Source organism: Paraburkholderia sp. (assembly GCF_035948235.1).
Taxonomy (GTDB): Bacteria; Pseudomonadota; Gammaproteobacteria; order Burkholderiales; family Burkholderiaceae; genus Paraburkholderia.
In genome coordinates this window covers 1-44,684 of record NZ_DASZJJ010000223.1, presented here as the reverse complement: position 1 = coordinate 44,684, position 44,684 = coordinate 1, and the positions used below count along the sequence as shown (strand labels likewise).

Genomic DNA, 44,684 nt, shown 5'->3' with positions numbered 1-44,684 from the left:
AAGAAGGGCATGGCAACCGGCTTCCATGTCACGCATCCGCTGACGCACGAACAGGTCGAAGTATGGATCGGCAACTACGTGCTGATGAGCTACGGCGAAGGTGCGGTGATGGGCGTGCCGGCGCATGACGAGCGCGACTTCGCGTTCGTGAAGAAATATGGTCTGCCGATCAAGCAGGTGGTGGCGCTCCAAGGCAAGGAATTTTCGACCGAAGCCTGGCAGGAATGGTACGGCGACAAGGAAGGCGGCACGCTGGTCAACAGCGGCAAGTACGACGGGATGAAGTACGAACAGGCCGTCGATGCGATCGCCGCCGATCTGAACGCACTTGGCCTCGGCGACAAGCAGGTCACCTGGCGTCTGCGCGACTGGGGCATCTCGCGCCAGCGCTACTGGGGCACGCCGATCCCGATCATCCACTGCCCGAGCTGCGGCGACGTGCCGGTGCCGGAAAAGGATCTGCCGGTCGTGCTGCCGGAAGACCTCGTGCCGGACGGTACGGGCAACCCGCTCGCGAAGTCGGAAGCGTTCCTGAACTGCAAGTGCCCGACGTGCGGCGCCGATGCAAAGCGCGAAACCGACACGATGGACACCTTCGTCGACTCGTCGTGGTACTTCTACCGCTACGCGGCGCCGGACGCAGTCAACATGGTCGACGAGCGCACCGACTACTGGATGCCGATGGACCAGTACATCGGCGGCATCGAACACGCGATTCTTCACCTGCTGTACTCGCGTTTCTGGGCCAAGGTCTCGCGCGATCTGGGCCTTGTGAAGTTCGGCGAGCCGGCAAAGAACCTGCTCACGCAGGGCATGGTGCTCAACGAGACCTTCTACCGTGAAGACCCGTCGGGCAAGAAGACCTGGTACAACCCGGCCGACGTGACCGTTTCGCACGACGACAAGGGCCGCCCGGTCGGCGCCACGCTCAACAGCGATGGCCAGCCGGTGGTGCTCGGCGGCGTCGAGAAGATGTCGAAGTCGAAGAACAACGGTGTCGATCCGCAGGTGCTGATCGACCTGTACGGTGCGGACACCGCGCGTCTGTTCACGATGTTCGCCGCACCGCCCGAGCAGCAGCTCGAATGGTCGGGCGCGGGCGTGGAAGGCGCGAGCCGCTTCCTGCGCCGCGTCTGGTCGTTCGGCTACGCGAACGGCGAAGCGATCAAGTCGCGTGCCTCGTTCGACGCCGCCACGGTCACGGACGTCGAAAAGACGCTGCGCCGCGAAGTCTATGGCGTGCTCAAGCAGGCCGACTTCGACTATCAGCGTCTGCAGTACAACACGGTTGTGTCGGCGGCGATGAAGATGCTCAACGCGATCGACGGCGCGAAGGAAGCGGGCGCGGGCGTCAAGCGCGAAACCTTCGGCGTGCTGCTGCGCGTGCTGTATCCGGTCGTGCCGCACCTGACGTTCGAGCTGTGGAAGGAACTCGGTTACGCCGACGAATTCGGCACGCTGCTCGACGCGCCGTGGCCGAAGGTCGACGAAAAGGCGCTGGAACAGGCTGAAATCGAACTCGTGCTGCAGGTGAACGGCAAGGTGCGCGGCGCCGTGACGGTCGCCAAGGATGCACCGAAGGACGTGATCGAAGCGGCCGCACTGGCGCACGAGATGGTCGTCAAGTTCGCGGAAGGCCGCGAGCCGAAGAAGATCATCGTCGTGCCGGGCCGCCTCGTGAACGTGGTGGTTTGATCGCGTCGATCAATATCCGATGTGTTGTACGGGCGGCGCGGCGTGGAACTCCGGTTCTGCGCCGCGCCGCCGTTCCGAATCTGTCGCGAACCAGGGAGTCCATGTGATTCGCAGATCGTTTCTGTTACTGGCGGGCAGCGCGCTGATGCTTTCGGCGTGCGGCTTCCAGCTGCGCGGGGAGCAGAACTACGCGTTCAAGCGCCTCGCCATCGTTGGCGCACCGGCGCCCGTGGCCGCGCGCCTGACGCGCATGATCGAAGGCGGCAGCGATTCAGTGGTGGTGGAATCCACCTCGAACGCCGACGCCGTGCTGCACGTGTCCGAATCGCGCGGCTTCAGCACGCTCACGCTAAGCTCGCTGGGCGAGGTCGAGGAATACCAGGTCAACTATTCGCTGAACTACGCGCTGTCGGCGGCAGACGGTTCGCCGCTGATCCAGCCGAGCACGATCGGGCTCAATCGCGCGATGACGTATAGCGACCAGTACTCCACGGCGAAGGTGAACGAAGCCAACCTGTTGTTCGCCGACATGCAGAACGACGCGGTGGATCAGCTCACGCGCCGCCTCGGCATCCTGAAGACGCTGCATCCGAATCCGGATCAGGTGGTGCCAGGCGTCGCGCCGCGTGCGCCGCTGCCGCCGCCGCCGCTGTAATGCGCGGCGCGGTTTTCTTCTAAGTTTTCTCTAAAGCGCACGCCATGCAACTGCGACTGGACGCACTCGAGCCGCATCTCGCCCGCGGGATGGCCGGCCTGTACGTCGTCTACGGCGACGAGCATCTGCTCGCCCAGGAAGCGTGCGACCGCATTCGTGCGAGCGCGCGCGCCGCTGGTTTCACCGACCGCTCGGTCTTCACCGTCGAGCGCGGTTTCGACTGGAGCGCGCTGCTGGGCGCGAGCCAGTCGATGTCGCTGTTCGGCGACCGCCAACTGGTGGAATTGCGCATTCCGTCCGGCAAGCCCGGCAAGGAAGGCGCGGACGCGTTGAAGACGCTCGCGGCATCGGCCAAAGCCTCGGCGAATCCTGATGTGCTCACGCTCATCACGCTGCCGCGCCTGGACGCGGCCACGCAGAAGTCGGCGTGGTTCACGGCGCTCTCGGATAGCGGCGCGGCGATCAAGATCGATCCGGTCGAGCGCGCCGCGCTGCCGAACTGGATCGGTCAGCGCCTCGCGCAGCAGGGTCAGCGCGTCGCGCCGGGCGAGGATGGACGGCGCGCGCTGCAGTTCGTCGCGGAGCGCGTGGAGGGCAATCTGCTCGCCGCGCACCAGGAAATCCAGAAGCTCGGCCTGCTGTATCCGCAAGGCGTGCTGAGCTTCGAGCAGATTCACGACGCCGTGCTCAACGTGGCGCGTTACGACGTGTTCAAGCTCAACGAAGCCATGCTGACCGGCGATGTCGGGCGCCTCACGCGCATGCTCGACGGGCTGGAAGGCGAGGGCGAAGCCGCCGTGCTGGTGCTGTGGGCCGTCGTCGAAGAAGTCCGCACATTGCTGCGCATCAAGCGCGGCGTTGCGGCCGGCAAGCCGCTTGCCGTGTTGCTGCGTGAGAACCGCGTCTGGGGTCCGCGTGAGCGCCTGATTGGCCCGGCGCTTTCGCGTCTGAGCGAAGCGACGCTCGAGCGTGGACTCGCGCTGGCGGCGCGTCTTGATCGGCAGGTCAAGGGGTTGTCGGGGCAGGCGCGCGGCGACTGGCGCAATGCGTTGCCGCCCGACGCCTGGGACGGCCTGTTCGAACTCGCCATGACGGTGGCGGAGCCGCGCGATGCTGGCTCGGGTGCGGGCGTACGCGCTGGCGGCGCGCCGGGCCGTGCCCAGCCAGGCGCCCCAGTTGGCCCAGCGGCGGCTGCAGCCGCGGCGGCCGCAGCCCGACCGCGCACCGCAGGGCCGGGACGCAGGCCAGGCTAGCTTCACGCTCGCCGGGCTGAGATGCCGACTCCTGCTTCCGTTCAAGCGCGCACGCGCGAGGCCACGCCCAGCAAAGCCCGCGCGCCGGCCTTAAAATCGACCTAACCTGAACCGAACCGCCTCGCCGGGCTGACCAAGCCCTGAGCCGGGCACGCCGCATCACGACAGAGACCATGGATATCGAACAGTACATGACCGACCTCGGCCGCCGCGCCCGCAAGGCTTCGCGCGCGATGGCCCGGGCCACGACGGCTTCGAAGAACGCCGCGCTCGAAGCGGTTGCGCAGGCCATCGAACGCGAAACGCAGCAGCTGAAAGATGCCAACGCCCGCGATCTCGCGCGCGCGAAGGAAAAGGGCCACGACGCGGCGTTCATCGACCGCCTCACGCTCTCGGACAAGGCGCTCAAGACCATGGTGGAAGGGCTGCGCCAGGTCGCGGCACTGGCCGATCCGATCGGCGAGATCAGCAACCTCAAGTTCCGCCCGAGCGGCATCCAGGTGGGCCAGATGCGCGTGCCGCTCGGCGTGATCGGCATCATCTACGAGTCGCGCCCGAACGTGACCATCGACGCGGCAGCGCTGTGCCTGAAGTCGGGCAATGCGACGATCCTGCGCGGCGGCTCCGAAGCGCTCGAATGCAATACGGCGCTGGCCAAGCTGATTGGCGAAGGGCTGGCGGCGGCGGGTCTGCCGCAGGACGCCGTGCAGGTGGTCGAGACGGCCGATCGCGCGGCGGTGGGCAAGCTCATCACCATGACGGAGTTCGTCGATGTGATCGTGCCGCGCGGCGGCAAGAGCCTGATCGAGCGCCTGATCAACGAAGCGCGTGTACCGATGATCAAGCACCTGGACGGCATCTGTCACGTGTATGTGGACGATCGCGCGGATCTGGCCAAGGCGCTGACCGTTTGCGACAACGCCAAGACGCACCGCTACGGCACCTGCAACACGATGGAAACGCTGCTGGTCGCGCGCGGCATCGCGCATGACGTGCTGCCGCCGTTGGGCCGACTCTATCGCGACAAGGAAGTGGAACTGCGCGTGGACGCCGCGGCGCGCTCGATTCTCGCGGATGCGGGCGTCGGTCCGCTCGTCGATGCGACCGAAGAAGACTGGCGTACCGAATACCTCGCGCCCGTGCTGGCGATCAAGCTGGTGGACAACCTCGAACAGGCCGTCGAGCACATCAACCACTACGGCTCGCACCACACCGACGCCATCGTCACCGAAGACCACGACCGCGCGATGCGCTTCCTGCGCGAAGTGGATTCCGCGAGCGTGATGGTCAACGCCTCGACGCGCTTTGCGGACGGCTTCGAATTCGGCCTTGGCGCTGAAATCGGCATCTCGAACGACAAGCTGCACGCACGCGGCCCGGTCGGACTCGAAGGCCTGACCTCGCTCAAGTACGTGGTGCTCGGCCACGGTGAGGGCCGGGAGTAAGTCCTGCTGGCGGCGCGTTCTGCGCCGCCGCTTCGCTTAACAATCGAAGAAGAAAAATATGTCGATGCTCTGGGTCAAGACGTTTCACATCGTGCTGATCGCTTCGTGGTTCGCGGGTCTGTTCTATCTGCCGCGAATCTTCGTCAATCTCGCGATGGAAACCGAGCCCGCGGCAACGAAGCGTCTGCTCATCATGGCGCGCAAGCTTTATCGCTTCATGACGATGATCGCGGTGCCCGCGCTGTTATGCGGGCTGTGGCTGTGGCTCGTGGTGGGCATAGGGCGCGGCCAGGGATGGATTCATGCGAAGGTGGGCGTGGTCGTGCTGCTGATCGGCTACCACGCGTATTGCGGACGTCTTTTGAAGACCTTCGAACGCGGCGAAAATCGCCGCTCCGACAAGTGGTATCGCATGTTCAACGAGCTGCCCGTGCTGGGCATGCTGGCCGCCGTCGCGCTGGCCGTCATCAAGCCTTTCTGATCCCCGCCTGATTTTTCTTCGCGCCGGGCCGCTCAGGCCCGCACGCTGCCCGCTTCCTTGCGAAGCATACGGGCAGCGGCCACGCGCCATCCATCCTCACGTTTCACAAATACATCGGTGAAGCGGTAGTCGATCGCCTTGTAGCCCGTCGCGGGCGTATAGCGGTTGATGCCCGTGACCACGGCGACGTTGTCGAGGACCTGGACGTGCACGTCCTCCAGGACCTGCGAGCCGCCGGGCGGCAGCGCGGCGGCGGCCAGCAGATCGCGCTTGCTGCGTCGTACGTCGCCTGGAAATACTTCGAAGAACTTATCGTCCAGTAAATCGTTGAGCACCGGGCGGTCGCCGCTTGCGGCTGCCTGGGTCCACTGGTGTTCCAGCAGCTCGACTTGAAGGCTTTCGGAAATAACGCTGGTCGAGGCGGGCTTTGACGCAGCCAGAACGGAAGTCGCGAGCAGGCTGGCGACGGCGAGGATCAATAGACGGTTCATCAAGTTTCCTTGGTGTGACAGTGGAGGCAGAGCGCCTGGCGGCAAGGAAACGGATGGGGCGCGATGAGAGTGGCGCCAGCGCGAAGGACAGGTGCGCTGCGCGAGGATGTGCGTTACGGCCTTGGGGCGTGGAGAGTCAGCCCCTGTGTCAGCGTTTCCCGACAATGAAATTCTATTTGGCTGACTTCCCTGACGGTATAGGAAAAATCTCAAAACAGCGGGAGGGTTAGCGTTGCTTTAGAACAACACCGTCAGTCTGGATTTTCAATGAAATCGGAGGTGTGAAGGTCGAAAAATATGCGTGAATGGAGTTAAAGATATCCCTCATAAATTGGATGAAAAATATAAATTATCAGGCTAATTGTAGGGTTAATTGATTTTATTCGTAGGATTTTTCTTTTTGAAAGTAATTTTGTGGAATTTATTTTGTAATCTTATGACTGGCTGAATCGCTTGTTGGAGCTATTTATTTAATGTTCTCAATTGAATTTTTGTAAATTAAGAGGGTTGCCATGCGTCTGGCCTGATGGCCGCAATGTCTCGCCCGCGCTACCGCAAACAGTGCTCGTGAGTGCAGTTTTGTTTAAGAGTTCTCTTATGTTGCTTGCGGGGTCTGATTAATAGAGTACCGAGTGTCGTCGCATATTGGCCAATTTAATTCCGACAGATTTATCTCAAGATTGATTGGTTAATTCGATTGCGTTTGTTGACGCGGGCGGCCTAATGACGCCGCCTCGATAAGTGTTTCGTCACTCGTCTTTAATCAGGGCAAAGCTAAAGCATGAACAAGACATACAGATCAGTCTGGAACGAGTCCACGGGGACATGGGTAGCGGTGCAGGAAAATGCGACAGCATGCGGCAAGAAGAGTCGCAGCGCACGCCTGATAGTGGCCGACGCGTTTGGCGCCACGACGGCGGCCCATATGGGCGCTGAAACCGCCAAGGGCCTGTCGTGGGATTCGGGCAGGGCCGCAAAGTCGATTGCATTTGCTATCGCAGCACTCGGCGCAGCCGCGCAGGCCCACGCCTACCAGGCAGGCACGGGCGCCAGCGCAGTCGTCTCCAATCTGGACACCGCAGTGGGCGACGGCGCGTACGCGAGCCGCGGTGGCTCGAATTACTACTCATGGAACGACGGCGCGACGGCGTTAGGCAACGGTGCAACCGCCAACGGGCAGGGTACCGTTGCGATTGGCTTCCAGTCAAAAGCAAGTGACGGATATGGGGCTGCCGTCGGTTCGAGCGCTTTTGCATTCACGCAGGCAACTGCATTGGGCAGTAGTGCGACGGCGGGCGCTGTCTATTCGACGGCAACGGGCTTTCACGCCCTGGCGACCGGCGAGGATAGCGTGGCGAGCGGTGTCTATGCCTCGGCGACCGGCGCCGGTAGCTCGGCAATCGGCTACTCCAGTACGGCGATTGGCGACGATTCGATCGCTTTTGGGGGAAGCGCGGTCGCATCTGTTGCCAGTGCTGTGGCGATTGGCCTAAAGGCGAAGGCTACGACATCGAATTCGGTTGCTCTGGGCTCTGGATCCGTGGCGAACCTGGCGAATACGGTGTCGGTGGGTAGCGACGGTACCGCGGCTCAGGCCAATACGCGCCGCGTCGTGAACATGGCCGCAGGCCAAAACGACAATGACGCTGTGAACGTTTCGCAACTCAAGGGCGTGACGAAGGCGCTGGGTGCAGGCGCTACGGTGAGCACTAACGGCTCGATTGTAGCTCCGTCCTACGCGGTGGGCGGCGGCACGTACAGCGATGTCGGCTCAGCCCTTGCTGCGTTGAACAGCGCTACTGGTACGTCTTCAGGCAACGTAGTGAAGTATGACACCTCGTCGCTAAACAAGGTGACGCTGGGTGGCTCGGGCCATGCACCGGTCACGCTGACGAACGTGGCCAATGGTGGTCTGACGGCCGCGAGCGCTGACGCAGTGAACGGCTCGCAGCTGTACGCGTTGGGTGCGAACACGGATGCATCGGGCAACGTCACGAATGCGTTTGTGGCGTATGACGGCACGTCGAAGAATTCGGTCACGCTGGGCGGCGCTGGTGCTGGCCATGCTCCGGTTGTCCTGTCGAACATCGCCAATGGCGTGGCGCCCACCGACGCGGTCAACGTGTCGCAGATGCAGAATGCGGTGGCCGCGGGTAACCCGTATATTGGCGGTTACGGTTCGGGTGTCGCCGCAAAATCCACTTCCTTGGGTTCAGTTGCGATCGGTCTTGGTTCAGTTGCGAACACGCCTAACATCATCTCTGTTGGCGACTCGTCGCAAAATCTCACTCGTCGAATCACTAACGTAGCCACTGGCATCGATCCGAGCGACGCGGCGACTGTAGCCCAGTTGAGTCAAACGTCGACGAACATGCTGTCGGCAGTGAACAATCTGGAAACCAGCACACAGACGGCCCTCAAGGCCGTGAACAATCAACTGGTTGCCAGCAGCAAACCTGCACTATTGGGCGCGACGGGCGCCGTCGGTGATTCGAGTACGTCAAATCCCTGGATTCAGGTTGCCGGGCCGGCCGACGGCAGCGACGCTGCGTATGCCACGCCTCTTACCGGGAATGTGGCGATTGGGCAGGCGGCGACTTCGACAGTCGGCGCAGGCGTTGCTATTGGCGCACAGGCTCTCTCGATGGGTACGGGTGCTGTAGCGGTCGGTTCTGGCTCGTCGGCCTTCGGGAATGGGGCTTTCGCGTTGGGCACGTCCTCGACTGCGTCGGCCGTCCAGTCTACTGCTCTTGGATATGGCGCACTCGCTACAGGCAATAACTCGAATGCTATTGGCATGAGGGCTATAGCATCGGGTGTGAATGCCATCGCGGTGGTGCAATTGCTTCGGGTACGAACTCGACGGCGATCGGCGACAAGGCGCAGGCCACGGGCAACAACTCGGTCGCGCTGGGTGCAAACTCGGTCGCAAGCGAGGACAACACCGTGTCCGTGGGCTCGGAAGGCAACGAACGTCGCATTACCAATGTGGCGAACGGCGTCAACCCGACCGATGCGGCGAACATGGGTCAGCTCCAGAGCGGTTTGAACTCGCTCCAGACTGGCATGAACTCGGTGGCGCGTAATGCCTACAGCGGCGTTGCGGCAGCTACTGCGCTCACCATGATCCCGGATGTCGATCAGGGCAAGACCATCGCGGTGGGTGTCGGTACCGCCAACTTCCAGGGCTACCAGGCCACGGCGTTGGGTGTGTCGGCACGTGTGACCCAGAACCTGAAGGTCAAGATGGGTGCCGGTTACAGCACGAGCGGTGGCGCTACGTGGGGCGGTGGTATGTCCTACCAGTGGTAAGCGCCTGACGGCAGGAAGCGGTGCAGTCTGACCGCTTCCGCCAGATCTTCTTCGGTATTCGCTCGGCCTTTCGGCTCGAGCGCAAAAGCGGACTCCCTTAGGGGTGTCCGCTTTTTTGTTGGCCGCGCAGATTGCGCGCTGCGCTTCAACCGTTGGGATCGAGCCTGCGCCGCGCGATGATGTCCTTGGCGTCGGCGAGTTTTTCGGCCAGTTCTGGCCCGCGTTGTAGCGCAACGCCCACGGCCAGGATGTCGCCGATAGCAAGATGCGAGGTGCGTGAGGTCATCGGCGAAAAGACATCGGTGTCTTCGTCGACATTGGCGTGCAGGCCCACGCTCGCAAGGCGTGCGAGCGGCGAGGTGCCGTGCGTAATTGCGATGACCTTGGCACCGCGATCAAGCGCGGTGCGCGCCGCGTCCACCACGTCGCGCGTGCGCCCGGTATTCGAGATGGCCACCACTACGTCGCCCGGTCCGAGCAGTGCCGCCGACATCAAGAAAGTGTGCGGGTCGGAGTAAGCGACGCTTGGCATGCCCAGGCGAAAGAACTTGTGCTGCATGTCCTGCGCGGCGATGCCCGAGCCGCCCGCGCCATAAAACTCGATGCGCGAGGCGCGCGCGAGCAGGGCGATGGCGGCGCCCAGCGCATCCGTGGAGAGATTATTGCGCACCTGAATCAGCGCGCCGATGGTGCGATCTAGCACTTTGGCCGCCACGCCCGGCACGGGTTCGTCGGGGCGCACATCGCGATAGACGGCGGGCAGTCCGGTGGGCAGGTCGCCGGCCACAGCCTGGGCGAGTCGGATCTTGAATTCGCGAAAGCCCGAGAACCCGAGCGCGTGGCAGAAGCGCGCAATGGTCGGCTGGCTCACGCCTGCGCGTTGCGCGACTTCGGTCATCGAAAGGTCGAGCAGTTCGCGCGGCGCTTCGAGAATGTAATCGGCGAGTTTGCGCTCGGATGGGCGCAATTGCTCGCGAATGGCTTTCACCTGGGACAGCAGCATCAGGAAACTCGCACTATGCTGAAAGATCGGAGGACTATAGCGGATCGATGTCGATGTACAAAAACTACAAGAATCGCTTTCGCAACGCAATTGGAGTTTGCGCGCAGTTTCGTTGTGGCGCCTTGTATAAAGGCTTTTGAAGTAAATGCCGCATACCGCACCAGGGCAAAACCGGGATTGCTAGCGTGTAGTTTTTCTACTAACATCGCGCCATCGCTGCCTGGACCGCGTGATGTGTCCCCGAGCGTCCCCGCGAGATAAAAAGGAAGGAGATTCGATGGTTTCCCCGCATTCGCAATTGATGAAGGTCACGCAGCGCGTGATCGAGCGCAGCAAGCCGACCCGCGAGGCTTATCTCGCGCGCATCGCTGCGGCTCAGGACCGTTTCCCGGCGCGTGGCGCGCTCTCCTGCGCCAATCTCGCGCACGGTTTCGCCGGTCTCGAAGGGCGCGACAAGTTCGCCATCAAGGCGATCCGCGAACCGAACATCGGCATCGTCTCGTCCTATAACGAGATGCTCTCGGCGCACGCGCCCTACAAGGATTTTCCCGAGATCATCAAGAAGGCCGCTCGCGAAGGCGGCGGCGTCGCGCAGTTTGCGGGCGGCGTGCCGGCGATGTGCGATGGCATCACGCAGGGCAATGCGGGCATGGAGCTGTCGCTGTTCTCGCGCGAAGTGATCGCGATGAGCACGGCGGTCGCGCTCACGCACAATATGTTCGACGCGGCGCTGTGCCTGGGCGTGTGCGACAAGATTGTGCCGGGTCTCCTGATCGGCGCGCTGCAGTTCGGCCATCTGCCGACCATTTTCGTGCCGGCCGGTCCGATGACCACGGGCATTTCGAACGACGACAAAGCCAAGGTGCGCCAGCAGTTCGCAACCGGCCAGTGCGGCCGCGAGGCGCTGCTCGAATCCGAGGCCGCTGCGTACCACGGCCACGGCACCTGCACGTTCTACGGCACGGCCAATAGCAACCAGATGTTGATGGAAGTCATGGGCCTGCATCTGCCGGGCTCGGCGTTCATCCATCCGCATACGCCGCTGCGCGACGAACTCACGGCTGCCGCCGCGCGCCGTGTGCTCGAACTGACCGTCGAGCGCGGCAACTACACGCCGATCGGCCATGTGGTCGACGAAAAGGCCGTGATCAACGGCATCGTCGCGCTGATGGCGACGGGCGGCTCGACCAATCACACGCTGCACCTGGTGGCGATGGCCCGCGCGGCGGGCATCCTGATCGACTGGAACGATTTCGACGAACTCTCGGCGTCGGTGCCGCTGCTCGCGCGCGTCTATCCGAACGGCAAGGCCGACGTGAACCACTTCCACGCGGCGGGCGGCATCGCCTTCCTCGTGCGCGAACTGCTCGATGGCGGTTTGCTGCACGAAGACGTCAAGACCGTGGCGGGCGAGGGCCTGCGCCACTACGCGCATGAACCGAAGCTGCTCGACGGCAAGCTCACGTGGGTGCCGGCGGTGGAGAAGAGCGCTGATACCGCCGTGCTGCGCCCGCTGCCCGAGCCGTTCCAGCCGGACGGCGGTCTGCGTCTGATGCAGGGGCGTCTGGGCCGTGGCGTCATCAAGATTTCGGCGGTCGCGCCCAATCATCGCACCGTGCGCGCGCCGGCAATCGTGTTCGATTCGCAGGAAGCCGTGCAGGAAGCTTTTGATCGCGGCGAGCTCGAACGCGATTTCGTCGCCGTCGTGCGCTTCCAGGGCGCGCGCGCCAACGGCATGCCGGAGCTGCACCGTCTCACGCCGCTGCTTGGCGTGCTGCAGGACAAGGGCTTCCATGTGGCGCTCGTGACCGACGGTCGCATGTCGGGCGCGTCGGGCAAGGTGCCCGCCGTGATCCACGTCTCGCCGGAAACGCTGCTGCACGGTCCGATCGGCAAGGTGCGCGATGGCGATACGATCGTGATCGATGCGGTCGCCGGTGTGCTCGACGTCGAAGTGGACGATGCCGATTGGGACGCGCGCCCGGTCGCGCTGCCCGCGCATCAGGAAAGCAACGAAGTGGGCTTCGGCCGTGAGCTGTTCGGCGTGTTCCGCGCCGCGGCGGCACCGGCGGAACTGGGTGCGACGGTGTTTGGCCCGCTGGTCGGCGAGACGCCTGCTCATGCCGCATCGATTCCTGCCGCAGCCCACGCGACGAACTGAATTCATCATCAAGGAGCCTGAACATGGCAACAAACACGGTGGCCGACATTGTCCGCCTCGGCCCGGTGATTCCGGTGCTGGCATTCGAAACGTCCGAACAGGGTGAGCACGTTTCGCGCGCGCTGCACGCGGGTGGCGTCAAGGTGCTGGAAATCACGCTGCGCACGGCGGCGGGTCTCGAAGCGATCGAGCGCGCTGCGCAGATCGCACCGGATATCGTCGTTGGCGTGGGCACGATCACGAAGCCCGAGCACTGCGCGCTGGCAAAGAAGGCCGGCGCCCAGTTCGGCGTTTCGCCGGGTCTGACGCGCGAGATCCATCAGGCTTCGCTCGACGCCGGTCTGCCGCTGCTGCCGGGCGTGATGACGCCGACCGACATCATCGTTGCGATGGAACTCGGCTACGAGATCGTCAAGTTCTTCCCGGCGGTTCCGGCCGGCGGTCTGAACATGCTGCAGGCGTTCCACGGTCCGTTCCCGACGCTCAAGTTCTGCCCGACGGGCGGCATCAGCGCCGAAACCGCAACCAACTTCCTCGCGCTGCCGAACGTGGTGTGCGTGGGCGGTTCGTGGCTCACGCCGAAGGCCGCGCTCGCCAACCAGGATTGGGCCGAAGTGACGCGCCTCGCGCGCGCCGCTAGCGAACTGTCGCGTCCGGTGCGTTAAGCATCGCGCACGGTGAACTGATTCAGAAGATGTTCGCGCCCCGAATTTAGCGCGCCAGATCAGTGCTTTAGCGCCGATACTCAATACGAGCCGCGCAGGCCTCGCCCATCGGGCGTACGGCTTGCGCGGCTCGCTCGTCTTTCGCGCAGACAACCGCGAAAGCCGTTATAACCTCTACAATCTCGGCCCGGCGACGGCCGACCCCTTCCGCCCGGAGCGCAATGAGCGTCGCCGCGTGGCCGCGGAAGGGAATGAACAACTACCTGGAGAGGAGCCTCATGGGAGTGGCCCACGGCAGTTCGCTGCTGATTTACGCGCTCGTCGCGATTGCTGCGCTGATCTTTATGATCACGCGCCTGAAGGTTTATCCGTTTCTCGTCCTGATCATCGTGTCTCTGCTGCTCGGTCTTGCCAGCGGCATGCCGATGGATCAGATCGTCAAGTCGTTCGAGACCGGCAACGGTAATACGCTCGGCCACATCGCGATCGTGGTGGGTCTGGGCACGATGCTCGGCAAGATGATGGCCGAATCCGGCGGTGCCGAGCGCATCGCCACCACGCTGATCCGCTGGTTCGGCGAGAAGAACATTCACTGGGCGATGATGTGCGTTGCCGTGATCGTCGGCTTGCCGGTGTTCTTCGAAGTGGGCTTCGTGCTGCTGATTCCGATCGCCTTCAACGTCGCCAAACGTACCGGCAAGTCGCTGCTGCTGATCGGCCTGCCGATGGTCGCGGGTCTGTCGGTGGTGCATGGTCTGATTCCGCCGCACCCGGCCGCGCTGCTGGCCGTGCAGGCATATCACGCCGATATCGGCCGGACCATCGCCTATGGTCTGATCGTCGGCATTCCGACGGCGATTGTTGCCGGTCCGCTGTTCGCGCTCTTTATTCACCGACACATCAAGCTGCCGGAGAACAATCCGCTCGCCGCGCAATTCGTGAGCAAGGCCGACCCGAAGCCCGATAGCGAGCTGCCGAGCTTCGGCGTCACGCTCTTCACGATCCTGCTGCCCGTGATCCTGATGTTGATCGGCTCGTGGGCCGATCTGGTCTTTACGCCCAAGACGCTGCCGAACAGTCTGTTGCACTTCATCGGTACTTCGGATGTCGCGCTGCTGATTGCGGTGCTGGTAAGCTTCTGGACCTTCGGTGCGTCGCGCGGCTTCAACCGCGAGCAGATCCAGAAGTTCTGCGGCGACTGTCTCGCGCCGATCGCGGGCATTACGCTGATCGTCGGTGCAGGCGGCGGCTTTGGCCGCGTGCTGATGGACAGCGGCGTGTCGAAGCAGATCGTCGATCTCGCGCAGACGGCCCATCTGTCCCCGTTGCTGCTGGGTTGGCTGGTGGCCGCGCTGATTCGTCTGGCGACGGGTTCGGCGACGGTGGCGATGACGACGGCTTGCGGCATCGTCGCGCCGATCGCCACGGCTGCGGGTGTGACGGTCAAGCCCGAACTGCTCGTGCTGGCCACGGGTTCGGGCTCGCTGATCTTCTCGCACGTCAACGACGGCGGCTTCTGGCTGATCAAGGAATATTTCGGCATGACCGTGGGTCAGACGTTCAAGACCTGGTCGCTGCTGGAGACCATCATTTCGCTGCTGGGCCTCGGACTGACGTTCGCGCTCTCGGCAGTGGTGTAACAGGTAATTTTGCGTGAAGCGGAGCGGGGCATTGGCGCCGCGCGCCGCTGAATGAGGAGCAGTAGAGATGATTCTGATTGCAATGGGCGTGTCGGGCGCCGGCAAGACGCGCATCGGCGAAATGCTGGCCGAGCGCCTCAAGTGCACCTTCACCGATGGCGACGCTTTCCACAGCGAAGCCAACAAGAAGAAGATGCACGACGGTATTCCCCTCACCGACGACGACCGCTGGCCCTGGCTGCGCACGATCCGCGTGGCGATCGAAGAAAAGCAGCACGCGCACGAGACGGCCGTGTTCACGTGCTCGTCGCTCAAGCGCTCGTACCGCGACATCCTGCGCGGCGGCGACCACGACGTGTGCTTCGTCTATCTGAAGGGCTCGTTCGAAGTGCTGCACGAGCGCCTTGGTGCGCGCACGGGTCACTTCTTCGATCCGTCGCTGCTGCAAAGCCAGCTCGACACGCTCGAAGCGCCGGGCACGGATGAAGCGATCATCGTGAGCATCGAGCTCACGCCCGAGCAGATCGTCGACGATGTGCTCAAGCAACTGGAAGCGCGCCGCGCAGGCTGATCCAGCCGACGCTTTTCGCTTGCCGCAGAAACACAAAAGGCGCGCCGTTCACCTGGAACGGCGCGCCTTTTTCATGCGGCGCAGTAAAAACGCGAACGCTTAAGCGATGCGCTTTGCCAGCTCTGCAGCCTTGCCGGTGTACGACGCCGGCGTCATTTCCATCAGACGCTGCTTCGCGTCTTCAGGAATCGCCAGACCGCTCACGAACGTCTGCAGCGCTTCGCGCGTGATGCCCTTGCCGCGCGTGAGTTCCTTCAACTGCTCGTACGGGTTTTCGATGCCGAAGCGGCGCATGACGGTCTGCACCGGCTCGGCCAGCACTTCCCATGTCGCGTCGAGGTCTTCGTTCAGGCGCTGCGGGTTCACTTCGAGCTTGTCCAGACCGCGGATCAGCGCGTCGTACGAAAGCAGCGAATAACCGAGCGCGACGCCGATATTGCGCAGCACCGTCGAGTCGGTCAGGTCGCGCTGCCAGCGCGAAACCGGCAGCTTGTCGGCGAGGTGGCGTAGCGTCGCGTTGGCCAGACCGAGATTGCCTTCCGAGTTTTCGAAGTCGATCGGGTTGACCTTGTGCGGCATGGTCGACGAGCCGATTTCGCCAGCCTTGGTCTTCTGCTTGAAGTAGCCGAGCGAGATGTAGCCCCACACGTCGCGGTCGAGGTCGAGCAGGATCGTGTTCGCGCGCGCGATGGCGTCGAACAGTTCGGCCATGTAGTCGTGCGGCTCGATCTGGATCGTGTACGGGTTGAAGGTGAGCTTCAGACGCTGTTCGACGACTTCCTTCGAGAACGCTTCCCAGTCGAATTCCGGATACGCCGACAGATGCGCGTTGAAGTTGCCGACCGCGCCGTTCATCTTGCCGAGCAGTTCGACCTTCTCGATGCGCTGGATCGCACGCGCCAGACGCGCCGCGACGTTGGCGATTTCCTTGCCGAGCGTCGTCGGGCTGGCGGGCTGGCCGTGCGTGCGCGAGAGCATCGGCTGATCGGCATGCGTGTGCGCGAGCTTGACGAGACGCTCGTACACCGAGCGCAGCGCCGGCAGGATCACGTGTTCGCGCGCACCGGCAATCATCAGGCCGTGCGAGGTGTTGTTGATGTCTTCCGAGGTGCAGGCGAAGTGGATGAATTCGCTCGCGCGCTCCAGTTCCGGCTGGCCCTTCACCGATTCCTTGAGCCAGTATTCGACCGCCTTCACGTCATGGTTCGTCACGCGCTCGATGTCCTTGATGCGCGCGGCGTCGTGCGCCGTGAAGTTCTCGGCGAGCTTGAGCAGGAACTGCTCCGACGCTTCCGAGAAACGCGGCACTTCCGCGAAGCCGGCTTGCGACAGCGCGATCAGCCAGTGGATTTCCACGGTCACGCGGTTGCGCATGAAGGCGGCTTCCGAGAGCCATTCGCGCAGGGCTTCGGTTTTCGACGCATAGCGACCGTCGAGCGGGGAGAGCGCGTTGAGCGCGAAGAGGGTATCGGGACGAGTGTCGGACATGATGGGGACGTAACGGCTGACGTTACGATCAGAAAGGAACCGGAGGGAGCCTGGTATTTTATCACCACGCTGACAGCGCCCGGGCGGCAATCCGGGCGGCGCACTGTGGTTCGTGTAGGGCCGGGGATGGCGCGGTTTTCGGACTGATCTGACAGACTTTGGTGAGCGACGGCGATACCGTGGGAAGGTCGGCAGCGTTGGCTGCCTCCTGCCAGGCGACCCGCATGAACCACGACTCCGCTTCTTCCCCTTCCGCAGCTGCATTCGATCCCTCCGTGCTGGTCGAAGCCGGTCTCGCCGAACATCGCGCGGGCCGCCGCGACGCCGCGCAGATGCAATACGAGCGCGCGCTCGCGCACGATCCCAACTGCGCCGCGGCGCAGCACTACCTGGGCGTGCTTGCGATGGATCGCGGCGATATTGCAGGGGCTGCGTCGCTCATGGACCGCGCGCTGGCGCTCGCGCCTCACGACGCCGAATGCCTGAGCAACCGCGGCGTCGTGGCCGCGCGGCTGAACGACCAGTCCGGCGCGGCGGCGTTCCAGCGCAAAGCGATCGAGCAGGCGCCCGATTTCGCCAACGCCCACAACAATCTCGCGAACGCCTTGATGGAGCTTGCGGACCTTGCGGACCTTGCGGGCGCGCAGCAGCACTATCGGCGCGCGCGCGAACTGGAGCCGCAGTCGGCGCATTTCGCCTTCAATCTGGGGCGCGCGCTCGAAAAGTCTCAGTTGACCGATGAGGCCATCGCGCAGTATCGCGAGGCGCGTGCGCTCGGCGCGGACGACACCTCGACGCTCATGCATCTCGGCAGGCTCCTGCGCGCGGCGAAGGAACACGTCGAAGCGGCGGCTTGCTTTGAGCGCGTGGTGGCGCGCGAACCCGACAACGCGAGCGCCCATTTCGAACTGGGCTACGTGTACGACGCGGTCCATCGCTATGAGGAGGCCATTCCCCTCTATCAGCGCGCGGCGGCGCTCCAGCCCGACGCGGCGGGCGCGGTGAACAATCTCGCGTTCGCTTTCACGGCGCTCGCGCGTTACGACGAAGCGGAAATTCACTACCGGCGCGCGCTCGAACTCAACCCCGGTCTGCCCGAGTCACAGTTCCAGATCGGCATGTTGCTGCTGCGGCGCGGCGAGTACGACCAGGGTTGGCCGCTGTTCGAGAACCGCAAGACCACGTCGCTCGCCAAGGGCAATTATCGCAAGCTGCCCTGCGCCGAATGGCAAGGCGAGCCGCTGGCGGGCAAGCGTCTCCTGATCGCACGCGAGCAGGGCGTGGGCGACCAGATCCAGTTCGTGCGCTACGCGGGCCTCGCAGCCGCCATGGGTGCGCGCGTCGATGCATGGGTCGCGCCGGAACTGGCCTCGCTCGTCGCGACGGTGCCGGGTGTCGGGCGCGTGCTCGATGCTCCGCCCAGTGACGAGGCCATCGCCGCCAATTACGACTACTGGTGCGATGTGATGAGCCTGCCGCTCAAATTCCCGGGCCAGCCGATCTACGCCGCGACGCCCTATATGCACGCCGCGGCGGCACAGACGGCGAGCTGGCGCGAGCGGCTGGCAGTGCTTTCACCCGGCGCGAAGCGGCGCATCGGCCTCGTGTGGGCCGGCAATCCGCGCCATCACTTCGATGCGTTCCGCTCGGTGCCGCTCACGACCTTGCTGCCGCTCGCCGCGCTCGAAGGCAACGCCTGGTTCGCGATCCAGAAGGGCCCAGGCGCGAGCCAACTCGCCGATATAGCGGGCCGTTGGCCGCTGCATGCAATCGGCGACGAACTGCACGATTTCGCCGCCACGGCTGCGCTGATCGAGAACCTCGATCTGGTCATCACCGTCGATACCTCGGTCGCGCATCTCGCGGGCGCGCTGGGCAAACCGGTCTGGGTGTTGCTGGCCGCGCAGCCCGACTGGCGCTGGGGCATGGGGCGCGAGGATTCGGCCTGGTATCCGTCGGCGCGAGTGTTCCGGCAGACCACGCTTGGCGACTGGAGCGGCGTGCTGGCGGCGCTGCAACAGGCGCTGAGCGAAACGTCGAACGAACCGGCAATGCAATCGGCGAGTTAAAGGGCAAGTTAAGCGGCCAGAACGCGCCGATGGTGCGCTGCCCGTCAGAATTGCGCTGTCGCTGTGTCAGGCTGGGGCGCGCGGGCCTAGAATGCGGACTTCTCATCTGCTCCCTGATACCGCATGGAACTCAAATGGCTCGAAGACTTCGTTTCGCTCGCGGAAACGCATAGTTTCAGCCGCTCCGCTGAGATGCGCCACGTCACCCAGCCGGCGTTCTCGCGCCGCATCCAGGCGCTCGAAGCGTGGCTCGGCACTGAACTGATCGATCGTTCGGTTTATCCCACGCGCCTGACGTCGGCGGGCCAGGTGTTCTACGAGCAGGCGCTGGCGATGCTGTCGCAGTTCCACGAAGCGCGCACGGTGTTGCGCGGCCACACGGCCACGCCCGCCGCGACGATTGAATTTGCGGTGCCGCACACGCTTTCGCTCACGTATTTCCCGCGCTGGCTGCAGCGCATCGAGGCGCAACTCGGCCGCATCCATACGCGTTTGCGCGCGCTAAATGTGCACGATGCCGTGCTGTCGCTGGTGGAAGGCGGCTGCGATCTGGTGATGGGCTACCACCATCCGAGCCATCCGGTGACGCTCGATCCGGCGCGCTACGACACGCTCACGCTCGGCATCGAATCGATCAGCCCGTATTCGGCGCCGCAGCGCGCCGGCCGTGCCCGCTACACGCTGCCGGGCACGCCCGACGCGCCCACGCCCTATCTCTCCTACACGCCCAACGCCTATCTTGGCCGCATGACCGAGGTGATCGTCGCCAATGCGCCGACGCGGCTCTATCTGGACCGCGTCTACGAAACCGACATGGCCGAAGGCCTCAAGGCGATGACGCAGGCTGGCCATGGCATCGCGTTCCTGCCGCACAGTGCCGTGGAAGAAGCCGTCGCGCAAGGCAAGCTGATCCGGCTTGATCGCGGCACGCGCGGCGCGCCCGAAGGCCAGTTCACGCTCGACATGGAAATTCGCCTCTACCGCGACAAGCTCGCTTCGCAGGGCGACGACGCTCGCGAAGCGCTGGTGCGCGCACTCTGGGACGCCGTGAGCCAGGAAATCGCGCGCGGGTAGATGCGCGAGAACACCGCATCGAGACGACCCTGCTGCGAGAACGGGCATGGTGGCGAAAGCCGCCATGCCCGTTTTCATTGGCGCACTGCTGTTTTGCGCGCCCCGTAACAATCATTGCGGCGTGTTGCCGCAGACCGCGCGAACCCGCTCAGGCCCGCCACTCCTGGCTTCCCGCGACACGTTCTTTCGATTTATCGAACGTTATGCATGAAAAGCATAACGTGATGAACAAACGGCATTGGCGTTCGTGAAGGCGTTTTCTGACAATTGCACCCACTTGTTCGATCGCTTGGAGCGTTCATGTCTTCCCAATCGCAGTCTGCAGTGTCTTCGGTTCCTTCCTACCTTCACGCCGACGCGCTCGGCCCGTGGGGCAACTATCTCCGTCAGGTGGATCGCGTCGCGCCGTATCTCGGCTCGCTGTCGCGCTGGCTCGAGACGCTCAAGCGTCCGAAGCGCATTCTGATTGTCGATTGCCCGATCGAACTCGATAACGGCACCGTTGCTCACTTCGAAGGCTATCGCGTGCAACACAACGTGTCGCGCGGTCCCGGCAAGGGCGGCGTGCGTTATCACCAGGACGTTACGTTGTCCGAAGTGATGGCGCTGTCCGCGTGGATGTCGGTGAAGAACGCTGCTGTGAACGTGCCGTACGGCGGTGCGAAGGGCGGTATCCGCGTCGATCCGCGCACGCTTTCGCGTGGTGAGCTTGAGCGCCTGACACGCCGTTACACCAGCGAAATCGGCATCATCATCGGACCGAACACCGACATTCCTGCGCCGGACGTCAACACGAACGAGCAGATCATGGCATGGATGATGGACACGTACTCCATGAACCAGGGCCAGACGTCCACCGGCGTCGTGACCGGCAAGCCGATCTCGCTGGGCGGCTCGCTCGGCCGTCGCGAAGCTACGGGCCGCGGCGTGTTCGTGGTCGGCTGCGAAGCGGCGCGTCGCAAGGGTCTGTCGATCGAAGGCGCACGTATCGCCGTGCAGGGTTTCGGTAACGTCGGCGGCATCGCTGCGCGTCTGTTCCAGGAAGCCGGCTCGAAGCTTGTCGCGGTGCAGGACCACACGGGTTCGCTCTACAAGTCGACCGGTATCGACGCTGACGCGCTGCTCGAGCACGTTGCGAAGACGGGCGGCGTGGCAGGCTTCGCTGGTGCCGACATGCTCGGCAACGACGAATTCTGGACCATCGAAACCGACATCCTGATTCCGGCCGCGCTGGAAAACCAGATCACGGAACACAACGCGGGCAAGATCCGCACGAAGATCATCGTGGAAGGCGCGAACGGCCCGACCACCACGGCGGCCGACGACATCCTGCACGACAAGGGCATTCTCGTGATTCCGGACGTGGTGGCGAACGCGGGTGGCGTGACCGTTTCGTACTTCGAGTGGGTGCAGGACTTCTCGAGCTTCTTCTGGACCGAAGGCGAAATTAACGAACGTCTCGAACGCGTCATGCGCGAAGCGTTCACGGCGGTCTGGCAAGTGTCGAGCGAGCAGGGCGTGTCGATGCGTACCGCAGCGTTTATCGTCGCATGTAAGCGCATCCTGATGGCGCGCGAAATGCGCGGTCTGTACCCCTGATCGATAGCGGCGCGCCAATTGCGCGTCGCGTCATCGCGAAGCGGTAAAAATTGCGCCGCCGGCTATCTCCGGCGGCTGACGGGCGGTCCCCACAAGGGGCCGCCCGTTTTGCATTTGTACTGTGAAAAACGTGTGAAAAAGGCTTCAGAAAGGGTACTTTCATGCGCCACGCAAGCATGCTTTAACGCGCCTTGTGCGTCCTTGCAACGCCAGGGTCGGCCTTTATTCTTTCAATAAAATTACTTTGCTACACTGGCCCCGATCCATGCCAAGAAGGAGATCACAGATGAAATTCAAAAAGGCCGCGCTCGTTCTCGCCACCCTCGGACTGGTCGCCGTCGGTGCACACGCGCAGGACTCGGGGACGCTCAAAAAGATCAAGGACACCGGTGTCATTTCGCTGGGTCACCGCGAATCGTCGATTCCGTTTTCGTACTACGACGACAAGCAGAATGTGATCGGCTACTCGCAGGACTTCGCGATGAAAATCGTCGAGACGGTCAAGGTTAAGCTGAATATGCCTAACCTCAAGGTCAAGATGGTGCCGATCACGTCGCAGAACCGCATTCCGCTGGTGCAGAACGGCACGATCGACATCGAATGCGGCTCGACCACGAATAACGCCGAGCGTCAGCAGCAAGCGGCCTTCACGAACACGATTTTCGTGATCGGCACGCGCCTGATGACGAAGAAAGATTCGGGCATCAAGGATTTCGCCGACCTCAAGGGCAAGACCGTCGTGACGACGGCGGGCACCACGTCGGAGCGTCTGCTGCGCAAGATGAACCAGGACAAGAACCTGGGCATGAACATCATCAGCGCGAAGGATCATGGCGAGTCGTTCATGACGCTCTCCACGGGCCGCGCGGTGGCATTCATGATGGACGACGCGCTGCTCGCGGGCGAGCGCGCCAAGTCGAACAATCCGGGCGATTTCGTGATCGTCGGCACGGCGCAATCGCGTGAAGCGTACGGCTGCATGCTGCGCAAGAACGACCCCGAGTTCAAGAAGGTCGCCGACGACGCGATCGCCAAGGTCGAAACCTCGGGCGAAGCCGACGCGATCTACAAGAAGTGGTTCGAATCGCCGATTCCGCCGAAGGGTCTCAACCTGAACTTTCCGGAAAGCGACGACATGAAGGCGCTCTACAAGAGCCCGAACGACAAGGCTATCGACTGATCCAGGCCTTAAAAACCTGATCAGCGTGTAACACAGGACGGAAGAAGCGCACGAAAAAGCGGCGCTTCTTCCGTTCTTTTTGTTGGAGTCTCTTCATGTCCTATCACTGGAACTGGGGCATTCTGCTCAGCCCGGTCTCGACGGGCGAACCGACCACTTACCTCGGCTGGCTGATTTCGGGCCTGTGGGTGACGGTGTCGGTGTCGCTGTGCGCGTGGGTCATCGCGCTTGTCGTCGGCTCGTTCTTCGGCGTGCTGCGCACAATGCCGAACCGTTTCCTCGCGGGCGTCGGCACGGTGTACGTGGCGATCTTCCGCAATATCCCGCTCATCGCGCAGTTCTTCATCTGGTACTTCGTGCTGCCGGAACTCGTGCCGCCGTCGCTTGGCAATGCGTTCAAGCAACTGCCGCCGGGTGTGCAGTTCTTCTCGGCGTCGGTGATCTGCCTGGGCTTTTTCACTGCCGCGCGCGTGTGCGAGCAGGTGCGCTCGGGTATCAACGCGCTGCCGCGCGGCCAGCGCGCCGCCGGTTTCGCGATGGGCTTGACGCAGTGGCAGACGTATCGCTACGTACTCCTGCCGGTTGCGTACCGCATCATCGTGCCGCCGCTCACGTCCGAATTCCTGAACATCTTCAAGAACTCGGCGGTCGCGTCCACCATCGGTCTGCTCGATCTGTCCGCGCAGGCGCGCCAGCTCGTCGACTACACGGCGCAAACCTATGAGTCGTTCATTGCGGTCACGCTCGCCTACGTGCTGATCAATCTGATCGTCATGACGCTGATGCGCTGGGTCGAAGCAAAGACCCGGCTGCCCGGCTATATCGGAGGCAAGTGATGCATCATTTCGACTGGAGCGGTATTCCGGGCGCGCTGCCTACCTTGTGGACCGGCGCCATCGTCACCTTCAAGATCACGGTTTGCGCGATCGTCGTAGGCATTCTGTGGGGCACGCTGCTCGCGCTCATGCGACTGTCGGGCGTGAAGCCGCTCGAATGGTTCGCCAAGGGCTATGTCACGGTGTTCCGCTCGATCCCGCTGGTGATGGTGCTGCTGTGGTTCTTCCTGATCGTGCCGCAGGTGTTGCAGAATCTGCTGGGTCTCTCGGCCGATATCGACATTCGCCTGGCTTCCGCGATGATCGCGTTCTCGCTGTTCGAGGCCGCGTATTATTCGGAGATCATTCGCGCGGGCATCCAGGCGGTGCCGCGCGGGCAGGTCAACGCGTCGTTCGCGCTGGGCATGCGTTATGGTCAGGCGATGCAGTACGTGGTGCTGCCGCAGGCGTTTCGCGCGATGGTGCCGCTGTTGCTCACGCAGGCCATCGTGCTCTTTCAGGACACGTCGCTCGTCTATGTCATCAGTCTCGCCGACTTCTTCCGCACGGCCACCAATGTGGGCGATCGTGACGGAACGATGGTCGAGATGGTACTGTTCGCGGGCGCATGCTATTTCGTGATCTGCGTGATCGCGTCGAGCCTTGTGAAAGGACTTCAGAAAAAGGTCGCAAGATGATTTCAATTAAGAACGTTTCGAAGTGGTACGGCCAGTTCCAGGTGCTGACCGACTGCACGACGGAAGTGAAAAAGGGTGAAGTGGTGGTGGTGTGCGGGCCGTCGGGCTCGGGCAAGTCCACGCTCATCAAGACCGTCAACGGACTCGAGCCGTTCCAGCAGGGCGAGATCCTCGTGAACGGCCAGTCGGTGGGCGACAAGCGCACCAATCTGTCGAAGCTGCGCGCGAAGGTGGGTATGGTGTTCCAGCACTTCGAGCTGTTCCCGCATCTGTCGATCACCGAAAATCTCACGCTTGCGCAGATCAAGGTGCTCGGCCGCAGCAAGGACGAAGCCACGCAAAAGGGCTTGAAGTTGCTCGATCGCGTCGGCCTGCGCGCTCATGCCGATAAATTCCCCGGCCAGCTTTCGGGCGGTCAGCAGCAGCGCGTGGCGATTGCACGCGCGCTGTCGATGGATCCGGTCGCAATGCTGTTCGACGAACCCACCTCGGCGCTCGATCCCGAGATGATCAACGAAGTGCTCGACGTGATGGTTGAGCTGGCCCAGGAAGGCATGACCATGATGTGCGTGACGCATGAAATGGGCTTTGCGAAGAAGGTCGCGCACCGCGTGATCTTCATGGACCAGGGCGCGATCGTCGAAGACGACCGCAAGGACGACTTCTTCGCCAATCCTAAGTCGGACCGCGCGAAGGATTTCCTCGCCAAGATCCTGCACTGATTCTTGCACTGAGGCCGTTGCACGCTGCGTTCTGCGGAACGTGGCGCCAGCAACGAAAAAGCCGCGCAGCCCATGGGCTTGCGCGGCTTTTTTTATCCGGCAATCTGGTTTGCAGGCAGCCTTATTCGCCCCAGCTCTGCAAGGCGGCGACGGCTTCCGCATCGACTTCGCCCGGCTGCTGCGCGCACGGCGAAACGCGCGATGCGCTCGCGGACGCGTCCAGCGACGGGTTGTTCAGCTTGTCGAGCACCTTTTGCGGCACTGGCACGCGCGTCTGCGCGATCACCTCGCCGTGCTGGAACATCAGCAGGTCGCCGGGGGCGAAGCGGGTCCAGACTTCGTTGTCGGTGAGCGGGGCGGTGGCGATCACGGCCACGCGGTCTTCAGGCGTGGTGTATTTCGCGAAGTCGATCGACACGTCGGCGTCCACCAGATGCGCGGTCGAGAACGGCCAGCGGCGCACCAGATAGTGCAGATGCGTCGAGCAGTGCGCGAAAAGCGCCTGGCCGTTCGACATCAGGAAATTGAACACGCCAAACTGCGTGATCTCGCGAGTGAGCGTTTCGAGCGCGGCGAACAACTCGTCGAGCGGCGGCTGCGAGCCCGGAAACGCCTTGCGCAAACCTTGCAGCAGCAGGCAGAAGGCGCGCTCGCTGTCGGTGGTGCCGACTGGCTGATAGACGTCGGTGAGAACGGGATTGAAATCCTGCAAGTCGCCGTTGTGCGCGAAGATCCAGTGACGGCCCCACAGTTCGCGCTGGAACGGGTGACTGTTCTCCAGCGAGCAGCCGCCCTGGGTGGCCTTGCGGATATGCGCGATGGTGTTGCGCGACTTGATCGGATAGCGCTTGACCATCTCGGCGATGGGCGAGCGCGCCGACGCCTCGTTGTCGATGAAGAGACGGCAGGCCTTGTCCTCGAAGAACGCGATCCCCCAGCCGTCGGCGTGGTGGTCGGTGGCGCCACCGCGCGCCGCGAATCCGGTGAAGGAGAACGTGACGTCCGTCGGCGCGGCGCAGTTCATTCCGAGAAGTTGGCACATGGCGCGTGTCTGATGCTGTCTGAAGCTGTGATGCCGCGGGCAATGCCGGGCCGAGACGGCCCGAATCTGTCAGCATGACCCGGTACAATGATGATTTTCCAAGCATATCACCGGGCTGCGGCGCGCCAATACGAAATTTGTCGGATGCTTTCCCGCCCTGCGCGAAAGCGTTGCGGGACAAGCGTGTGCGCCGGGGTTGGCTGTCGTGTGCGCGCGACGCCTTGCCATCGCCATGCCCGCTGGTTGCCCGATGGTTGCCTGTGTCGACCCCACCGCGCATCACGTATCAGACTAGCCATGAACGCTTCCACCCCCACGACTCTTACGCTCGCCCGCCCCGACGACTGGCACCTGCACGTGCGCGACGGCGCGATGCTGGCGGCGGTCCTGCCGCACACCGCGCGCCAGTTCGGCCGCGCGATCATCATGCCGAACCTGAAGCCGCCGGTCACCACGACCGAGCAGGCCGCCGCATACCGTGAGCGCATCCTCGCGGCGCTGCCCGCAGGCGTGAAGTTCGAGCCGCTCATGACGCTGTATCTCACCGACAACACGCCCGCCGAGGAAATCCGCCGCGCGAAGGCGAGCGGCTTCGTGCACGGCGTGAAGCTGTATCCGGCGGGCGCGACCACCAACTCGGACGCGGGCGTGACCGACATCCGCAAGTGCGCGAAGGCGCTGGAAGCGATGCAGGAAGTGGGCATGCCGCTGCTCGTGCACGGCGAAGTCACGAGCCCCGACATCGACCTGTTCGATCGCGAGAAGGTCTTTATCGACCGCGTGATGACGCCGCTGCGCCGCGATTTCCCGGGCCTGAAGGTGGTGTTCGAGCACATCACGACCAAGGACGCCGTCGATTACATCCGCGCCGATAACGCCGCGCCCGGCCTGCTGGGCGCGACCATCACGGCGCATCACCTGCTGTACAACCGCAACGCGATTTTCCTCGGCGGTATTCGTCCGCATTACTACTGCCTGCCGGTGCTCAAGCGCGAAACGCATCGCGTGGCGCTGGTCGAGGCGGCGACGTCGGGCGACGCGCGTTTCTTCCTCGGCACCGACAGCGCGCCGCACGCCAAGGGCCTGAAGGAACACGCCTGCGGTTGCGCGGGTTGCTACACGGCACTGCACGCACTCGAGCTTTATGCCGAAGCGTTCGACAACGCAGGTGCGCTCGACAAGCTCGAAGGCTTCGCGAGCTTCTTCGGCGCGGACTTCTACGGCCTGCCGCGCAGCGCTGAAACCGTCACGCTGCGCCGCGAGGACTGGACGCTGCCGGCGGAAATCGAAGCGGGCGGCGTGCCTGTTGTGCCGCTGCGTGGCGGCGAAACGATCGGCTGGAAGCTGGATTGAGCCAGTCGACGCCCGGCGTGGCGAATGAAGCGATCGATGCGAGCGCATCGATGCCGTTTCAGTTGCCACCGAAGTCGCCGCGCCGAAGCCTCCCCGAAGGCAGTTTCGCCGACATCGACTGGTCGTACCCGTGGTTCGCCCAGCACGAAGCGCGTGGACGTCGCTGGCAGCAGGCCGCGCTGGCGGGTTACGCACGTTATCTGGAAGAGCTGAACGCCGATGCGCGCGCAGCCGGTCATCGCACGGGCCGCGGTCAGGCGCTTGGCTTCATTGCGCAGGACGATCTGCCGGAGGGTGCGTCCTACGAAGGCCACATCGCCGCGACGGGCGGGGTGCCCACGCGCCACAACCTGCACGACTTCTTCAACGCGCTGCACTGGTTCGCGTTCCCGCGCATCAAGGCAGCGCTCAACGCGCGCCAGGCCGATGCGATCGACGTGCTGGGTGTGGGCCCGACGCGCGGCGGCGTGCGCGACGCGCTCACGCTGTTCGACGAAAACGCCGTGCTGTTCGCGAGCGCCGACCCCGCGCTCACGCAGGCGCTGCGAGATTTCGACTGGCGCGCGCTGTTCATCGCGGGGCGCGCGAAGTGGGATTGCGCCTGCGAAGTGCGCGTGTTCGGTCACGCGCTGCTCGAAAAATTGATCGCGCCCTATGTGGCGTGTACGGCGCACGCGTGGGTCGTCGATGTGCCGGAAGCCTATTTCACGTGGCCGCGCGCGCAGCGCAACGCGTATCTGGACGATCAGGTGAGCACGGCGCTCGCCGCCGATGCCAATCTGGGCGGGCGCAGCTTCGCGCCGCTGCCCGTGCTGGGCATTCCGGGCTGGTGGGCGGCCAACGAAGATCCTTCGTTCTACGACGATGCCTCGGTGTTTCGGCCGGGGCGGCGTCAGCGTACGCGCTGAAGGCGTGCTAATATCGCGCCTCGCAAAGCAGGCCAGGCAGTCGCGGCCCCGAAACTTCGGTCGAGGGGGCGAGGAAAGTCCGGACTCCACAGGGCAGGGTGATGGCTAACGGCCATCCGTGGCGACACGCGGAACAGGGCAACAGAGAACAGACCGCCGATGGCCCGATTTCGGTCGGGATCAGGTAAGGGTGAAACGGTGCGGTAAGAGCGCACCGCGTCTGCGGCGACGTAGACGGCACGGTAACCTCCACCCGGAGCAATTCCAAGTAGGCAGGCGCGCATCTTCGGGATGCAGGATGGGGCCCCCATTTCGTCTGCGGGTAGGAAGCTTGAGCGCGTCAGCAATGGCGCGCCTAGAGGAATGGCTGCCACGCGCGTCGCGTCTTCGGACGCGGCGTGTGCACAGAATCCGGCTTATCGGCCTCGCTTTGCAGCCTTATTCATGCAAAAAGCCGGCGCGGTTCATTGAGAACCGCGCCGGCTTTTTCTTTTTCGCTCGCTAGTCTTACGCAGCGACGATCTCGAACGTATGCGTGATCTCGGCGGTCTTGCCGATCATGATCGACGCCGAGCAGTACTTGTCGTGCGACAGGTTGATTGCGCGCTCGACGGTGGCGGGGTTCAGGTTCTTGCCCGTCACGGTGAAGTGGAAGTGGATCTTCGTGAAGACCTTGGGATCTTCGCTCGCGCGCTCGGCCTTGAGCGTCACGTTGCAGCCGCTCACTTCCTGGCGGCTCTTCTTCAGGATCAGCACCACGTCATAAGCCGTGCAGCCGCCCGTGCCCAGCAGCACCATTTCCATCGGACGCGGCGCGAGGTTGTGGCCGCCGCCTTCCGGAGCGCCGTCCATGTTGACCAGGTGGCCGCTGCCCGTTTCGGCGGCGAAAGCCATGCCATCCTGACCCATCCAGCTCACTTTGCATTCCATGCGTTTGCCCCTGCGCAAATTATCTCGATTCAGCTGGCATTGTAGCCCGCGTCCTACTGGTATGTCCGGGGGGACATGGCGCATGCCGATCATGCGCTTCGCTTGAATGTTGCGGCGCGATAGCGCGCTCGCAAGGGAATTTCCCTCTCGTAATTAGGGGTTTCGCTCTAGCGTCTTGAGACGCATCTTGGCCTGAATTCGTCTAACGCAATGATTTTCAATGAAATTTTCGATCATGTCGCGAAATTCTTGCGTTTCACATTATGGTTTTTACTTTCACAATGCAAATTCTCTTGCGTCGCACAAGCCTGATCGGTATAGTGACTTCCATTGGTTGTCGTGCTTCACGACACCTCAGCATGTCTCCTCCACCCTCCTCCAAAGAGTGGATTAAGCCCGAGCAAACGCGCTTGGGCTTTTTTTCGTCCGCGTGTTTTGCACCCGCGGGGGCGTCCGCCGCAGAAATTTTGACGGCGCTTCAAATTTCCCTTTATAATCTTATGTTTCCCGCACCATGCCCGCGGGGAAGCTGGGCCATCTCGCAGCTTGCTGCTGGAAGTCCAGACCAGGGAGAGCCTGCGCCGGCGCCAACGAGCGTCACTACACAAGCAGGACCGAATCAGGGCACAAGTTATTTTTTGGATCGATCATGAAGACTTTTTCCGCCAAGGCACATGAAGTGCAGCGCGAATGGTACGTGATTGACGCGACGGATAAGGTTCTCGGCCGTGTCGCCAGCGAAGTGGCACGCCGTCTTCGCGGCAAGCACAAGCCTGAGTTCACCCCGCACGTCGACACTGGTGATTTCATCATCATCATCAACGCCGGCAAGCTGAAGGTCACGGGCAACAAGACGACCGACAAGAAGTACTACCGTCACTCGGGCTACCCGGGCGGTATCTACGAAACGACGTTTGGCAAGATGCAAGAACGCTTCCCGGGCCGCGCGCTCGAGAAGGCCGTGAAGGGCATGCTGCCGAAGGGCCCGCTGGGCTACGCGATGATCAAGAAGCTCAAGGTCTACGCAGACGCAACGCATCCGCACTCGGCTCAACAGCCGCAGGCGCTCGAGATCTAAGGGGAGCCCATATGATCGGTAACTGGAATTACGGTACGGGCCGCCGCAAGAGCGCAGTCGCACGTGTCTTCATCAAGGCTGGCAAGGGCGATATCATCGTCAACGGCAAGCCTATTGCTGACTACTTCTCGCGCGAAACGTCGCTGATGATCGTGCGTCAACCGCTGGAACTCACGAACCACGGCGCGACGTTCGACATCAAGGTGAACGTGACGGGCGGTGGCGAAACCGGCCAGGCCGGCGCAGTTCGCCACGGCATCACGCGCGCGCTGATGGACTACGACGCAACGTTGAAGCCGGAACTGTCGAAGGCTGGCTACGTTACGCGTGACGCACGTGAAGTGGAACGTAAGAAGGTCGGTTTCCACAAGGCACGTCGCCGCAAGCAGTTCTCGAAGCGTTAATCCCAGATTCACGCTTTGTGGTCCATGCGCTCCTCGCGGAGGCGCATGGCTGCTGCAAGAACCGCCTCGCGCAGGAATGCGCCTGGCGGTTTTTTCGTCTATGAGAAGCATCTACACGCGCCACTTGTTTGACCCATATTGAGATGTGGCTCAAACAAGTGGCGAGAAACCCTTGATTTCCTGGGCTTAAGCACGATCTCAGGAACAGCCCTACAATAGCGGCAAGAAGCTTTTTTGGAGAGTTCGAATGAACGCTGTCACCGAGACCCCCGTGACTGAAATGCCCGGTCCCTTCGTTTTTACCGACGCAGCGGCTGACAAGGTCAAGCAACTGATCGACGAGGAAGGCAACCCGGAGCTGAAGCTGCGCGTGTTCGTGCAAGGCGGCGGCTGCTCGGGCTTCCAGTACGGATTCACGTTTGACGAGGCCGTCAACGAAGACGACACCGTGATGAACAAGAACGGCGTGCAGTTGCTGATCGATTCGATGAGCTACCAGTACCTCGTCGGCGCCGAGATCGACTACAAGGACGATCTGAATGGCGCGCAGTTCGTCATCAAGAACCCGAATGCCTCGACCACCTGCGGTTGCGGCTCGTCGTTCTCGGTCTGATCGAATCCGCTCGATCCGGCTGGCAGTCAAAAAAACGGGGCTTCGGCCCCGTTTTTTATTTGCGTATCGATTTTAAATCAGCGCGGATAAATCGCGCCCAGCACGCGCTCGCCCGCTGCGCCCGTCACGGCCGGCAGATTGCCGGGCTCGCGTGCCATGCAACGCATCGCCAGCCAGGCGAAGGCGAGTGGCTCCACCTGCTGCGGCGGCACGCCCAGCGACTCGGTCGTCATGACCGGCACGCCACCCGTTTCCAGCGCCTTCTGCAAGGCTTCCATCAGCGCGGGATTGCGCGCGCCGCCGCCGCACACATAGACCGCGCGGCAATCGCCCGCATGACGCTCGATCTCGCGCGCAACGCTCACCGCAGTGAGCGCCACGAGCGTGGCCTGCACATCGGCGGGCGTCAGTGACTCGAAACCCTTCAACTTTTCGTCGAGCCATTGGGCATTGAACAGATCGCGCCCCGTGCTCTTGGGCGGCTGCTGCTCGAAGAACGGCTCGTCGAGCAGCACGTTCAATAGCGGCTGATGCAGATTGCCGCTTGCCGCGAACTGGCCGTTCTCGTCGTAGGGCTTGCCCAGATGGCGCTCGGCCCAGAGGTCGAGCAGCGCGTTGGCTGGGCCGCAGTCGAAGCCACGCACCGCGCCCGTCGCGCTCAGCACCGTGATATTGCTGATGCCGCCGAGATTGCAGACCACACGCGTGTCCTCCTGCGAGCCGAATACCGTCGCATGAAAAGCCGGCACGAGCGGCGCGCCTTGGCCGCCCGAGGCGACATCGCGGCTGCGAAAGTCAGCGATCACGTCGATATGTGCGAGTTCGGCGAGCAGCGCGGGGTTCTGGATCTGCACCGTGAAGCCCTTTTCTGGCCGATGACGGATGGTTTGCCCATGCGCACCGATGGCGCGCACCTCGTCGGCGGACAGATTGCCCGCGCGCAGCAACTCGTGGCAACACACCGCATAGCGCGCGGCGAGGGCGTTGCCCGCGAGCGAGGCGCGCTCGATTTCGTTTTCACCGGGCTGTTGCAGCGAGAAGAGCGCGTCGCGCAGACCCTGCGCAAAGCCGACGAAGGCCTCGGCCAGCACCACGGGCCGCTGTCCATGCTCGAAACGCACGGCGATGCCGTCCACGCCGTCCATGCTGGTGCCCGACATCAGACCGAAATACACGCCGTCGCCCGGGTGTGCGCTCTCATCTTTCTGTGCGTCGCGTGCCGCCACGTTGTGCTCCTTTCGTGAATGCGAGGAAGAGATTCCGACGAAGATTATCGCGGCAATGGCCGTTCGGCGTAAGCCATCCGGCTGGTTGTGGCGCGCGCTGTGAAATGGGACGCTGATGGGCATCGCTTGCGGCTGGGGAAGACGCGGTGCTTGAGCGCGATCAATCTATGGAAGTTGGCTCATTGACCTCGAAGGCGTCGATTCGTATAGTGAGGCTATACGCTACACAGGTTCCCAGCCGCTGTGAGCTTTCTTCAATTCGCACTGTCTGGGGAAGCATGATCACATCGTGGAAGCACAAAGGCCTGCGGGATTTCTTCTTCACGGGCAACAAGGCGGGCATCCGGCCCGATCACGTACCGCGGCTGCGGCGGCAACTGGCGCGGCTGGACGAGGCGCAGGCGCCGGAAGACATGAACGTAGCGGGCTGGCGTTGCCACGCGCTGGAAGGCAGTCTCGGCGGCCATCACGCGGTTAGCGTGAGCGCCAACTGGCGGCTGACGTTCCTGTTCGAGCGCGGCAACGCACTGCTTGTCGATTACCACGACTACCACTGAAAAGAGGCGGCGACGATGAAGGACCCGAAGGTAACGCATGGTGATATCCGCATGCACAATCCGCCGCATCCGGGCGAAACGCTGCGTGAGGACATCCTCCCCGAACTCGGCCTGACGGTGACCGATGCGGCCGCCCAGCTGGGCGTCACGCGCGTTGCGCTTTCGCGCGTGCTCAACGGCCGGGCGGGAATTTCACCGGAAATGGCGTTGCGGCTGGAGCAGTGGCTGGGCGCGGAAAACGGCGCGCGTGCCGATCTCTGGCTTGCACAGCAGGCGGCCTACGATCTCTGGCAGGTGCGCTCGAAGGGCTTGCCACGCGTGGAGCCGGTCGTGCGCGAATGATCGCTGGAGTGAGCAAACCTGGCCCAAACCTCGGCCCTGCGTGTCGAATCACGTAAAATCGCGGTCTAGACTCCAGACTTAACGACATCGAACCGATCGAAGCATGAGCACCGACTCCACTCCCAATAGCGCGGCGAAAGACGCCTTTCCGGTCACCGACGAAGTCCGTCACGCGCTCGCCGTCACCAAGCGCGGCGTCGACGAACTGCTGATCGAAGAAGAATTCCAGCAGAAACTGGCACGCAGCGCCGCCACCGGCAAGCCGCTGCGCATCAAGCTCGGCCTCGATCCGACCGCGCCCGACATTCACATCGGCCACACGGTCGTGCTCAACAAGATGCGCCAGTTGCAGGATCTCGGCCACACCGTGATCTTCCTGATCGGCGACTTCACCTCGCTGATCGGCGACCCGTCGGGCCGCAACGCCACGCGCCCGCCGCTCACGCGCGAGCAGATCGAATCGAACGCCAAAACCTATTTCGAGCAGGCCGCGCTCGTGCTCGACCGCGAAAAGACCGAGATCCGCTACAACAGCGAATGGTCGATGCCGCTCGGCGCCGACGGCATGATCAAGCTCGCGTCGCGCTACACGGTCGCGCGCATTCTGGAGCGCGAGGACTTCACCAAGCGCTTCCAGGGCGGCGTGCCCATCTCGATCCACGAATTCCTCTATCCGCTGATGCAGGGTTACGACTCGGTCGCGCTCAATGCCGACCTCGAACTCGGCGGCACGGACCAGAAGTTCAACCTGCTCGTCGGTCGTGAGTTGCAGAAGCAGTACGGCCAGGAACAGCAGTGCATTTTGACGATGCCGCTGCTCGAAGGCCTCGACGGCGTCGAAAAGATGTCGAAGTCGAAGCACAACTACGTCGGCATCAGCGAAAAGCCCAACGACATGTTCGGCAAGCTCATGTCTATCTCGGACACGCTGATGTGGCGCTACTTCACGCTGCTGTCGTTCCGTCCGATGGACGAGATCGAAGGCTTCAAGCGTGAGATCGACGCGGGCCGCAATCCGCGCGATTTCAAGGTGCTGCTGGCGCAGGAAATCGTCGCGCGTTTTCACTCGCAGAACGACGCAGAACGCGCGCTCGAAGACTTCAATCACCGCGCCAAGGGCGGCGTGCCGGACGATATCCCTGCGGTCACGCTCGCGGGCGCGCCGCTCGCGATCGGCCAGTTGCTCAAGCAGGCCGGCCTCGTGCCGTCGACCAGCGAAGCGCTGCGCAATATCGAGCAGGGCGGCGTGAAGATCGACGGCGCAACCGTGTCGGACAAGGGCCTGAAGGTTGAAGCGGGCGAGTTCATCGTGCAGGTCGGCAAGCGTCGCTTCGCGCGCGTCACGCTCACCGCATGATCGCGCTGATCCAGCGCGTGCTGCGCGCCGACGTCCGGGTGCAGGACCGCGTGACGGGCGAGATCGGCCAGGGGCTGCTCGCGCTCGTCTGCGCGGAGCGCGGCGACACCGAGGCCAACGCGGACAAGCTGCTCGCGAAGCTGCTCGGCTATCGCGTGTTCAGCGACGCGGCCGGCAAGATGAATCTGCCGGTGCAGAACATCGACGGCAACGGCACGGCGGGCGGCCTGCTGCTGGTGTCGCAGTTCACGCTGGCGGCCGATACCAACAGCGGCCTGCGTCCGAGCTTTACGCCCGCCGCGCCGCCTGACGAAGGGCGGCGTCTGTTCGATTACTTCGTCGGCGCTGCGCGGGCGAAGCATCCCACGGTCGAGACCGGCGAATTTGGCGCGGACATGCAGGTGTCGCTCGTCAACGACGGGCCCGTCACGTTCTGGCTGCAAACATGACGACGCAAATCCTCTTCATCCGCCACGGCGAAACCGACTGGAACCGCATCAAGCGCATCCAGGGGCACATCGACATTCCACTCGCGACGAGCGGTGTCGAACAGGCGCAACGGCTCGGCGAACGTTTTGCGCAGCAAGCGCGCGACGGCGTTCGGCTCGATGCGATCTGGTCGAGCGATCTGTTGCGCGCGCAACAAACTGCACAGCCGATCGCGCAGGCGCTGGGCCTCACGGTTCAACTCACCGAAGGCCTGCGCGAGCGCAACTACGGCGCGTTCCAGGGCCACGACAGCGACGAAATTGCGGATCGTTTTCCCGACGAATACGCGCACTGGCAAACACGCGATCCGGGCTTCGCGCCGCCCGACGGCGAATCGCAGCGCGAGCTTTATCATCGCGTGCTGCATGCGCTGGAGCCGATCCTCGCGAAGCACCCCGAAGGGCGCATCGCCTGCGTGGCGCACGGTGGCGTGCTCGACTGCATCTATCGTTTCGCCAATGACATCGGGCTTGAAGCACCGCGCGCGTGGCCGCTGCTCAACACGAGCGTGAACACGGTCGATTTCGAGCGGGACGGCGCACATCTCAAGGCGCGCGTGGTTTCCTGGGGCGACGTCTCGCATCTGCCAGGCAAGAGCGCCGACGACGGCCTCAAGCGCACGCCCGAACCGGGCCGCTGAACCGGCCATCGTTTTACCTCCTGTATTTCCGCGCGCCGCGCTCCCTTACCAGGACCGGCGTGCGCGTCAAGCTTTCTTCCTGCCGTTTGTTCACAAAGCGTTTCTGACGCGCGAACGCCTGCCGTTCAACGAACGCGCCTGATACCATTCTTCCGACCTTTGCGCCTAGCCGCGCCGGTGGGGCCTCGCAGCGACTCTCGACGCATGCGCTTGCCGGCCGTGCGTTGAAGAGGAACGCGCGCGCACCACGCGCTGTTGGTGCGGCAAAGCCTGGGTTGCAGAAAAAAGCCGTTTCTAGAACGAGTTTTAAAAAACACGCAGGAGATTTTCATGACGTTCAAGCTTCACAAACTGTTGCCGGTGAGTGCTGCCGTACTGGCGTTCGGCGCGATGTGCGCCAATGCGTCCGCTGACCAGGTCGTCAAGATCGGCCACGTCGGTCCGCTCACGGGCGGTTCGGCCCACCTCGGCAAGGACAATGAGAACGGCGCGCGCCTCGCCGTCGAAGAAATTAACGCGAAGGGCCTGACGATCGGCGGTCAGAAGATCACGCTCGTGCTCGACGCCCAGGACGACGCCGCCGACCCGCGCCAGGCCACCCAGGTCGCGCAAAAGCTCGTCGACGACAAGGTCGTGGCGGTGATCGGCCACCTGAATTCAGGTGCATCGATCCCGGCTTCGAAGATCTATAGCGATGCCGGCATCGTGCAGATCTCGCCGTCGTCGACCAATCCGTCGTACACGCAGCAGAACTTCAAGACGACGTACCGCGTCGTGGCGACCGATGCGCAGCAAGGTCCGGCGCTGGCGAATTACGCGGCGAAGAGCCTGAACGTGAAGACCGTTGCCGTGGTCGACGATTCGACCGCTTATGGCCAGGGCCTCGCGAACGAATTCGAGAAGACCGCGAAATCGCTCGGCCTGAAGGTCGTCTCGCACGACGCGACCAACGACAAGGCCGTGGACTTCCGCGCGATTCTCACCAAGATCAAGGGCGAAAACCCCGACGCCATCATGTACGGCGGCATGGACGCCACCGGCGGCCCGTTCGCCAAGCAGGCGCGCCAGCTCGGCCTGCGCGCGAAGGTGCTGGCGGGCGACGGCGTCTGCACGGAAAGCCTCGCGCAGCTCGCGGGCACGGCTTCGGACAACATCGTCTGCTCGCAGGCCGGCATGGCGCTCGAACGCATGGACGGCGGCGCGGTGTTCGCGGCGAAGTACCAGAAGCGCTTTGGCCATGCGATCGAATTCGACGCGCCGTTCACCTATGACGCGGTCTACATCGTCGTCGATGCGATGAAGCGCGCGAATTCGACCGACCACGCCAAGGTCCTCGCGGAAATCCCGAGCACCGACTACAAGGGCGTGATCGGCGAGACCGTGTTCGATTCGAAGGGCGATCTCAAGCACGGCGTGATCTCGCTCTACAACTACAAGGCAGGCAAGAAGACGCTGCTCGACGTGGTGAAGATGTAACGTTCCCGGACGTTGCAGATAAAACGGCCAGGACGCGCGAGCGGCTGGCCGTTTTTCGTTGCGTGGGCAACGTTCAGATCGTGAGGCGCAATCAGGAAGAGGGCGGCATCGCGGCGCGGCGGCGCGCGCGTTTGGATACGCCGTTCACGAGCGCCCAGCGCAGCACCGGCGCGACTGCGCGCATGCCGGGCAGCACCACGGTGCGGCGCGCGAGCGTGAAGCGATCGAACCCGAGCATTGCCTGTGCAAACGGCGGCAACAGATCAATGCCTGCCTGGCGCATCAGCGCGCCCGCCGGACGCATGGCCGGGCGCGGCGCGGGCGCTTCCATCAGTACGCGCACGACTTCGCGGGTGCGCTCGCTTGCGACCAGTTCGGGCTGCATCGCCTGCAGATACGCGGTGATTTCGGCGCGCGAACGCGGCACGCTGCTCGCGCCGAGTCGTTCCGCAATCTGCGCGACTTCGGCGTAGTACTGATCCTGCAACGCGCCCGAGAGCGCTGGATTCACGTAGCGCAGATACGCGGCCAGAAAGCTCGACACCTCGGCGACGTGGACCCAGGTGAGCAGCGCGGGATCGCTCGCGCGATAGGGGCGGCCGTCGGGCGCGGTGCCCGTCACGCCCTGGTGGATGCTCTTTACGCGCTCGATGAGCGCGAGTGCATCGGCGCGGCTGCCGTAAGTTGTCCCCGCGATGAACGTAGCCGTGCGGCGCAGGCGGCCAAGAATATCGGTGCGAAAGGTGGAATGGTCCCACACGCCCGCGAGCGCGAGCGGATGAAGCGCCTGCAGCAGCAGCGCGCTGATGCCGCCCGCCATCATGCCGGCGAAATCGGCGTGCACTTTCCAGCAGATCGCTTCGGGCCCGAACAGGCCCGGATCGCCCGGCGGATTCGAGTAGTCGAGCTTCGGGCCGCTGCCGGTGGTGAGATGCGTGACGCTTTCGGCGAGCGTCATGCGCAGGCGCTGCGCGAACTGAGCGGCGAAACCTTTCGGTTCGGGAGCGTCGTGGCGGCGGCCTGCGTGATCGGACATGATGGTGGATTCGCTCGCGGCGGTTTAGCGGCCCGCGCGGCTTACGCCTCGTTCGGGTCCCAGTCGCCGCCGGAAGAGGTGCCGTCGGGCACGGTCAGGCCGAAGTGGCGATAGGTCATCTGCGTGGCCACGCGCCCGCGCGGCGTGCGTTGCAGGAAGCCTTGCTGGATCAGATACGGCTCCAGCACGTCCTCGATGGTGTCGCGTTCCTCGCCGATCGCAGCGGCCAGGTTGTCCACGCCCACCGGGCCGCCATCGAACTTGTAGAGGATCGCCTCGAGCAGCTTGCGGTCCATCAGATCGAAGCCGACGGGATCGACGTCGAGCATGCGCAGCGCCGCATCGGCCACCGTCGCGGTGATGTTGCCGTCGGCTTTGACTTCGGCGTAATCGCGCACGCGGCGCAGCAGACGGTTGGCGATACGCGGCGTGCCGCGCGAGCGGCGTGCGATTTCCAGCGCGCCCTGCGGATCGATCTGCGCGCCCAGCAGCGCAGCGGAGCGCTGCACGATGCGCGACAGCTCGCTGGCGTTATAGAACTCCAGCCGCGACACGATGCCGAAGCGGTCGCGCAACGGGTTCGTGAGCATGCCCGCGCGCGTGGTCGCGCCAACCAGCGTGAACGGCTGCAGATCGAGCTTCACGCTGCGTGCGGCCGGTCCTTCGCCGATCATGATGTCGATCTGATAATCCTCGAGCGCCGGATACAGGATTTCCTCGACGACCGGCGAGAGCCGGTGGATTTCGTCGATGAACAGCACGTCGTTGGCTTCGAGATTGGTGAGCAGCGCGGCGAGGTCGCCCGCGCGTTCGAGCACCGGGCCCGACGTTTGACGCAGGCTGACCCCCATTTCGCGCGCGATGATGTGCGCAAGCGTGGTCTTGCCCAGACCCGGCGGCCCGAACAGCAGCACGTGGTCGAGCGGTTCGGAGCGGCGCTTGGCGGCTTCGATGAAGATTTCGAGCTGGCCGCGCACCTTTTCCTGGCCGACGTATTCGTCGAGCTGGCGCGGACGCAAGGCGCGCTCGAACGCTTCTTCGCCGGACGAGGCGGGCGTGGGGGCAATCACGCGGTCGGCGCCAGCGCCCGTTGCGCGATTCGCGGCGAGTTTGTCGGTTTCGATCATCCAGCGATTGTACCGCGCGCCTGGCGCCCAGGACGCCGCGGTTTCCAGCTCTGGAACGGCTTCGGAAGGACGGTGCAACTAACTGCCAGCCCGCGCCGGCAAGCCTTGGGCGCGCATGCTACGCGCCCAGGCATTCAAGCCGGAATCAGGCTTTGGAGAGCGCCTTCAGCGCAGCCTTGATGCCATCGGAGACGCCCGAGCCAGCCGGCACGTTCTTGATCGCCGCGAGGCCTTCTTTCTCCGAATAACCGAGTGCGAGCAGCGCGTTGAGGATGTCGTTCGCGTGATCCGACGGCGAGGCCGCCGCGGCCATCGCGCCCAGGTCCGCGCCGAGCTTGCCCTTGAGTTCGAGCAGCAAGCGCTCGGCCGTCTTCTTGCCGATGCCCGGCACGCGCGTGAGGCGCGCGGAATCCTGCATCGTGATGGCCTGCGAAAGATCGCCCACGCTCATGCCCGAGAGGATCGCCAGCGCCATGCGCGCGCCGATGCCGGTGATCTTGAGCAGTTCGCGAAACGTGGCGCGTTCTTCGATGGTGGCGAAGCCGAACAGCAGATGCGCGTCTTCGCGCACGATCATCTGCGTGAGCAGCACGACGCGCTCGCCGCAGCCGGGCAGGTTGTAGAACGTGCTCATCGGCACATCGACTTCGTAGCCGACGCCGTTGCAGTCGATGAGCAGGTGCGGCGGGTTCTTTTCCAGCAATACGCCGGCAATGCGACCGATCATGGCAGGTTCAGTGATAAGAGAAAGCGGAGAGTGTAGCGGAGCGCACGAAGCGCCAGGAGTCGGCCATTCGGCCAGTCAAACGTGCAACGGCCATCAGCCGCTCATTAACCAATAAGCCGGCCGCGTCGCACGCGCACGCCTTTCTTCGCCAGCGCAGGCGCGAGGCCTCCTAGCGTGGCGAGCGTGTCGCCGCTGTGCGCGTGGCAGATCGCCATGCCGAGCGCGTCGGCGGCGTCGGTGCTGGGTATGCCGGTGAGGCACAGAAGCCGCACGACCATCTGCTGCATCTGTTCCTTGGTCGCGCGTCCGTAGCCCACCACCGCCTGTTTCAGTTGCAGCGCGGTGTATTCGGCCACCGGCACGCCGCCGGAAACGAGGCCGCAGATCGCCGCGCCGCGTGCCTGGCCAAGCAGCAGCGTCGATTGCGGATTGACGTTGACGAAGACCTTTTCGATCGCGGCCTGATCGGGCGCGTGCTGGCGGACCAGCGTGGACACGCTTTCGAAGATGGTGCCCAGACGCGCGGGCAGATCGGCATCGGCGGTGCGGATGACGCCGCTTGCGACATACGTGAGCTGATGGCCGTGACGCTCGATCACGCCAAAACCGGTCACGCGCAAGCCGGGGTCGATGCCGAGAATTCTCATGAAATGCTGAAAAAACGAGTGTGCCTGCGATGGTACAACGAACGGCGCGCTTGTCGCGAGCCCGCCATGCCCTGCTGGAGCGCAAAGAAAAAGCCCGCTGGACGTGCGGTCCAGCGGGCCTTTACGAATACTGCCGCGAATACTGCGTGCCGATCAGTGACGGAAGTGGCGGATGCCCGTCATCACCATGGCGATGTTGTGCTCGTCGGCGGCGGCGATCACTTCGTCGTCGCGCATCGAGCCGCCCGGCTGGATCACGCAGGTCGCGCCCGCGTTGACCACCACGTCCAGACCGTCACGGAACGGGAAGAACGCATCCGACGCCACTGCCGAACCCGCCAGTTGCAGGCCCGCGTTTTCCGCCTTGATGCTGGCGATGCGCGCCGAGTCCACGCGGCTCATCTGGCCCGCGCCCACGCCCATCGTCATGCCGTTCGCGCAGAACACGATGGCGTTGGACTTCACGAACTTCGCGACGCGCCATGCGAACAGCAGATCGTCCATTTCCTTGGGCGTCGGGTGACGCTTGGTGACGACGCGCAGTTCGTGCGGCTGCACGTTCTTCGAGTCGAGCGATTGCACCAGCAGACCGCCGCCCACGCGCTTCAGATCGAACGCGTTATGGCCTTCACCCAACGCGATTTCGAGCAGACGCACGTTCTGCTTCGCTGCGAACACGGCCTTGGCCGCATCCGAGAACGACGGCGCGATCAGCACTTCGACGAACTGCTTCGACACGGCTTGCGCCGCGGCTTCGTCGACTTCGCGGTTAAAGGCGATGATGCCGCCGAACGCCGAGGTCGGATCGGTCTGGAACGCCTTCGAATACGATTCGAGCGCGTCCTTGCCGACCGCCACGCCGCACGGGTTCGCATGCTTGACGATCACGCAGGCGGGCACGTCGAAAGTCTTCACGCATTCCCACGCCGCGTCGGAGTCAGCGATGTTGTTGTACGAGAGTTCCTTGCCCTGAAGCTGCGTGTAGTTCGCAAGCGCGCCGGCGGGCGAGGCCAGATCGCGGTAGAACGCAGCGCTCTGGTGCGGGTTTTCGCCGTAACGCAGATCCTGGACCTTGTCGAACGCGAGGTTCAGCGTGGCGGGATAAGCGTTGCGCGACTTGTGCTCCAGCGCTTCGGTCAGGCTCGTGAGGTAGTTCGTGATCGCACCGTCGTACTGCGCGGTGTGCGCGAATACCTTGGTCGCGAGGCGGAAGTTGGTCGCGTAGCCCACGTTGTTGCCGTTTGCGCGCATCTCTTCCAGCACCTTGGCGTAATCGGTCGGGTCGACCACAACCGTCACGTCACGATGGTTCTTCGCCGCCGAGCGCAGCATCGTCGGGCCGCCGATGTCGATGTTCTCGATCGCGTCTTCCAGCGAGCACTCTTCCTTCGAGATCGTCTGGACGAACGGGTAGAGATTCACGACCAGCAGATCGATCGTCGGGATGTCGTGCTTTTCGAGCGCTGCCATGTGTTCCGGCAGGTCGCGGCGCGCGAGGATGCCGCCGTGGACCTTCGGGTGCAGCGTCTTCACGCGCCCATCGAGCATTTCCGGGAAGCCGGTGTAATCGGCCACTTCGGTAACGGGAAGGCCCGCGTCCGCGAGCAGTTTCGCGGTGCCGCCGGTCGAGAGGATCTTGACGCCGAGGTCCGACAGCGATTTCGCGAAATCGACGATGCCTGACTTGTCGGAAACGGAGATGAGCGCTTGCTTGATCATGATGGGGGAGAGTTGCCGGGAGATCGAGGAAGAAGCGCTGGAAGTCCAGATGTGCGGCGGGCCGCGACGGCTGTTACAGCAGGCCGTGCTGCTGGAGCTTCTTGCGCAGCGTATTGCGGTTGATGCCGAGGTACTCGGCGGCCAGCGACTGATTGCCGCCGGCCTGCTCGAGCACCACCTCGAGCATCGGTTTTTCGACGCACGCCATCACCATTTCATAGACGTCGTGCGGATTGCTGCCGTCGAGATCCTGGAAATAGACTCCCAGGCTATCGCGGACGGATTGTTCGATATTGTGCTTGCTCATGCTGCCAGTCGATCGGTAGGTTCGCGCTCGCCTTGTGCGCCGTTCTCGTCGTCTTCGTAGACGAGGCGCTCGGAAACGGCCTTCTGCTCGTCGAAGAACTGATTGACGGCGGCGAGTTGTTCGCGTGTGGTGTCCAGCGTGTTCATGCGATGCCGGAACGCGTTGGCGCCGCAAAGGCCGCGAGTGTACCAGCCGATATGCTTGCGCGCAGTACGCACGCCCGTAAACTCGCCATAAAACGCGTAGTGGTCCTCCAGATGCTCGTTCATGATCATCTGGATTTCGTCCACGCGCGGCGACGGCAACAGCTCGCCAGTGGCAAGAAAATGCTCGATTTCGCGGAACAGCCACGGACGCCCCTGCGCCGCGCGGCCGATCATGATGGCGTCCGCGCCGGTGACGGCGAGCACGTGTTGCGCCTTTTGCGGCTTCGTTATGTCACCGTTAGCGACTACCGGGATGCGCGCCGCAGCCTTCACCGCCGCAATCGTTTCGTACTCGGCTTCGCCGTGATAGAGGTCGGCGCGCGTGCGGCCGTGCACGGTCAGCATCGAAATGCCGCTTTCTTCGGCGATGCGCGCGATGGTGAGCGCGTTCTTGTGATCGCGATCCCAACCGGTGCGGATTTTCAGCGTGACGGGCACGGCATCTGGCCCCACGCCAACGGCGTCCACCACCGACTTAACGATGCGCGCGACGAGCGGCTCGTTTTGCAGCAGGGCGGAACCGGCGGCCACGTTGCAGACCTTTTTGGCCGGGCAGCCCATGTTGATGTCGATGATCTGCGCGCCGTTTGCGACGTTATACCGCGCCGCTTCGGCCATCATTTCTGGGTCGGCGCCGGCGATCTGCACGGAAATCGGCTCGACTTCGCCCGCGTGATTGGCGCGGCGCATGGTCTTTTCGCTCTTCCAGAGCTGCGCGTTGGAAGCGACCATTTCCGACACGGCGTAGCCCGCGCCGAGGCGCTTGCACAACTGGCGGAAGGGCCGGTCCGTTACGCCCGCCATGGGGGCGACGAACAGGTTATTGCGCAGGGTGTGGCGGCCGATTGTGAACATGATGCGCGACAAAAGCGGCAGCGCGCCCGGCTGGCTCCGACAAAAGTCGAAGGCGTTGGCGCGGCTGCAACTCGAATTGGGGAAACGCGTATTTTAGCGTTAACGAGATGCGAGGGCTTGAGTCGCGGACCCTGGTGTTGTTTGGGGTGGCGGTCTGAACGATCGCGGACCGGATGAAAAACCCCTCCGACCCTCTGTCGAGACGGATTGCGTTCGGACGACTCGCGCCTTCTTAGGCGCTGGCCTGCCAGTCCTCGATAAGCAGACCTTCGACGCGCGCAAACTCGCGCACGTTGTGCGTCACCAGCACGAGTTGGCGAGCGCGCGCCTGCCCGGCGATGAGTGCGTCGTATGGACCTATCGGAGAGCCAGCCGCAGAAAGATGCGCGCGAATTTCGCCGGCATGCTGCGCGTCTTCCACGTCGAACGAGACAACTTCGAATTGAAGTGCGTTGACACGCTCCACATTTTCAACGGAGCGGTGGCTTTTGTAGGCGCCAAAGTAGAGTTCATGTGCAACGATCGAAGGCAGCCCAAAATCGCTGGGGGAGTGTTCGTGCAGACGCGCCAAAACCGTTGAATGACCTTTGAGGATCGCGATAACCGTATTCGTATCCAGCAGGAATTT

Annotated in this window: 42 protein-coding genes, 1 other RNA gene and 2 pseudogenes; 31 read left to right on the top strand and 14 right to left on the bottom strand. The window is 63.4% G+C overall.

Translation table 11 applies throughout. The features are described 5' to 3' along the window. From leuS to VG320_RS19415, 5 genes are all read left to right on the top strand, one after another. Positions 1–1,695, top strand: a 1,695-nt coding sequence (gene leuS / locus VG320_RS19435; protein WP_327201707.1) for a leucine--tRNA ligase, incomplete at its 5' end; no start/stop codon positions are given. A 103-nt stretch (positions 1,696–1,798) separates the two neighbouring features. Then, entirely contained in the window at positions 1,799–2,350 is a 552-nt protein-coding gene (gene lptE, locus VG320_RS19430; protein WP_327201706.1) for an LPS assembly lipoprotein LptE, read from the top strand. A gap of 44 nt (positions 2,351–2,394) precedes the next feature. Beyond that, positions 2,395–3,603, top strand: a complete 1,209-nt coding sequence (gene holA, locus VG320_RS19425; RefSeq protein ID WP_327201705.1) for a DNA polymerase III subunit delta — start codon at positions 2,395–2,397, stop codon at positions 3,601–3,603. Positions 3,604–3,776: 173 nt separating this feature from the next. Beyond that, a complete protein-coding gene (locus tag VG320_RS19420) occupies positions 3,777–5,048 on the top strand; it encodes a glutamate-5-semialdehyde dehydrogenase (RefSeq protein ID WP_327201704.1) in 1,272 nt (423 codons plus the stop codon). Positions 5,049–5,106: 58 nt separating this feature from the next. Further along, on the top strand, positions 5,107–5,529 hold the full coding sequence (locus tag VG320_RS19415; RefSeq protein ID WP_327201703.1) for a CopD family protein: 423 nt from the start codon (positions 5,107–5,109) through the stop codon (positions 5,527–5,529). 32 nt (positions 5,530–5,561) lie between these two features. On the opposite strand, the gene VG320_RS19410 is transcribed toward VG320_RS19415, so the two are convergent. Next, positions 5,562–6,020, bottom strand: coding sequence for a nuclear transport factor 2 family protein (locus VG320_RS19410; RefSeq protein WP_327201702.1), 459 nt, complete (start codon positions 6,018–6,020; stop codon positions 5,562–5,564). A 781-nt stretch (positions 6,021–6,801) separates the two neighbouring features. Here VG320_RS19410 and VG320_RS19405 point away from each other — a divergent pair. The 3 genes and pseudogenes from VG320_RS19405 to VG320_RS19400 form a co-directional block, all read left to right on the top strand. After that, a pseudogene (locus tag VG320_RS19405) lies at positions 6,802–8,814 on the top strand (ESPR-type extended signal peptide-containing protein); the annotation flags it as partial. Positions 8,815–8,831: 17 nt separating this feature from the next. Further along, positions 8,832–8,948: pseudogene (locus tag VG320_RS31150) on the top strand (left-handed beta-roll domain-containing protein); the annotation flags it as partial. 96 nt (positions 8,949–9,044) lie between these two features. Next, on the top strand, positions 9,045–9,332 hold the full coding sequence (locus tag VG320_RS19400) for a YadA C-terminal domain-containing protein (RefSeq protein ID WP_327201700.1): 288 nt from the start codon (positions 9,045–9,047) through the stop codon (positions 9,330–9,332). A gap of 145 nt (positions 9,333–9,477) precedes the next feature. Here VG320_RS19400 and VG320_RS19395 read toward each other — a convergent pair whose 3' ends face one another. Beyond that, positions 9,478–10,335, bottom strand: a complete 858-nt coding sequence (locus VG320_RS19395; RefSeq protein WP_327201699.1) for a MurR/RpiR family transcriptional regulator — start codon at positions 10,333–10,335, stop codon at positions 9,478–9,480. Positions 10,336–10,612: 277 nt separating this feature from the next. Between VG320_RS19395 and edd the strand changes: the two genes are divergently transcribed. From edd to VG320_RS19375, 4 genes are all read left to right on the top strand, one after another. Next, positions 10,613–12,496, top strand: a complete 1,884-nt coding sequence (edd, locus tag VG320_RS19390; protein ID WP_327201698.1) for a phosphogluconate dehydratase — start codon at positions 10,613–10,615, stop codon at positions 12,494–12,496. A 23-nt stretch (positions 12,497–12,519) separates the two neighbouring features. Beyond that, the gene (eda, locus tag VG320_RS19385; protein ID WP_327201697.1) at positions 12,520–13,161 is read left to right on the top strand and encodes a bifunctional 4-hydroxy-2-oxoglutarate aldolase/2-dehydro-3-deoxy-phosphogluconate aldolase; all 642 of its coding nucleotides are present in this window, start codon (positions 12,520–12,522) and stop codon (positions 13,159–13,161) included. Positions 13,162–13,439: 278 nt separating this feature from the next. After that, complete coding sequence (locus tag VG320_RS19380) at positions 13,440–14,801, top strand: GntP family permease (protein WP_327201696.1); 1,362 nt, start codon at positions 13,440–13,442, stop codon at positions 14,799–14,801. Positions 14,802–14,868: 67 nt separating this feature from the next. Next, the gene (locus VG320_RS19375) at positions 14,869–15,372 is read left to right on the top strand and encodes a gluconokinase (RefSeq protein ID WP_327201695.1); all 504 of its coding nucleotides are present in this window, start codon (positions 14,869–14,871) and stop codon (positions 15,370–15,372) included. A 99-nt stretch (positions 15,373–15,471) separates the two neighbouring features. Here VG320_RS19375 and purB read toward each other — a convergent pair whose 3' ends face one another. Beyond that, complete coding sequence (gene purB, locus VG320_RS19370; RefSeq protein WP_327201694.1) at positions 15,472–16,860, bottom strand: adenylosuccinate lyase; 1,389 nt, start codon at positions 16,858–16,860, stop codon at positions 15,472–15,474. A 224-nt stretch (positions 16,861–17,084) separates the two neighbouring features. On the opposite strand from purB, the gene VG320_RS19365 reads away from it, so the two are divergent. The 7 genes from VG320_RS19365 (at position 17,085) to VG320_RS19335 (ending at position 25,017) form a co-directional block, all read left to right on the top strand. Continuing rightward, complete coding sequence (locus VG320_RS19365) at positions 17,085–18,929, top strand: tetratricopeptide repeat protein (RefSeq protein WP_327201693.1); 1,845 nt, start codon at positions 17,085–17,087, stop codon at positions 18,927–18,929. 123 nt (positions 18,930–19,052) lie between these two features. Beyond that, on the top strand, positions 19,053–20,003 hold the full coding sequence (locus tag VG320_RS19360; RefSeq protein ID WP_327201692.1) for a LysR family transcriptional regulator: 951 nt from the start codon (positions 19,053–19,055) through the stop codon (positions 20,001–20,003). Positions 20,004–20,303: 300 nt separating this feature from the next. Then, the gene (locus tag VG320_RS19355) at positions 20,304–21,602 is read left to right on the top strand and encodes a Glu/Leu/Phe/Val dehydrogenase (protein WP_327201691.1); all 1,299 of its coding nucleotides are present in this window, start codon (positions 20,304–20,306) and stop codon (positions 21,600–21,602) included. 286 nt (positions 21,603–21,888) lie between these two features. Continuing rightward, positions 21,889–22,782: a glutamate/aspartate ABC transporter substrate-binding protein gene (locus VG320_RS19350; RefSeq protein ID WP_327201690.1), complete on the top strand. Its 894-nt coding sequence runs from the start codon at positions 21,889–21,891 to the stop codon at positions 22,780–22,782. Positions 22,783–22,877: 95 nt separating this feature from the next. Continuing rightward, positions 22,878–23,618 carry an amino acid ABC transporter permease gene (locus VG320_RS19345; RefSeq protein ID WP_327201689.1) on the top strand — a complete coding sequence of 247 codons (741 nt, stop codon included), beginning with the start codon at positions 22,878–22,880 and terminating at the stop codon, positions 23,616–23,618. After that, positions 23,618–24,295 carry a glutamate/aspartate ABC transporter permease GltK gene (gene gltK / locus VG320_RS19340; RefSeq protein WP_103702205.1) on the top strand — a complete coding sequence of 226 codons (678 nt, stop codon included), beginning with the start codon at positions 23,618–23,620 and terminating at the stop codon, positions 24,293–24,295. The genes VG320_RS19345 and gltK overlap by 1 nt, the downstream gene beginning before the upstream one ends. Further along, positions 24,292–25,017, top strand: a complete 726-nt coding sequence (locus VG320_RS19335; protein WP_327201688.1) for an amino acid ABC transporter ATP-binding protein — start codon at positions 24,292–24,294, stop codon at positions 25,015–25,017. The genes gltK and VG320_RS19335 overlap by 4 nt, the downstream gene beginning before the upstream one ends. Before the next feature lie 121 nt (positions 25,018–25,138). Here the strand turns inward: VG320_RS19335 and VG320_RS19330 are convergent, their stop codons facing one another. Then, positions 25,139–26,059 carry a class II glutamine amidotransferase gene (locus VG320_RS19330; RefSeq protein WP_327201687.1) on the bottom strand — a complete coding sequence of 307 codons (921 nt, stop codon included), beginning with the start codon at positions 26,057–26,059 and terminating at the stop codon, positions 25,139–25,141. Positions 26,060–26,356: 297 nt separating this feature from the next. On the opposite strand from VG320_RS19330, the gene pyrC reads away from it, so the two are divergent. From pyrC to rnpB, 3 genes are all read left to right on the top strand, one after another. Beyond that, on the top strand, positions 26,357–27,412 hold the full coding sequence (gene pyrC / locus VG320_RS19325; protein ID WP_327201686.1) for a dihydroorotase: 1,056 nt from the start codon (positions 26,357–26,359) through the stop codon (positions 27,410–27,412). 50 nt (positions 27,413–27,462) lie between these two features. Continuing rightward, positions 27,463–28,320 (top strand): DUF3025 domain-containing protein, encoded by an 858-nt coding sequence (locus VG320_RS19320; protein ID WP_327201709.1) that lies wholly within the window; start codon positions 27,463–27,465, stop codon positions 28,318–28,320. Positions 28,321–28,344: 24 nt separating this feature from the next. Continuing rightward, positions 28,345–28,756, top strand: an RNA gene (rnpB, locus tag VG320_RS19315) — RNase P RNA component class A. Between the two features lie 71 nt (positions 28,757–28,827). Here rnpB and VG320_RS19310 read toward each other — a convergent pair. Beyond that, the gene (locus VG320_RS19310) at positions 28,828–29,250 is read right to left on the bottom strand and encodes an OsmC family protein (RefSeq protein WP_103702197.1); all 423 of its coding nucleotides are present in this window, start codon (positions 29,248–29,250) and stop codon (positions 28,828–28,830) included. A 649-nt stretch (positions 29,251–29,899) separates the two neighbouring features. On the opposite strand from VG320_RS19310, the gene rplM reads away from it, so the two are divergent. The 3 genes from rplM (at position 29,900) to erpA (ending at position 31,345) form a co-directional block, all read left to right on the top strand. Then, complete coding sequence (gene rplM, locus VG320_RS19305) at positions 29,900–30,328, top strand: 50S ribosomal protein L13 (protein WP_027816869.1); 429 nt, start codon at positions 29,900–29,902, stop codon at positions 30,326–30,328. An 11-nt stretch (positions 30,329–30,339) separates the two neighbouring features. Then, on the top strand, positions 30,340–30,732 hold the full coding sequence (gene rpsI / locus VG320_RS19300; RefSeq protein WP_027816868.1) for a 30S ribosomal protein S9: 393 nt from the start codon (positions 30,340–30,342) through the stop codon (positions 30,730–30,732). Positions 30,733–30,979: 247 nt separating this feature from the next. Beyond that, on the top strand, positions 30,980–31,345 hold the full coding sequence (gene erpA / locus VG320_RS19295; protein WP_103702193.1) for an iron-sulfur cluster insertion protein ErpA: 366 nt from the start codon (positions 30,980–30,982) through the stop codon (positions 31,343–31,345). A 77-nt stretch (positions 31,346–31,422) separates the two neighbouring features. Here erpA and VG320_RS19290 read toward each other — a convergent pair whose 3' ends face one another. Continuing rightward, positions 31,423–32,571, bottom strand: coding sequence for an anhydro-N-acetylmuramic acid kinase (locus tag VG320_RS19290; RefSeq protein ID WP_327201685.1), 1,149 nt, complete (start codon positions 32,569–32,571; stop codon positions 31,423–31,425). Between the two features lie 278 nt (positions 32,572–32,849). Here VG320_RS19290 and VG320_RS19285 point away from each other — a divergent pair, with 278 nt between their 5' ends. The 6 genes from VG320_RS19285 (at position 32,850) to VG320_RS19260 (ending at position 37,432) form a co-directional block, all read left to right on the top strand. Continuing rightward, a complete protein-coding gene (locus VG320_RS19285) occupies positions 32,850–33,128 on the top strand; it encodes a type II toxin-antitoxin system RelE/ParE family toxin (RefSeq protein WP_327201684.1) in 279 nt (92 codons plus the stop codon). Between the two features lie 15 nt (positions 33,129–33,143). Beyond that, the gene (locus tag VG320_RS19280; RefSeq protein ID WP_103702913.1) at positions 33,144–33,470 is read left to right on the top strand and encodes a HigA family addiction module antitoxin; all 327 of its coding nucleotides are present in this window, start codon (positions 33,144–33,146) and stop codon (positions 33,468–33,470) included. 103 nt (positions 33,471–33,573) lie between these two features. Next, positions 33,574–34,827: a tyrosine--tRNA ligase gene (tyrS, locus tag VG320_RS19275; RefSeq protein WP_327201683.1), complete on the top strand. Its 1,254-nt coding sequence runs from the start codon at positions 33,574–33,576 to the stop codon at positions 34,825–34,827. Then, a complete protein-coding gene (dtd, locus tag VG320_RS19270; RefSeq protein WP_327201682.1) occupies positions 34,824–35,276 on the top strand; it encodes a D-aminoacyl-tRNA deacylase in 453 nt (150 codons plus the stop codon). Before tyrS ends, dtd begins: the two co-directional genes overlap by 4 nt. Further along, positions 35,273–35,956 carry a histidine phosphatase family protein gene (locus VG320_RS19265; RefSeq protein ID WP_327201681.1) on the top strand — a complete coding sequence of 228 codons (684 nt, stop codon included), beginning with the start codon at positions 35,273–35,275 and terminating at the stop codon, positions 35,954–35,956. The genes dtd and VG320_RS19265 overlap by 4 nt, the downstream gene beginning before the upstream one ends. Positions 35,957–36,286: 330 nt before the next feature. Then, entirely contained in the window at positions 36,287–37,432 is a 1,146-nt protein-coding gene (locus VG320_RS19260; RefSeq protein ID WP_327201680.1) for a branched-chain amino acid ABC transporter substrate-binding protein, read from the top strand. Between the two features lie 91 nt (positions 37,433–37,523). Here the strand turns inward: VG320_RS19260 and VG320_RS19255 are convergent, their stop codons facing one another. The 8 genes from VG320_RS19255 to VG320_RS19220 all read right to left on the bottom strand — a co-directional run. Next, the gene (locus VG320_RS19255) at positions 37,524–38,468 is read right to left on the bottom strand and encodes an oxygenase MpaB family protein (RefSeq protein WP_414696076.1); all 945 of its coding nucleotides are present in this window, start codon (positions 38,466–38,468) and stop codon (positions 37,524–37,526) included. Positions 38,469–38,509: 41 nt separating this feature from the next. Continuing rightward, a complete protein-coding gene (gene ruvB, locus VG320_RS19250) occupies positions 38,510–39,595 on the bottom strand; it encodes a Holliday junction branch migration DNA helicase RuvB (protein WP_327201679.1) in 1,086 nt (361 codons plus the stop codon). Between the two features lie 145 nt (positions 39,596–39,740). After that, the gene (gene ruvA / locus VG320_RS19245; RefSeq protein ID WP_327201678.1) at positions 39,741–40,322 is read right to left on the bottom strand and encodes a Holliday junction branch migration protein RuvA; all 582 of its coding nucleotides are present in this window, start codon (positions 40,320–40,322) and stop codon (positions 39,741–39,743) included. A 104-nt stretch (positions 40,323–40,426) separates the two neighbouring features. Further along, positions 40,427–40,969 (bottom strand): crossover junction endodeoxyribonuclease RuvC, encoded by a 543-nt coding sequence (gene ruvC / locus VG320_RS19240; RefSeq protein ID WP_327201677.1) that lies wholly within the window; start codon positions 40,967–40,969, stop codon positions 40,427–40,429. A 153-nt stretch (positions 40,970–41,122) separates the two neighbouring features. After that, a complete protein-coding gene (purH, locus tag VG320_RS19235) occupies positions 41,123–42,688 on the bottom strand; it encodes a bifunctional phosphoribosylaminoimidazolecarboxamide formyltransferase/IMP cyclohydrolase (protein ID WP_327201676.1) in 1,566 nt (521 codons plus the stop codon). Between the two features lie 73 nt (positions 42,689–42,761). Continuing rightward, on the bottom strand, positions 42,762–42,995 hold the full coding sequence (locus tag VG320_RS19230) for a Fis family transcriptional regulator (RefSeq protein WP_027816854.1): 234 nt from the start codon (positions 42,993–42,995) through the stop codon (positions 42,762–42,764). Beyond that, complete coding sequence (gene dusB, locus VG320_RS19225) at positions 42,992–44,056, bottom strand: tRNA dihydrouridine synthase DusB (RefSeq protein WP_327201675.1); 1,065 nt, start codon at positions 44,054–44,056, stop codon at positions 42,992–42,994. Before dusB ends, VG320_RS19230 begins: the two co-directional genes overlap by 4 nt. Before the next feature lie 232 nt (positions 44,057–44,288). Next, positions 44,289–44,684: type II toxin-antitoxin system VapC family toxin (locus tag VG320_RS19220; protein ID WP_327201674.1), on the bottom strand; the 396-nt coding region annotated here is incomplete at its 5' end.

Coding starts and splice junctions, on each gene's coding strand:
- edd (WP_327201698.1), top strand. CDS start 10,613: ATGGTTTCCCCGCATTCGCAATTGATGAAGGTCACGCAGCGCGTGATC.
- VG320_RS19320 (WP_327201709.1), top strand. CDS start 27,463: ATGCCGTTTCAGTTGCCACCGAAGTCGCCGCGCCGAAGCCTCCCCGAA.
- tyrS (WP_327201683.1), top strand. CDS start 33,574: ATGAGCACCGACTCCACTCCCAATAGCGCGGCGAAAGACGCCTTTCCG.
- VG320_RS19360 (WP_327201692.1), top strand. CDS start 19,053: ATGGAACTCAAATGGCTCGAAGACTTCGTTTCGCTCGCGGAAACGCAT.
- VG320_RS19345 (WP_327201689.1), top strand. CDS start 22,878: ATGTCCTATCACTGGAACTGGGGCATTCTGCTCAGCCCGGTCTCGACG.
- VG320_RS19400 (WP_327201700.1), top strand. CDS start 9,045: ATGGGTCAGCTCCAGAGCGGTTTGAACTCGCTCCAGACTGGCATGAAC.
- VG320_RS19420 (WP_327201704.1), top strand. CDS start 3,777: ATGGATATCGAACAGTACATGACCGACCTCGGCCGCCGCGCCCGCAAG.
- VG320_RS19310 (WP_103702197.1), bottom strand. CDS start 29,250: ATGGAATGCAAAGTGAGCTGGATGGGTCAGGATGGCATGGCTTTCGCC.
- VG320_RS19230 (WP_027816854.1), bottom strand. CDS start 42,995: ATGAGCAAGCACAATATCGAACAATCCGTCCGCGATAGCCTGGGAGTC.
- dusB (WP_327201675.1), bottom strand. CDS start 44,056: ATGTTCACAATCGGCCGCCACACCCTGCGCAATAACCTGTTCGTCGCC.
- VG320_RS19330 (WP_327201687.1), bottom strand. CDS start 26,059: ATGTGCCAACTTCTCGGAATGAACTGCGCCGCGCCGACGGACGTCACG.
- holA (WP_327201705.1), top strand. CDS start 2,395: ATGCAACTGCGACTGGACGCACTCGAGCCGCATCTCGCCCGCGGGATG.
- rplM (WP_027816869.1), top strand. CDS start 29,900: ATGAAGACTTTTTCCGCCAAGGCACATGAAGTGCAGCGCGAATGGTAC.
- eda (WP_327201697.1), top strand. CDS start 12,520: ATGGCAACAAACACGGTGGCCGACATTGTCCGCCTCGGCCCGGTGATT.
- purB (WP_327201694.1), bottom strand. CDS start 16,860: ATGTCCGACACTCGTCCCGATACCCTCTTCGCGCTCAACGCGCTCTCC.
- rpsI (WP_027816868.1), top strand. CDS start 30,340: ATGATCGGTAACTGGAATTACGGTACGGGCCGCCGCAAGAGCGCAGTC.
- VG320_RS19255 (WP_414696076.1), bottom strand. CDS start 38,468: ATGTCCGATCACGCAGGCCGCCGCCACGACGCTCCCGAACCGAAAGGT.
- dtd (WP_327201682.1), top strand. CDS start 34,824: ATGATCGCGCTGATCCAGCGCGTGCTGCGCGCCGACGTCCGGGTGCAG.
- VG320_RS19335 (WP_327201688.1), top strand. CDS start 24,292: ATGATTTCAATTAAGAACGTTTCGAAGTGGTACGGCCAGTTCCAGGTG.
- VG320_RS19280 (WP_103702913.1), top strand. CDS start 33,144: ATGAAGGACCCGAAGGTAACGCATGGTGATATCCGCATGCACAATCCG.
- pyrC (WP_327201686.1), top strand. CDS start 26,357: ATGAACGCTTCCACCCCCACGACTCTTACGCTCGCCCGCCCCGACGAC.
- VG320_RS19260 (WP_327201680.1), top strand. CDS start 36,287: ATGACGTTCAAGCTTCACAAACTGTTGCCGGTGAGTGCTGCCGTACTG.
- VG320_RS19415 (WP_327201703.1), top strand. CDS start 5,107: ATGTCGATGCTCTGGGTCAAGACGTTTCACATCGTGCTGATCGCTTCG.
- ruvA (WP_327201678.1), bottom strand. CDS start 40,322: ATGATCGGTCGCATTGCCGGCGTATTGCTGGAAAAGAACCCGCCGCAC.
- purH (WP_327201676.1), bottom strand. CDS start 42,688: ATGATCAAGCAAGCGCTCATCTCCGTTTCCGACAAGTCAGGCATCGTC.
- VG320_RS19365 (WP_327201693.1), top strand. CDS start 17,085: ATGAACCACGACTCCGCTTCTTCCCCTTCCGCAGCTGCATTCGATCCC.
- ruvC (WP_327201677.1), bottom strand. CDS start 40,969: ATGAGAATTCTCGGCATCGACCCCGGCTTGCGCGTGACCGGTTTTGGC.
- VG320_RS19350 (WP_327201690.1), top strand. CDS start 21,889: ATGAAATTCAAAAAGGCCGCGCTCGTTCTCGCCACCCTCGGACTGGTC.
- VG320_RS19410 (WP_327201702.1), bottom strand. CDS start 6,020: ATGAACCGTCTATTGATCCTCGCCGTCGCCAGCCTGCTCGCGACTTCC.
- VG320_RS19285 (WP_327201684.1), top strand. CDS start 32,850: ATGATCACATCGTGGAAGCACAAAGGCCTGCGGGATTTCTTCTTCACG.
- VG320_RS19375 (WP_327201695.1), top strand. CDS start 14,869: ATGATTCTGATTGCAATGGGCGTGTCGGGCGCCGGCAAGACGCGCATC.
- VG320_RS19380 (WP_327201696.1), top strand. CDS start 13,440: ATGGGAGTGGCCCACGGCAGTTCGCTGCTGATTTACGCGCTCGTCGCG.
- VG320_RS19265 (WP_327201681.1), top strand. CDS start 35,273: ATGACGACGCAAATCCTCTTCATCCGCCACGGCGAAACCGACTGGAAC.
- VG320_RS19355 (WP_327201691.1), top strand. CDS start 20,304: ATGTCTTCCCAATCGCAGTCTGCAGTGTCTTCGGTTCCTTCCTACCTT.
- gltK (WP_103702205.1), top strand. CDS start 23,618: ATGCATCATTTCGACTGGAGCGGTATTCCGGGCGCGCTGCCTACCTTG.
- ruvB (WP_327201679.1), bottom strand. CDS start 39,595: ATGATCGAAACCGACAAACTCGCCGCGAATCGCGCAACGGGCGCTGGC.
- VG320_RS19395 (WP_327201699.1), bottom strand. CDS start 10,335: ATGCTGCTGTCCCAGGTGAAAGCCATTCGCGAGCAATTGCGCCCATCC.
- erpA (WP_103702193.1), top strand. CDS start 30,980: ATGAACGCTGTCACCGAGACCCCCGTGACTGAAATGCCCGGTCCCTTC.